General features: G+C 73.4%; 52 protein-coding genes (2 of these 52 cut by a window edge). 41 read left to right on the forward strand and 11 right to left on the reverse strand.

Features of this window, described 5'->3' with window-relative positions; translation table 11 throughout:
• The 6 genes from arc to prcA all read left to right on the forward strand — a co-directional run.
• Positions 1-1,073, forward strand: partial view of a proteasome ATPase gene (gene arc, locus ABZ621_RS13195; RefSeq protein WP_360603764.1) — the 3' portion only. The gene continues 694 nt to the left of window position 1, outside the view; only the last 1,073 of its 1,767 coding nucleotides appear in the window; its start codon lies off the left edge, out of view; the stop codon is at positions 1,071-1,073.
• Between the two features lie 182 nt (positions 1,074-1,255).
• On the forward strand, positions 1,256-2,767 hold the full coding sequence (dop, locus tag ABZ621_RS13200; RefSeq protein WP_360603766.1) for a depupylase/deamidase Dop: 1,512 nt from the start codon (positions 1,256-1,258) through the stop codon (positions 2,765-2,767).
• A 169-nt stretch (positions 2,768-2,936) separates the two neighbouring features.
• Complete coding sequence (locus tag ABZ621_RS13205) at positions 2,937-3,149, forward strand: ubiquitin-like protein Pup (protein WP_360603768.1); 213 nt, start codon at positions 2,937-2,939, stop codon at positions 3,147-3,149.
• A 395-nt stretch (positions 3,150-3,544) separates the two neighbouring features.
• The gene (locus ABZ621_RS13210) at positions 3,545-3,778 is read left to right on the forward strand and encodes an endonuclease VII domain-containing protein (RefSeq protein WP_360604146.1); all 234 of its coding nucleotides are present in this window, start codon (positions 3,545-3,547) and stop codon (positions 3,776-3,778) included.
• Entirely contained in the window at positions 3,730-4,569 is an 840-nt protein-coding gene (gene prcB, locus ABZ621_RS13215; protein ID WP_360603770.1) for a proteasome subunit beta, read from the forward strand. Before ABZ621_RS13210 ends, prcB begins: the two co-directional genes overlap by 49 nt.
• 46 nt (positions 4,570-4,615) lie before the next feature.
• Positions 4,616-5,368, forward strand: coding sequence for a proteasome subunit alpha (prcA, locus tag ABZ621_RS13220; protein WP_360603772.1), 753 nt, complete (start codon positions 4,616-4,618; stop codon positions 5,366-5,368).
• Positions 5,369-5,423: 55 nt separating this feature from the next.
• Here the strand turns inward: prcA and ABZ621_RS13225 are convergent, their stop codons facing one another.
• On the reverse strand, positions 5,424-6,443 hold the full coding sequence (locus ABZ621_RS13225) for a LacI family DNA-binding transcriptional regulator (protein ID WP_360604148.1): 1,020 nt from the start codon (positions 6,441-6,443) through the stop codon (positions 5,424-5,426).
• Positions 6,444-6,587: 144 nt separating this feature from the next.
• On the opposite strand from ABZ621_RS13225, the gene ABZ621_RS13230 reads away from it, so the two are divergent.
• The 12 genes from ABZ621_RS13230 to ABZ621_RS13285 all read left to right on the forward strand — a co-directional run bounded on the left by ABZ621_RS13230 (position 6,588) and on the right by ABZ621_RS13285 (position 19,487).
• Complete coding sequence (locus tag ABZ621_RS13230) at positions 6,588-7,859, forward strand: MFS transporter (protein WP_360603774.1); 1,272 nt, start codon at positions 6,588-6,590, stop codon at positions 7,857-7,859.
• 69 nt (positions 7,860-7,928) lie between these two features.
• The gene (gene pafA, locus ABZ621_RS13235; RefSeq protein ID WP_360603776.1) at positions 7,929-9,290 is read left to right on the forward strand and encodes a Pup--protein ligase; all 1,362 of its coding nucleotides are present in this window, start codon (positions 7,929-7,931) and stop codon (positions 9,288-9,290) included.
• Positions 9,291-9,408: 118 nt separating this feature from the next.
• Entirely contained in the window at positions 9,409-10,344 is a 936-nt protein-coding gene (locus ABZ621_RS13240; protein WP_360603778.1) for an FKBP-type peptidyl-prolyl cis-trans isomerase, read from the forward strand.
• Between the two features lie 96 nt (positions 10,345-10,440).
• Positions 10,441-10,821, forward strand: a complete 381-nt coding sequence (locus ABZ621_RS13245) for an FKBP-type peptidyl-prolyl cis-trans isomerase (protein ID WP_360603780.1) — start codon at positions 10,441-10,443, stop codon at positions 10,819-10,821.
• A 128-nt stretch (positions 10,822-10,949) separates the two neighbouring features.
• A complete protein-coding gene (locus tag ABZ621_RS13250; RefSeq protein WP_360603782.1) occupies positions 10,950-11,906 on the forward strand; it encodes a WYL domain-containing protein in 957 nt (318 codons plus the stop codon).
• 16 nt (positions 11,907-11,922) lie between these two features.
• Entirely contained in the window at positions 11,923-12,888 is a 966-nt protein-coding gene (locus ABZ621_RS13255) for a WYL domain-containing protein (protein ID WP_360603784.1), read from the forward strand.
• 90 nt (positions 12,889-12,978) lie between these two features.
• Positions 12,979-13,233 carry a hypothetical protein gene (locus tag ABZ621_RS13260; protein WP_189949632.1) on the forward strand — a complete coding sequence of 85 codons (255 nt, stop codon included), beginning with the start codon at positions 12,979-12,981 and terminating at the stop codon, positions 13,231-13,233.
• 35 nt (positions 13,234-13,268) lie between these two features.
• Positions 13,269-13,466 (forward strand): hypothetical protein, encoded by a 198-nt coding sequence (locus ABZ621_RS13265; protein ID WP_360603787.1) that lies wholly within the window; start codon positions 13,269-13,271, stop codon positions 13,464-13,466.
• 186 nt (positions 13,467-13,652) lie between these two features.
• Positions 13,653-13,937 (forward strand): Sec-independent protein translocase subunit TatA, encoded by a 285-nt coding sequence (gene tatA, locus ABZ621_RS13270; protein ID WP_360603789.1) that lies wholly within the window; start codon positions 13,653-13,655, stop codon positions 13,935-13,937.
• A gap of 127 nt (positions 13,938-14,064) precedes the next feature.
• Positions 14,065-14,973: a twin-arginine translocase subunit TatC gene (gene tatC, locus ABZ621_RS13275; protein ID WP_360604150.1), complete on the forward strand. Its 909-nt coding sequence runs from the start codon at positions 14,065-14,067 to the stop codon at positions 14,971-14,973.
• Between the two features lie 130 nt (positions 14,974-15,103).
• Positions 15,104-17,932: a DEAD/DEAH box helicase gene (locus ABZ621_RS13280; RefSeq protein ID WP_360603791.1), complete on the forward strand. Its 2,829-nt coding sequence runs from the start codon at positions 15,104-15,106 to the stop codon at positions 17,930-17,932.
• 169 nt (positions 17,933-18,101) lie between these two features.
• On the forward strand, positions 18,102-19,487 hold the full coding sequence (locus ABZ621_RS13285) for a cytochrome P450 (RefSeq protein WP_360603793.1): 1,386 nt from the start codon (positions 18,102-18,104) through the stop codon (positions 19,485-19,487).
• A gap of 40 nt (positions 19,488-19,527) precedes the next feature.
• Here ABZ621_RS13285 and ABZ621_RS13290 read toward each other — a convergent pair whose 3' ends face one another.
• The 3 genes from ABZ621_RS13290 to ABZ621_RS13300 form a co-directional block, all read right to left on the reverse strand.
• Positions 19,528-20,451: an ADP-ribosylglycohydrolase family protein gene (locus ABZ621_RS13290; RefSeq protein WP_360603795.1), complete on the reverse strand. Its 924-nt coding sequence runs from the start codon at positions 20,449-20,451 to the stop codon at positions 19,528-19,530.
• A 52-nt stretch (positions 20,452-20,503) separates the two neighbouring features.
• Entirely contained in the window at positions 20,504-21,352 is an 849-nt protein-coding gene (locus ABZ621_RS13295; RefSeq protein ID WP_360603797.1) for a siderophore-interacting protein, read from the reverse strand.
• 68 nt (positions 21,353-21,420) lie between these two features.
• Complete coding sequence (locus ABZ621_RS13300) at positions 21,421-22,329, reverse strand: 5'-3' exonuclease (RefSeq protein ID WP_360604152.1); 909 nt, start codon at positions 22,327-22,329, stop codon at positions 21,421-21,423.
• Between the two features lie 315 nt (positions 22,330-22,644).
• Between ABZ621_RS13300 and ABZ621_RS13305 the strand changes: the two genes are divergently transcribed.
• The 4 genes from ABZ621_RS13305 (at position 22,645) to ABZ621_RS13320 (ending at position 27,156) form a co-directional block, all read left to right on the forward strand.
• Positions 22,645-23,700 carry a betaine/proline/choline family ABC transporter ATP-binding protein gene (locus tag ABZ621_RS13305; RefSeq protein WP_360603799.1) on the forward strand — a complete coding sequence of 352 codons (1,056 nt, stop codon included), beginning with the start codon at positions 22,645-22,647 and terminating at the stop codon, positions 23,698-23,700.
• Positions 23,693-25,501 (forward strand): ABC transporter permease/substrate binding protein, encoded by a 1,809-nt coding sequence (locus tag ABZ621_RS13310; RefSeq protein ID WP_360603801.1) that lies wholly within the window; start codon positions 23,693-23,695, stop codon positions 25,499-25,501. Before ABZ621_RS13305 ends, ABZ621_RS13310 begins: the two co-directional genes overlap by 8 nt.
• Positions 25,502-25,864: 363 nt before the next feature.
• Positions 25,865-26,416 (forward strand): cupin domain-containing protein, encoded by a 552-nt coding sequence (locus tag ABZ621_RS13315; protein WP_360603803.1) that lies wholly within the window; start codon positions 25,865-25,867, stop codon positions 26,414-26,416.
• Positions 26,413-27,156: a helical backbone metal receptor gene (locus ABZ621_RS13320; protein ID WP_360603805.1), complete on the forward strand. Its 744-nt coding sequence runs from the start codon at positions 26,413-26,415 to the stop codon at positions 27,154-27,156. Before ABZ621_RS13315 ends, ABZ621_RS13320 begins: the two co-directional genes overlap by 4 nt.
• Here the strand turns inward: ABZ621_RS13320 and ABZ621_RS13325 are convergent.
• Positions 27,083-28,243: a TDT family transporter gene (locus ABZ621_RS13325; protein ID WP_360603807.1), complete on the reverse strand. Its 1,161-nt coding sequence runs from the start codon at positions 28,241-28,243 to the stop codon at positions 27,083-27,085. The two genes, ABZ621_RS13320 and ABZ621_RS13325, sit on opposite strands and share 74 nt — an antisense overlap.
• A gap of 70 nt (positions 28,244-28,313) precedes the next feature.
• On the opposite strand from ABZ621_RS13325, the gene ABZ621_RS13330 reads away from it, so the two are divergent.
• Positions 28,314-29,384 carry a LysR family transcriptional regulator gene (locus ABZ621_RS13330; RefSeq protein ID WP_360603809.1) on the forward strand — a complete coding sequence of 357 codons (1,071 nt, stop codon included), beginning with the start codon at positions 28,314-28,316 and terminating at the stop codon, positions 29,382-29,384.
• Between the two features lie 40 nt (positions 29,385-29,424).
• On the opposite strand, the gene ABZ621_RS13335 is transcribed toward ABZ621_RS13330, so the two are convergent.
• Positions 29,425-31,056: an amidohydrolase gene (locus ABZ621_RS13335; RefSeq protein WP_360603811.1), complete on the reverse strand. Its 1,632-nt coding sequence runs from the start codon at positions 31,054-31,056 to the stop codon at positions 29,425-29,427.
• A 287-nt stretch (positions 31,057-31,343) separates the two neighbouring features.
• On the reverse strand, positions 31,344-32,111 hold the full coding sequence (locus ABZ621_RS13340) for a TetR family transcriptional regulator (RefSeq protein WP_360603813.1): 768 nt from the start codon (positions 32,109-32,111) through the stop codon (positions 31,344-31,346).
• Between the two features lie 67 nt (positions 32,112-32,178).
• Between ABZ621_RS13340 and ABZ621_RS13345 the strand changes: the two genes are divergently transcribed.
• Positions 32,179-33,624 carry a cytosine permease gene (locus ABZ621_RS13345; protein WP_360603815.1) on the forward strand — a complete coding sequence of 482 codons (1,446 nt, stop codon included), beginning with the start codon at positions 32,179-32,181 and terminating at the stop codon, positions 33,622-33,624.
• Positions 33,625-33,685: 61 nt separating this feature from the next.
• On the opposite strand, the gene ABZ621_RS13350 is transcribed toward ABZ621_RS13345, so the two are convergent.
• Positions 33,686-34,381, reverse strand: a complete 696-nt coding sequence (locus ABZ621_RS13350; protein ID WP_360603817.1) for a gamma-glutamyl-gamma-aminobutyrate hydrolase family protein — start codon at positions 34,379-34,381, stop codon at positions 33,686-33,688.
• 77 nt (positions 34,382-34,458) lie between these two features.
• A complete protein-coding gene (locus ABZ621_RS13355; protein WP_360604154.1) occupies positions 34,459-35,193 on the reverse strand; it encodes an FCD domain-containing protein in 735 nt (244 codons plus the stop codon).
• Positions 35,194-35,286: 93 nt separating this feature from the next.
• Between ABZ621_RS13355 and ABZ621_RS13360 the strand changes: the two genes are divergently transcribed.
• The 3 genes from ABZ621_RS13360 (at position 35,287) to ABZ621_RS13370 (ending at position 38,897) form a co-directional block, all read left to right on the forward strand.
• Complete coding sequence (locus ABZ621_RS13360) at positions 35,287-36,651, forward strand: glutamine synthetase family protein (protein ID WP_360603819.1); 1,365 nt, start codon at positions 35,287-35,289, stop codon at positions 36,649-36,651.
• 93 nt (positions 36,652-36,744) lie between these two features.
• A complete protein-coding gene (locus ABZ621_RS13365) occupies positions 36,745-38,109 on the forward strand; it encodes an aldehyde dehydrogenase family protein (RefSeq protein ID WP_360603821.1) in 1,365 nt (454 codons plus the stop codon).
• 2 nt (positions 38,110-38,111) lie between these two features.
• Positions 38,112-38,897 (forward strand): 3-oxoacyl-ACP reductase, encoded by a 786-nt coding sequence (locus ABZ621_RS13370; RefSeq protein ID WP_360603823.1) that lies wholly within the window; start codon positions 38,112-38,114, stop codon positions 38,895-38,897.
• A 3-nt stretch (positions 38,898-38,900) separates the two neighbouring features.
• Here ABZ621_RS13370 and ABZ621_RS13375 read toward each other — a convergent pair whose 3' ends face one another.
• Positions 38,901-40,103, reverse strand: a complete 1,203-nt coding sequence (locus tag ABZ621_RS13375) for an amino acid deaminase/aldolase (protein ID WP_360603825.1) — start codon at positions 40,101-40,103, stop codon at positions 38,901-38,903.
• 106 nt (positions 40,104-40,209) lie between these two features.
• Here ABZ621_RS13375 and ABZ621_RS13380 point away from each other — a divergent pair, with 106 nt between their 5' ends.
• The 3 genes from ABZ621_RS13380 (at position 40,210) to ABZ621_RS13390 (ending at position 43,622) form a co-directional block, all read left to right on the forward strand.
• Positions 40,210-41,655, forward strand: a complete 1,446-nt coding sequence (locus ABZ621_RS13380) for a hypothetical protein (RefSeq protein WP_360603827.1) — start codon at positions 40,210-40,212, stop codon at positions 41,653-41,655.
• Positions 41,656-41,744: 89 nt separating this feature from the next.
• Entirely contained in the window at positions 41,745-42,857 is a 1,113-nt protein-coding gene (mycP, locus tag ABZ621_RS13385; protein WP_360604156.1) for a type VII secretion-associated serine protease mycosin, read from the forward strand.
• Positions 42,858-42,881: 24 nt separating this feature from the next.
• Complete coding sequence (locus ABZ621_RS13390) at positions 42,882-43,622, forward strand: SseB family protein (RefSeq protein ID WP_360603829.1); 741 nt, start codon at positions 42,882-42,884, stop codon at positions 43,620-43,622.
• 36 nt (positions 43,623-43,658) lie between these two features.
• On the opposite strand, the gene ABZ621_RS13395 is transcribed toward ABZ621_RS13390, so the two are convergent.
• A complete protein-coding gene (locus tag ABZ621_RS13395) occupies positions 43,659-44,048 on the reverse strand; it encodes a DUF1844 domain-containing protein (protein ID WP_360603831.1) in 390 nt (129 codons plus the stop codon).
• A gap of 327 nt (positions 44,049-44,375) precedes the next feature.
• Here ABZ621_RS13395 and infC point away from each other — a divergent pair, with 327 nt between their 5' ends.
• From infC to ABZ621_RS13450, 11 genes are all read left to right on the forward strand, one after another.
• On the forward strand, positions 44,376-45,059 hold the full coding sequence (gene infC / locus ABZ621_RS13400; RefSeq protein WP_360604158.1) for a translation initiation factor IF-3: 684 nt from the start codon (positions 44,376-44,378) through the stop codon (positions 45,057-45,059).
• 121 nt (positions 45,060-45,180) lie between these two features.
• Positions 45,181-45,375, forward strand: coding sequence for a 50S ribosomal protein L35 (gene rpmI, locus ABZ621_RS13405; protein WP_015032399.1), 195 nt, complete (start codon positions 45,181-45,183; stop codon positions 45,373-45,375).
• A 106-nt stretch (positions 45,376-45,481) separates the two neighbouring features.
• Positions 45,482-45,868, forward strand: coding sequence for a 50S ribosomal protein L20 (gene rplT, locus ABZ621_RS13410; protein WP_017241732.1), 387 nt, complete (start codon positions 45,482-45,484; stop codon positions 45,866-45,868).
• A 113-nt stretch (positions 45,869-45,981) separates the two neighbouring features.
• Positions 45,982-46,821, forward strand: coding sequence for an RNA methyltransferase (locus tag ABZ621_RS13415; RefSeq protein WP_360603833.1), 840 nt, complete (start codon positions 45,982-45,984; stop codon positions 46,819-46,821).
• A 146-nt stretch (positions 46,822-46,967) separates the two neighbouring features.
• Positions 46,968-48,107, forward strand: coding sequence for an ATP-binding protein (locus ABZ621_RS13420; protein ID WP_360603835.1), 1,140 nt, complete (start codon positions 46,968-46,970; stop codon positions 48,105-48,107).
• A gap of 165 nt (positions 48,108-48,272) precedes the next feature.
• Entirely contained in the window at positions 48,273-49,400 is a 1,128-nt protein-coding gene (pheS, locus tag ABZ621_RS13425) for a phenylalanine--tRNA ligase subunit alpha (RefSeq protein WP_360603837.1), read from the forward strand.
• Complete coding sequence (gene pheT, locus ABZ621_RS13430) at positions 49,400-51,928, forward strand: phenylalanine--tRNA ligase subunit beta (protein ID WP_360603839.1); 2,529 nt, start codon at positions 49,400-49,402, stop codon at positions 51,926-51,928. The genes pheS and pheT overlap by 1 nt, the downstream gene beginning before the upstream one ends.
• Before the next feature lie 120 nt (positions 51,929-52,048).
• A complete protein-coding gene (locus ABZ621_RS13435; RefSeq protein ID WP_360603841.1) occupies positions 52,049-53,698 on the forward strand; it encodes a response regulator transcription factor in 1,650 nt (549 codons plus the stop codon).
• A gap of 116 nt (positions 53,699-53,814) precedes the next feature.
• Entirely contained in the window at positions 53,815-54,945 is a 1,131-nt protein-coding gene (locus ABZ621_RS13440) for an NAD(P)-binding domain-containing protein (protein ID WP_360603843.1), read from the forward strand.
• A gap of 227 nt (positions 54,946-55,172) precedes the next feature.
• Positions 55,173-56,258 carry a PP2C family protein-serine/threonine phosphatase gene (locus ABZ621_RS13445; protein WP_360603845.1) on the forward strand — a complete coding sequence of 362 codons (1,086 nt, stop codon included), beginning with the start codon at positions 55,173-55,175 and terminating at the stop codon, positions 56,256-56,258.
• A gap of 283 nt (positions 56,259-56,541) precedes the next feature.
• A protein-coding gene (locus ABZ621_RS13450; protein WP_360603847.1) for a transcriptional regulator crosses the window boundary here: on the forward strand, positions 56,542-57,300 show its 5' portion. The gene runs 582 nt beyond the window's last position; the window shows 759 of its 1,341 coding nt (coding positions 1-759); it begins with the start codon at positions 56,542-56,544; its stop codon lies off the right edge, out of view.

Genomic DNA, 57,300 nt, shown 5'->3' on the forward strand with positions numbered 1-57,300 from the left:
ACAAGATCGGCGGTCTGGGCAACCAGATCGAACTGATCCGCGACGCGGTCGAGCTCCCGTACCTCTACCCCGACCTGTTCAAGGAGCACGAACTGCGGCCACCCAAGGGCATCCTGCTCTACGGGCCGCCCGGCTGCGGCAAGACGCTCATCGCCAAGGCCGTCGCCAACTCCCTGGCCAAGAAGGTCGCCGAGGTCACCGGCCAGCCCGCGGGGAAGTCCTACTTCCTCAACATCAAGGGCCCCGAACTCCTCAACAAGTACGTCGGCGAGACCGAGCGGCACATCCGCCTGGTCTTCCAGCGGGCCCGCGAGAAGGCCAGCGAAGGCACCCCCGTCATCGTCTTCTTCGACGAGATGGAGTCGCTCTTCCGCACCCGCGGATCCGGCGTCAGCTCGGACGTGGAGAACACCATCGTCCCCCAGCTGCTCGCCGAGATCGACGGCGTCGAGGGCCTGGAGAACGTGATCGTCATCGGCGCCTCCAACCGCGAGGACATGATCGACCCCGCGATCCTGAGGCCCGGCCGGCTCGACGTGAAGATCAAGATCGAGCGTCCGGACGCCGAGGCCGCGAAGGACATCTTCGCGAAGTACCTCACCGCCAACCTTCCGCTCCACACGGACGACGTCTCCGAGCACAGCGGCTCCAAGGCCGCCGCCGCCCACGGAATGATCCAGTCCGTCGTCGAGCAGATGTACGCCGAATCCGAGGAGAACCGCTTCCTCGAAGTCACGTACGCCAACGGTGACAAGGAAGTCCTGTACTTCAAGGACTTCAACTCCGGCGCGATGATCCAGAACATCGTCGACCGGGCCAAGAAGATGGCCATCAAGGCATTCCTCGACCACAACCAGAAGGGCATCCGCGTCTCCCACCTCCTCCAGGCCTGCGTGGACGAGTTCAAGGAGAACGAGGACCTGCCCAACACCACCAACCCCGACGACTGGGCCCGCATCTCCGGAAAGAAGGGCGAGCGGATCGTCTTCATCCGCACCCTCGTCACCGGAAAGCAGGGCGCGGACACCGGACGCTCCATCGACACGGTGGCCAACACCGGTCAGTACCTGTAAAAACGCACACCGGCTGCGGATGTCCGGAAACCGGGCATCCGCAGCCGTCGCATTCTCACCGGAAAAACTCCCGGCCACATCCGGGAAATACCGCAAGTGATCTCCCCACCAGCGCGGAGCCGCTCTAGGCTCTTCGGTACCGCCGAGTCGCGCACTGAGCGCCGCCGGGCAAGGAGGGCCGCATGACCGTACGGCGAGTAATGGGCATCGAGACGGAGTACGGGATCTCCGTCCCCGGACACCCGAACGCCAATGCCATGCTCACCTCGTCCCAGATCGTCAACGCCTACGCCGCGGCGATGCACCGGGCGCGCCGCGCCCGCTGGGACTTCGAGGAGGAGAACCCGCTGCGGGACGCCCGCGGCTTCGACCTCGCCCGCGAGGTCGCCGACTCCAGCCAGCTCACCGACGAGGACATCGGGCTCGCCAACGTGATCCTCACCAACGGCGCCCGGCTCTACGTGGACCACGCCCACCCCGAGTACAGCGCCCCCGAGGTCACCAACCCGCGCGACGCCGTCCTCTGGGACAAGGCCGGCGAGCGGATCATGGCCGAGGCGGCCGAGCGCGCCGCCCAGCTCCCCGGCGCCCAGCCCATCCACCTCTACAAGAACAACACCGACAACAAGGGCGCCTCCTACGGCACGCACGAGAACTACCTGATGAAGCGGGAGACCCCCTTCTCGGACATCGTGCGCCACCTGACGCCCTTCTTCGTCTCCCGCCAGGTCGTCACCGGCGCCGGCCGCGTCGGCCTGGGGCAGGACGGCCGCGAGGACGGCTTCCAGATCAGCCAGCGCGCCGACTACTTCGAGGTCGAGGTCGGCCTGGAGACCACCCTCAAGCGCCCCATCATCAACACCCGCGACGAACCGCACGCCGACGCGGAGAAGTACCGCCGGCTGCACGTGATCATCGGGGACGCCAACCTCTCCGAGATCTCCACCTACCTCAAGCTCGGCACCACGGCGCTCGTCCTCTCCATGATCGAGGACGGCTTCATCACCGTCGACCTCGCCGTCGACCAGCCCGTCCGCACCCTCCACCACGTCTCGCACGACCCCTCGCTCCAGTACCTCGTCACGCTGCGCAGCGGCCGGACACTCACCGCGGTGCAGCTCCAGATGGAGTACTTCGAGCTGGCCAGGAAGTACGTGGACGAGCGGTACGGCGCGGACGCCGACGAGCAGACCAAGGACGTCCTGACGCGGTGGGAGGACACCCTCAACCGCCTGGAGAACGACCCGATGAGCCTGGCCGGCGAGCTGGACTGGATCGCCAAGCGGGAGCTCATGGAGGGCTACCGGCGCCGTGACGGCCTGGACTGGGACGCGCCCCGGCTGCACCTGGTGGACCTCCAGTACGCGGACGTGCGGCCCGACAAGGGGCTGTACAACCGTCTGGTGGCCCGCGGGCGCATGAAGCGGCTCCTGGACGAGGCCGAGGTGGAGCGGGCCGAGACGGCGCCGCCGGAGGACACCAGGGCCTACTTCCGGGGCCGCTGCCTGGAGCAGTACGCGGACGACGTGGCCGCCGCCTCCTGGGACTCGGTGATCTTCGACCTGCCGGGCCGCGACTCGCTCCAGCGCGTCCCGACCCTGGAGCCGCTGCGCGGCACCAAGGCCCACGTGGCGGCCCTCCTGGACCGCTGCCGCACGGCGGAGGAACTCGTGAGGGTCCTCTCCGGCAGCTGATTCGAGACCGGAAAAAGGGCCTGAAATACCCGGGCCCTGGGAATCATGGAAGCAGTGCACGGGCGTTGCGGAAATGCGGGGGCCGATGTCGGTCCCGGCTTGTAGGGTCTGATCTTGCAGGACCCCAGCAGCACAAGTCCGAGCGATCCGATTCGAGCGGGGTGAGGATATGGCGGCCAAGGACACCGGCGGCGGACAGCAGAAGGCCACGCGTTCCACGGAGGAGGTCGAGGAGACCACCACGGAGGCGAGCTCCGACCTCCAGGAACGCCAGGAGAAGCTGAGCGAGGACGTGGACTCGGTCCTCGACGAGATCGACGACGTGCTAGAGGAGAACGCGGAGGAGTTCGTGCGCTCCTTCGTTCAGAAGGGTGGCGAGTAGACTCACCTTCGATTCAAAGGTGAGTCTCGCGCCGGGGGGCTTGATCGGTGGAATCCAAGCAGTGTCCGCGGTGTCGGGAAGTGAAGCCGCGTGAGGCATTCGCCTCGAATAAGGCCATGCGGGACGGCCTGCAGTGCTACTGCAGGCCGTGCGCGGCCGAGTATCACCAGCAGCGGCAGCTGGCTCGCGGCAAGAACGTCCGCCCTCGGGTGGACGTGCCGGCGGGGCACAAGTACTGCCGTAAGCGCCGGCAGACCAAGCCCCACTCGGAGTGGGACCGTAATCGGCGGGCATCCGATGGTCTCTCGACGCGCTGCAAGCTGTGCCGAGCGGTAGAGGGGCGCGCGAGTCATCTCAAGCGCAAATACGGCATCACCGAAGCCCAGCGTGACCAGATGATCGTCGACCAGGGTGGTGTCTGCGTGATCTGCCAGGAGGGTCCGGCGGAGCACGTGGATCACGATCATCGGACGGGTAAGGTCCGAGGCGTACTGTGCTTCAGCTGCAACGCGGCTCTGGGGCAACTCAAGGATCGGCCAGACGTCATCAGGCGTGCAGCCGCATACGTGGAAGGAAACCTGTGGAACCCAACACTCGTAGCACAGGGCGTCTACCGGCAGCCTTCCTGACGCCGGGGTCCTCGTCCTTCATCGACTTCCTCGGTGACCACTCGCCGGAGCTGCTGCCGGGCAACCGGAAGCTGCCGGAGGGGATCGTCGAGGCTCCGCACGGCACGACCATCGTGGCCGCGACGTTCCCGGGGGGCGTCGTGCTCGCGGGTGACCGGCGGGCCACCATGGGCAACATGATCGCGCAGCGGGACATCGAGAAGGTGTTCCCGGCGGACGAGTACTCCGCGGTCGGCATCGCCGGCACCGCCGGTCTCGCCGTCGAGATGGTGAAGCTCTTCCAGCTGGAGCTGGAGCACTTCGAGAAGGTGGAGGGCGCCACGCTCTCCCTGGAGGGCAAGGCGAACCGTCTCTCCACCATGATCCGCAGCAACCTCGGCATGGCCATGCAGGGCCTCGCCGTCGTGCCGCTCTTCGCCGGCTGGGACGAGGGCCGGGAGAAGGGCCGGATCTTCTCGTACGACGTGACCGGCGGCCGCTCCGAGGAGCACGGCTTCGCCGCCACAGGCTCGGGCTCGATCTTCGCCCGCGGTTCGATGAAGAAGCTGTACCGCGAGGACCTGACCGAGCAGCAGGCGACCACACTGGTCGTACAGGCGCTGTACGACGCGGCGGACGACGACTCGGCGACCGGTGGCCCGGACCTGGCCCGCCGGATTTTCCCGATCGTCACCGTCATCACCGACGAGGGCTTCCGCAGGCTCACCGAGGCGGAATCCTCCGAGCTGGCCCGTTCGGTCACCGAGCGGCGTCTGGAGCAGCCGGACGGACCGCGCGCCGCCCTGCTCTGATCCGTACGTCGCCCCCTCACAGCCCAGAAGAAAGGGACGAGCGCCGGTGTCGACACCGTTCTACGTCTCCCCCCAGCAGGCCATGGCCGACCGCGCGGAGTACGCCCGCAAGGGCATCGCGCGCGGCCGCAGCCTCGTGGTCCTCCAGTACGCCGACGGCATCGTCTTCGTCGGCGAGAACCCGTCCCGTGCCCTGCACAAGTTCAGCGAGATCTACGACCGGATCGGTTTCGCGGCCGCCGGCAAGTACAACGAGTACGAGAACCTCCGCATCGGCGGCGTCCGCTACGCCGACCTGCGCGGCTACACCTACGACCGGGACGACGTCACCGCGCGCGGCCTGGCCAACGTCTACGCGCAGACGCTGGGCACGATCTTCTCCAGCGCCGGCGAGAAGCCGTACGAGGTGGAGCTGGTCGTCGCCGAGGTCGGCTCGGAGCCGGCCGGGGACCAGATCTACCGGCTGCCGCACGACGGCTCCATCGTGGACGAGCACGGCTCGGTCGCGGTGGGCGGGAACGCGGAGCAGATCAGCTCCTTCCTGGACCAGCGCCACCGTGACGGGATGTCGCTCGCGGAGGCCCTGAAGCTCGCGGTGCAGGCGCTCTCCCGGGACACCAACGGCACCGAGCGGGAGATCCCCGCCGAGCGCCTGGAGGTGGCGGTCCTGGACCGCACGCGTCCGCAGCAGCGGAAGTTCAAGCGGATCGTCGGCCGCCAGCTGTCGCGTCTCCTGGAGGCGGACAACGCGGCGGCGGCGAAGACGGACGAGCCCTCGGACGAGGCGCCCGAGGAGTAGACGCGCCCGTGAGGGGCCCGGTCCACCAGGACCGGGCCCTTCCGCGTTCCGGGGCTCAGACGGCCGGTGCGGGGCCCGTGGAGGCGCGCGGGACCAGGTGGGCGGGCAGGACGTCCGAGCGGGCGGGTTCGCCCGCCAGGACGGCGAGCAGCGCCTCCATGCCGCGGCGGCCGAACTCCTCCGCGGGCAGCCGGACCGTGGTGAGCTCCGGCTCGACCGCCGTCGCGAGCGCCATGTCGTCGAAGCCGGTGACGGAGAGGTCCTCGGGCACCCGCAGGCCGAGCCGCCGGGCGGCCTTGCAGACCCCGGCGGCGAGGATGTCGTCGTCGCAGACCACCGCCGTGGGGCGCGGTCCGGGCGCGGCGAGGGCCGCGCCCGCGGCCTCCCGCGCTGCGGCGACGGTGAGCGGGGACCGTACGGTGCGCACCTCGGCCCCGCGCAGGGCCTCGCCGAGCGCGGCGGCCCGGACGTCGAAGGTCCAGGAGGGCGCGGCGGAGGCCAGGTGCAGGAAGCGGCGGTGGCCGAGGGCGAGCAGGTGGGCGGTGACGAGCCGCATGCCCTCGGCGACGTCGAGGTTGACGTGGGCGGCGGCGCCGGGGTCCGCCGGGTCGCTGTCGAGCATGACGAGCGGCAGTTCGCTGCCGCGGAAGGCCTCCAGGGCGGCGGTGGCCATCGAGGAGGCCAGCACGCCGTCCAGGGAGGCCTGGGCGGAGGCGAAGGGGTCGCGGGCGGGGCCGACGCCGTCGGGGGAGGGGTAGAGCACGACGCCGAAGCCGTGGTCGGCGGCGACGGCCGCCGCTCCGGTGTACACGTGGGCGAAGAACTCGTTGGTGAGGGCGGGGACGACGAGCAGGGCGGTGCGGGTGCGGCCGAGGCGGAGGTTGCGGGCCGCGAGGTTGGGGCGGTAGCCGAGCTCGCGGGCGGCTTCCCGGACGGTGCCGGCGGTGCGCTCGGAGACGCGGCCGCGCCACTTCTCGCCGAGGACGAGGGAGACGGTGGCCTGTGAGACGCCCGCCACCCGGGCCACGTCCTTGCTGGTCGGACGGGTGGCACCCAGGGGTTCGGGGGTCTGCACGGGGCCTCCGGGGCGGACGCTGTCGGTGGGGCGCTGGTCGGTGGGGCGGGGCGCGGGGTGGACCCGCGTCACGCCGCCATGGTACGTATGACGACGGAAGTTATACGTAAAACCTCGGCGGGAGCCGACGGAGGGGAGACCCGCATGGCCACCGAGGCCACGGCACACGGCGGCTACCGCGACATCCTGCGGGCGCCGCACGCGCTCCGCCTGCTCACCGGCACCCTGGTCGGCCGGCTGCCCAACGGCACCGGCCCCATCGCCATGACGCTCTTCGTCCGGGACCAGGGCGGCGGCTACACCCTCGCGGGCGGCCTCGTCGCCGCGTACGGCCTCGCCAACGCCGTCGGCCAGCCGCTCCTCGGTCGCGCCGTCGACCTCAAGGGCCAGCCGCGGGTCCAGCTGCCCGCCGCCGTGCTCTCCGCCGTCGGCATGGCCCTCTTCGCCCTCGTCGGCATCGGCAACCTCCCGCTCGCCTACGCCGCCGTCGTCCTCGCCGGGTTCTTCACGCCGCCCCTGGAGGGCGGTCTGCGCGCCCTCTGGCCGAGCGTCCTGGGCCGTGAGGACCGGGTGCACCGGGCGTACGCCCTCGACGCGGTCGCCCAGGAGGTCATGTTCACCGTCGGCCCGCTCCTGGTGACCCTCCTGGTCGCCGTGTGGTCGCCCGCCGCGGCCCTCCTGGTCATCAATCTCATCGGCGTGCTCGGGGCCCTCTCCGTCGTCCTCTCCGAGCCGTCCCGGGCCTGGCGCTCGGCGCCCCGCGAGGCCCACTGGCTCGGCGCCCTGCGCTCCCCGGGGCTGCTCGCCCTGCTCGGCTCCTTCTTCTTCGTCGGGCTCGCCCTCGGCTCCATCACGGTCGCCGCCGTCGCCTACGCCGACGACCGGGGCACCCCGTCCGTCTACGGCTGGCTGATGGCCGCCCTCGGCCTCGGCGCCCTCCTCGGCGGCGTCCTGTACGGCGCCCGGCGGTGGGCGGGGGCGCCCGAGCGCCGGCTGCGCGTCCTGGTCGCGCTCCTCGCGCTCTGTTACCTGCCGCTGACGCTCACCCCCGGTCCGGTCGCCATGAGCGGCCTCGCGGCCCTCTCGGGCTTCTTCCTCGCCCCCGTGCTGGCCTGCGCGTTCATCGTGGTGGACCGGCACGCCCCGGCGGGCACCGTCACCGAGGCCTTCTCCTGGCTGGTCACCACCTTCGGCGTCGGCGCCGCCCTGGGCTCGGCCGCCGCCGGACCCGCCGTCGAAATCGCCGACACCGTGGCCGGTTTCGCCGTGGCGGGCGCCGGAGGCCTGGCCGCGCTGCTCGTCCTGCTCGCCACCGGGCGGGTCCTGAACGACCCCGACGCGCCCGGACGCGGCTCCCGACACGCCGTGAGCGGGGGCGCCGCCACCGTGGTGCACACCGAAAAGAACGCCCTCTGACCGGAAAACAATCGAGACGGAAACGTCCAACCCGGTTTCAGCACAGGCCGTCAGGCGTAATGTTCAGACATGGACCGCCGCATTTTCGGGCTGGAGAACGAGTACGGCGTCACGTGCACGTTCAGGGGACAGCGCCGACTGTCTCCTGACGAAGTGGCGCGGTACCTCTTCCGCCGAGTCGTGTCATGGGGCCGCAGCAGCAATGTCTTCCTGCGGAACGGCGCCCGCCTGTACCTGGACGTGGGTTCGCATCCGGAATACGCCACACCGGAATGCGACGACGTGACCGAACTCGTCACCCACGACAAGGCCGGCGAGCGCATTCTCGAAGGTCTTCTCGTGGACGCCGAACGCCGCCTGCACGAGGAGGGAATCGCGGGCGACGTCTACCTCTTCAAGAACAACACCGACTCCGCCGGAAACTCCTACGGCTGCCACGAGAACTATCTCGTCGCCCGCCACGGGGAGTTCTCCCGTCTCGCCGACATCCTCATCCCGTTCCTGGTGACGCGTCAGCTGATCTGCGGGGCGGGCAAGGTGCTCCAGACCCCGCGTGGCGCCGTCTACTGCGTCTCCCAGCGCGCCGAGCACATCTGGGAGGGCGTCAGCTCCGCCACGACCCGCTCCCGGCCCATCATCAACACCCGGGACGAGCCGCACGCCGACGCCGAGCGCTACCGCCGGCTCCACGTCATCGTCGGCGACTCCAACATGTCCGAGACGACCATGCTCCTCAAGGTCGGCGCCACCGACCTCGTGCTGCGCATGATCGAGGCGGGCACCGTGATGCGCGACCTGACCCTGGAGAACCCGATCCGGGCCATCCGCGAGGTCAGCCACGACATCACCGGCCAGCGCAAGGTGCGCCTGGCCAGCGGCCGCGAGGCCTCCGCCCTGGAGGTGCAGCGCGAGTACTACGAGAAGGCCTCCGACTTCGTCGACCGGCGCGGCATCCGGTCCGGCACGGTCGCCCAGGTCCTCGAACTGTGGGGCCGCACGCTCGACGCGATCGAGCAGGAGGAGCTGGACCGCATCCAGACCGAGATCGACTGGGTGATGAAGTACAAGCTCATCGAGCGGTACCGCGCCAAGCACAACATGACCATGTCGAACCCGCGGGTCGCCCAGATAGACCTCGCGTACCACGACATCCACCGCCGCCGCGGGCTGTACTACCTGCTCCAGAAGAACGGGCAGGCGGCGCGGATCTGCAACGACGTGAAGATCTTCGAGGGCAAGTCCGTGCCCCCGCAGACCACCCGGGCCCGGCTCCGCGGCGACTTCATCCGCCGCGCCCAGGAGCAGCGCCGGGACTTCACCGTCGACTGGGTCCACCTCAAGCTCAACGACCAGGCGCAGCGGACGGTCCTCTGCAAGGACCCGTTCCGCTCGGTCGACGACCGGGTGGAGAAGCTGATCGCCGGTATGTAGGACGATCACAGGATCGGACCAGGGCCCCGCGCGGAGGACGCGCGGGGCCCTGGACGTCTCGGACGGGTCCCCTAGAGTGTCCGGACAACTACTGTGCCGTCTGAGATCTGAGGAACACGTGCGCCGAATTGCCGGCCTTCTCGTCGTCCCGCTGCTGCTGCTCACAGCGGCCTGCGGCAACGACACCAAGGGCTCCGATAACGCCTCGATGACCAACGGGCTCCCCGCCATCACCGCGGGCGAGAAGTTCGGCGAGAAGCCGACCCTCGCCAAGGGCGAGGGCGACCCGCCGAAGGAGCTCAAGGTCAACGTCATCAGCGAGGGCGACGGCCCGGTGACGAAGGACGGCGACGCCCTCCAGGTCAACTACCTCGGTCAGACCTGGGACTCGACGACCCCCTTCGACAACAGCTTCGACCGGGGCGAGCCCTTCACCCTCACCCTCGGCGCCGGCCAGGTCATCAGGGGCTGGGACCAGGGTCTGAAGGGCCAGAAGGTCGGCAGCCGCGTCGAGATCGGCATCCCGCCGGAGCTCGGCTACGGCGAGCAGGGCTCCCCGCCCAGCATCAAGGGCGGCGCCACGCTGGTCTTCGTCGTCGACATCCTGAAGGCGACCACGATCCCGAAGTCCGCCGAGGGCACCGTCGTCGCCCAGGAGAACAAGGACCTGCCCAAGGTCGGCACCAACACCGACGGCAAGGCCCCCTCGCTGACCGTCCCGAAGACGGACGCGCCCACGAAGCTCGTCTCCAACTACGTGATCGAGGGCAAGGGCGAGCCGGTCAAGGCCACCGACACCCTGACCGTCCAGTACCAGGGCGTGCTCTGGAAGGACGGCAAGAAGTTCGACAGCTCCTACGACCGGGGCGCCCCGGCGACCTTCCCGCTCGCCAACGTCATCAAGGGCTGGAGCAAGGGCCTGGAGGGCAAGAAGGTCGGCAGCCGTGTGATGCTCGTCGTCCCGCCGGCCGACGGCTACGGCGACCAGGCCCAGGGCCCGATCCCGGCCAACTCCACGCTCGTCTTCACGGTGGACATCCTCACCAAGCAGTGACGGGTTCCCGCGCGTCCCGGCCCGCCAAGCGGTAGGTTGTCGGGGTCGCGCGGGCCATCGTCCGCGCGGTTTCACCCGTATGAGGAGCACACTGCAGTGAGCATCGAGAAGCCCGAGGTCGACTTCCCGGGCGGCGAGCCGCCGGCCGACCTGGAGATCAAGGACATCTGGGAGGGCGACGGCGCGGAGGCCGCGGCCGGGGACACGGTCAAGGTCCACTACGTCGGTGTCTCCTTCAGCACCGGTGAGGAGTTCGACGCCTCCTGGAACCGCGGCGAGGCGCTGGAGTTCCCGCTCGGTGCCGGCATGGTCATCAAGGGCTGGGACCGGGGCGTCCAGGGCATGAAGGTCGGCGGCCGCCGCCAGCTGGTCATCCCCGCCCACCTCGCCTACGGCGACCGCGGCGCCGGCGCCAAGATCGCGCCCGGCGAGACGCTGATCTTCGTCTGCGACCTGGTGGGCGTGAAGAAGGCCTGACCGGCCCCACGCCCCGTACCGAGGGCCCCCGCCTCCGCGGCGGGGGCCCTCGGCTTTTGCCCGGACACCCCGGGGCGGTACGGTCGGACGTCCGAGAACGGAACCGGGGAAGAGGGTGCAAGGCGTCCATGGCGATTGCCAAGGCCGAGCGGCTGATGAATCTCGCGCTGTGCCTGCTCGGGACGCGACGCGCCCTCAGCAAGCGGGAGCTGCGCGGCTCCATCGAGGCCTATCTGGAGGCCAGCGGCGACGAGGCCTTCAACCGCATGTTCGAGCGCGACAAGGACGACCTGCGCGAGCTCGGACTGGTGATCGAGACCGTCGAGAACCTCGACGGTGAGATCGGCTACCTCGCCCGCCGCGACTCCAACCGCCTCCCGCCCATCACCCTGGACGTCGAGGAGGCCGCCGCGCTCGGTCTCGCCGCCCGGGTCTGGCAGCAGGCCCGCCTCGCCGGAGCCGCCAGCGGCGCCCTCCAGAAGCTGCGCGCCGCCGGCATGCCCGAGGCCGAGGACGCCTACGAGATCCAGCCGAGCGCCCTCGAACCCCGCATCCCGGTCCACGAGACGGCCTTCGAGCCGCTGATGCTCGCCTGCCGCGACCGGCGCCCGGTCTCCTTCGAGTACCGCAAGGCCAACGCCGCCCGCCCCGAGCCCCGCCAGGTCGAGCCCTGGACGCTGGAGTGCTGGCGCGGCCACTGGTACCTCGCGGGCTGGGACCGCGACCGCGGCGCCGAGCGCGTCTTCCGTCTCTCCCGGATCACCGGCAAGGTCCGCTCGCGGGCCGGCGCCTTCACCGCGCCCGTGCCCGACGCCGTCACCGTCCGCGAGACCGTGGAGAGCTGGGCGGGGGAGACCGCCACCCGCTCCGCACGGATCCGGCTGCGCAGCGGCTGCGGCTATCCGCTGCGGGCCCGCGCCACCGAGACGAGCGAGGGCACCGACGGCTGGGACGAGCTGGAGATCCCGTACGGGCACGGCCTCGACGCCTGGCTCGTCGAGTTCGGCCCCGACGTCGTCGTACTGGAACCGGCCGACCTGAAGGCCGATGTGGTGGAGCGGCTGCGCGCCGTCGCCAAGGGCTGAGGGGGAGACGGACCGCATGGCTGCCAACGCGATCGACCAGACGAGGCGGATGCTCTCCCTCGTCACCTACCTCCGCGAGCGCCCGGGCGCCCACGTCGCCGACGTGGCCCGCGCCTTCGGCATCACCGAGGACGAGCTGATCTCCGACCTGGACGTGCTGCCCATGTGCGGCACCAGCTTCCGGGGCGGCGACCTCCTCGACATCGACACCGACGGCGACCGGATCTGGTGGCGCAACCCCGGCGCGCTGAGCGCGGAGGCCTCCGAGCCGCTGCGGCTCGCCGCCGACGAGGCCACCGCGCTGCTCGTCGCCGCCCGCGCCGTCGCCACCCTGCCGGGGCTGCGCGAGGGCGACCGGGACGCGCTGGTGCGCGCCACCGCCAAGCTGGAGGCCGCCGCCGGCGAGGCCGCCGGCGCCAGCGCCCGGCTCTCGGTGACCTTCGAGTCCGAGGGCGGCGTCTTCGCCGAGGTCGACCGGGCCATCTCCGAGCGCAAGCGGCTCTGGCTCCGCTACTACTCGCCGGCCCGCGACGAGCTCACCGAGCGCGAGGTCGACCCCATCCGCCTCTTCGCGGTCGGCCACACCTACATGGAGGCGTGGTGCCGCCTCTCGGAGGACCGCCGCACCTTCCGCCTCGACCGGGTCGCCGAGATCCGGATCCTGGAGGAGGCCGCCGCGCCCCCGGAGCTGGAGCTGCGGGACCTCTCCGAGGGGCTGGTCCAGCCCTCCGCCGACGACCCGGAGGTCGTGGTCGAGGTCGGCCCCGGCGGGCGCTGGGTCGCCGAGTACTACCCGCACGACCGGGCCGACGAGCTGCCGGACGGCGGCCTGCGGATCACCCTGCGGACCCCCGACCCGGCCTCGCTGAAGCGGCTCGCGCTGCGGCTCGGCAGCGACGGGCGGATCGTCGCGCCGGCCGGGCTCGCGGAGAGCGCCCGGGAGGCGGCGACGGCGGCGCTCGCCGCGTACGAGGGCGTGTGACCTGTCTCTCGTACCGTCGTTCCGAGGGGGAGCGACTTACCCGAGTGGCAGCGAGTCCCAGCGAGTCTTCCAGGTAGAGAGTTGAGGGAAATGTCCGTGATGTCCGGCCTGTCGGCGTCGATCGCCCCGGTCCTCTTCAAGGCCGCCTGCCCCGACTGCCGCTGCCGCTTCGAACTGGCCGCGGGCGCCCTGCGGCTGGCCATCGGAGCCAGCCGCCGCACCACCTTCTACTCCTTCACCTGCCCCGAATGCGGAAGCTCCGTCCGCAAGCCCGCCGGCGAGCGCATCGTCGAACTCCTCACCGGCGGCGGCGTCCGCACCCTCCGCCTCCACACCACCGCCTGACCGGCGCCCCACCCCGTAAACGCTAGGCTCCGCCCATGTTCTGGCCCATGCTCGCGATCGCCCTCGGCTTCCTCGGCCTCGCCGTCCTCGGCGTCCTCGCCGTCAGGGTCTTCCTGGAGGTGCGGCGTCTCGGCCGCCAAGTGGAAGACACCACACGACGCATCCAGCGCGCCGCGGACGAGCTGGAGACCGCCGCCACCGGGCTGGCGCGAACAAGCCGTTCCCTGCCCTGACTCAGAGGATCCGCACCGCGCCGATAGGGCCTGATCAGGGCCCCTCGGACGCAATCGCGAGTACGCACGGGCATTGCCCGACGTTTACTCCTGCGGGTTACGATCGCAGACAGCGCGGAGGCCGGACGCATGTCCGACCGGCCGGGCACGCACCCATCCGCCTCGGTGAGAAGAGAGACCACAGTCATGTTCCGTCAGATCGGTCCCCTGGAGATCAGCCTCATCCTGCTGGTCGTCGTGCTCCTCTTCGGTGCCAAGAAGCTCCCGGAGATGGCCCGCTCCCTCGGCAAGTCCGCCCGCATCCTCAAGAGCGAGGCCAAGGCCATGAAGTCGGAGGGCCAGGAGGCCGCTCCCGCCGAGGCCCCGGCCGAGCAGGCCGCCCCCGCGGCCCAGCGCACCATCAAGGCCGCCCCCGGCGACGTCACCGGCGCCCGTCCCGTGACCGAGGCGTCGGACACCACCCAGCGCTGAACAGGCCACGCCGGCCGCTGAACCGTTCGCCCGCAAGTTCGCCGCCCAGCGGCCTGCCCGCACGAGATGAGGACGTGGGTTGCCCAAGTCTGCCCGCATGAAGAAGGAGAAGGACCCCGAGGGGCGGATGCCGCTCGCGGACCACCTTCGTGAGCTGCGCAACCGCCTTGCCAAGGCGATGCTGGCGATCGTGCTCGCCTCCGTGGTGGCCGCGTTCTTCAGCCAGCAGCTGATGGACCTTCTGTCGTCCCCCGTACCGAAGTGCGCCCCGGACGCCTCCCTGTCCGAGAACACCGGCGGACGGTGCGTCGTCCTCGCCTACCAGACCATGCTCTCCCCCTTCACCTCCACGGTGAAGGTGATCATGCTGGCGGGCCTCGTCGCCTCCAGCCCGGTCTGGCTCTACCAGCTGTGGGCCTTCATCGCGCCCGGCCTCCACAAGACCGAGAAGAAGTACACGTACTGGTTCGCCGCCATCGCCGTCCCGCTCTTCGGGGCCGGCGCCTACACGGCGTTCCTGATCATGCCCGTCAGCGTGCGCGTCCTCATCAGCATCACGCCCGAGGTCGCCTCGAACTTCCTCTCCCTCGACGACCTCCTGGACTTCACCACCAGGATGGTGCTCGTCTTCGGCGTCGCCTTCGAGCTGCCGCTGCTGCTGATCATGCTGAACCTCACGGGCGTGGTCACCGGCAAGCGCATGGCCGGCTGGTGGCGCGCCATGGTGATGGGCACCTTCGTCTTCGGGGCCGTCGCCACCCCGTCCACCGACCCGCTCGGCATGATCGCCCTCGCCGGTCCGATCATCGTCCTGTACTTCATCGCCGTCGGCTTCTCGCTCCTCAACGACAAGCGCCGGGCCCGCAACAACCCCGACGCACAGCTCTCCGACGACGAGGCGTCCGTCCTCGACCACACCCCCGAGCCCGTCGGCGCCCTGGACCCCGTCCCCGCCGCCCGCGCCCTGCCCGAGCAGGCGAGCGGCGACAGCGACGGCGCCCGCGCCCACAGCGCCGGCTACGACGACATCACCTGATCCCGGTCCCGGTCGCAGCAGGGTCCCCCCGGTCGAGAACCGGGGGGACCCCGTCGTTTCCGGGAAGCCGTGAAGCCCCTCGATAAAGATCGCGTCACTGTCGGAGGGGGCGGGTAGGCTCGAAGACAAGATGACAGAGGACCTCACCCCAGCCGAGGCGTACGCGGCCGCACGGGCGCGCAACGCAGAGCAGGCCACCGCGCTGGCCCCCTTCCGAGAGATGTACGAATTCGGACTGGACCCGTTCCAGATCGAGGCGTGCAAGGCTCTCGAAGCGGGCAAGGGCGTGCTCGTCGCCGCCCCCACGGGCTCCGGCAAGACCATCGTCGGCGAGTTCGCCGTCCACCTCGCCCTCACGCAGGGCCGCAAGTGCTTCTACACGACCCCCATCAAGGCGCTGTCGAACCAGAAGTACGCCGACCTCGTCAAGCGGTACGGCCCCGACAAGGTCGGCCTGCTCACCGGCGACAACAGCGTGAACGGCGACGCGCCGATCGTCGTCATGACCACCGAGGTCCTCCGCAACATGCTCTACGCGGGGTCCCAGGCGCTCTCAGGCCTCGGCTACGTCGTCATGGACGAGGTCCACTACCTCTCCGACCGCTTCCGCGGCGCCGTCTGGGAGGAAGTGATCATCCACCTCCCCGAGTCGGTCACCCTCGTCTCCCTCTCCGCCACCGTCTCCAACGCCGAGGAGTTCGGCGACTGGCTCGACACCGTCCGCGGCGACACCGACGTCATCGTCTCCGAAGAGCGCCCCGTCCCCCTCTGGCAGCACGTCCTCGCCGGCCGCCGGATGTACGACCTCTTCGAGGAGGAGACCGACCACGGCGGCCGCGGCGCCGCCCGCCGCGAGGTCAACCCCGACCTCCTCCGCCTCGCCCGCACCGAGAACTCGCGCACGTACAACCCCCGCGACCGCCGCCGCGGCAAGATGGTCCGCGAGGCCGACCGCGAGCGCGAGCGCCGCCAGCGCTCCCGCATCTGGACCCCCGGCCGCCCCGAGGTCATCGAGCGGCTCGACAACGAGGGCCTGCTTCCGGCCATCACCTTCATCTTCAGCCGCGCCGGCTGCGAGGCCGCCGTCCAGCAGTGCCTCTACGCCGGCCTCAGGCTCAACGACGACGAGGGCCGCCGCCGCGTCCGCGAGATCGTCGAGGCCCGCACCGCCGCCATCCCCGACGAGGACCTCCACGTCCTCGGCTACTTCGAGTGGCTGGAGGCGCTGGAGCGCGGCATCGCCGCCCACCACGCCGGCATGCTCCCGACCTTCAAGGAGGTCGTCGAGGAGCTGTTCGTCCGCGGCCTCGTCAAGGCCGTCTTCGCCACCGAGACGCTCGCCCTCGGCATCAACATGCCCGCCCGGTCGGTCGTCCTGGAGAAGCTGGTCAAGTGGAACGGCGAGCAGCACGCCGACATCACCCCCGGCGAGTACACCCAGCTCACCGGCCGGGCCGGCCGCCGCGGCATCGACGTCGAGGGCCACGCCGTCGTCCTCTGGCAGCGCGGACTCGACCCCGACCACCTCGCCGGGCTCGCGGGCACCCGCACCTACCCGCTGCGCTCCAGCTTCCGCCCCTCGTACAACATGGCGGTCAACCTGGTCGAGCAGTTCGGCCGGCACCGCTCCAGGGAGCTCCTGGAGACCTCCTTCGCCCAGTTCCAGGCGGACCGCTCCGTCGTCGGCATCTCCCGCCAGGTCCAGCGGAACGAGGAGGGACTCGACGGCTACCGCGAGGGCATGACCTGCCACCTCGGCGACTTCGAGGAGTACGCGCGGCTCCGCCGCGACCTCAAGGACCGCGAGACGGACCTGGCCAAGCAGGGCGCCGCCCAGCGGCGCGCCCAGGCCGCCGCCTCCCTGGAGAAGCTGAAGCCCGGCGACGTCATCCACGTGCCCACCGGCAAGTTCGCCGGCCTCGCGCTCGTCCTCGACCCCGGCATCCCGGCCGGCCGCACCAACGGCCACCGGGGCTTCGAGCAGCACGACGGGCCCCGGCCCCTCGTCCTCACCGCCGAGCGGCAGGTCAAGCGCCTCGCCTCCATCGACTTCCCCGTCCCGGTGGAGGCCCTGGAGCGCATGCGCATCCCCAAGACGTTCAACCCGCGCTCGCCGCAGTCCCGCCGCGACCTCGCCTCCGCGCTCCGCTCCAAGGCCGGGCACATCAACCCCGAGCGGCACCGCAAGCAGCGCTCCGGCGCCGCCGACGACCGCGAGATCGCCCGGCTGCGCACGGCGATCCGCGCCCACCCCTGCCACGGCTGCGACGAGCGCGAGGACCACGCCCGCTGGGCCGAGCGCTACCACCGCCTGCAGCGCGACACCAAGCAGCTGGAGCGGCGCATCGAGGGCCGGACGAACACCATCGCCCGCACCTTCGACCGGATCGTCGCGCTCCTCACCGAGCTCGACTACCTGCGCGCCGACGAGGTCACCGACAACGGCAGGCGGCTCGCCCGGCTCTACGGCGAACTCGACCTGCTCGCCAGCGAATGCCTCCGCGAAGGCGTCTGGGAGGGGCTCGCCCCCGCCGAACTCGCCGCCTGCGTCTCCGCGCTCGTCTACGAGGCGCGGCAGGCCGACGACGCCGTGGCGCCGAAGGTGCCGGGCGGCCAGGCCAAGGCGGCGCTCGCCGAGATGGTCCACATCTGGGGCCGGCTCGACGCGCTGGAGGAGGAGTTCAAGATCAATCAGGCGGAGGGCGTCGGCCAGCGCGAGCCCGACCTCGGCTTCGCCTGGGCCGCCTACCAGTGGGCCTCCGACAAGAGCCTCGACGAGGTGCTGCGCGAGGCGGAGATGCCGGCCGGCGACTTCGTCCGCTGGTGCAAGCAGGTGATCGACGTCCTCGGACAGATCGCCGCGGCGGCCCCCAGGGAGAACAGCACGGTCGCGAAGAACGCGCGCAAGGCCGTGGACGCGCTGCTGCGCGGTGTGGTGGCGTACAGCTCGGTGGGCTGACGATCCCTCATATCCCTTCGGGAGGGCCCGTGATGGACGACATCACGGGCCCTTCGGCTGTGTGGGCACGGTTGTCCACAGGTCGTCGTCCACAGGGGTGGCGCGGTGGCGGAGCCTTCCGCTTGCATGGACTCGCACACGGGCACAGCGAGTTGGGGAGGGGACGTACGTGACCACGCACGCCGGCGCGGAGGCAGGGAGCGCCATCACCATCGCCGAGGGGCCGCGCGGGGTGCCGCTGCTCGGCAATCTGCCGGCCTTCGGCAAGGACCCGCTCGCCTTCTTCGAACGGCTGCGGGAGCGGGGCGACGTCGTCCGCTGGCGGTTCGGCCCCAGCCCCGCGCTCTTCATCGCCCATCCCGACAACATCGGCGAACTCCTCACCGGGATCGAGTCCACCTTCGACCAGCCGGACCTGGGCATCGCCATCCGCACCCTGCTCGGGAACGGCGTGGTGGTCGCCAAGGGCCGCGACTGGCGGCGCAAGCGTTCGCTGGTCCAGCCGTCGGTCCGCCCCAAGCAGGTCCGCTCCTACGCGGCGACGATGACGGAGTGCGCCGTCGCCCTCGCCGACCGCTGGTCGGACGGGCAGCGGATCGACATCAAGAAGGAGATGGCGGCGCTCACCCAACTCATCGCCGTCCGCACCATCTTCGGGGCGGACACCGCCTCCGACGCGGAGGCGATCGGGCGGGCGATGGACGTCGCCCAGCAGGAGATCGGCGCGGAGCTCAGCGGGATCGGCGCCCTCCTGCCCGACTGGATCCCGACCCCCGGCCGGGCCCGCATCAAGCGCGCCACGGCCGTCATCGACGCCGAGGTCGCCCGCCTGGTCGCCCGCCACCGGGACGGCGGCGAGGACCGCCCCGACCTCCTCAGCCGGCTCCTGACCGCCCGGGACGAGACCGGGGCCCAGCTCTCCGACCGCGAGATCCGCGACGAGACGGTCACCCTCTACATCGGCGGCCACGAGACCACCAGCTCCACCCTCGTCTGGGCCTGGTACCTCCTCTCCCGCGACGAGAAGGTCCGGCGGACGCTCACCGAGGAGCTCGACCGGGTCCTCGCCGACCACGAGCCCGGCTACGACGACTACGCCTCGCTCACCTACACCCAGGCCGTGATCAAGGAGACCCTCCGCCTCTACCCGACGATCTGGCTCCTCACCGGCATCGCCAAGGAGGGCGCCACCCTCGGCGGCACCCCCGTCCCGCCCGGCACCCGCGTCTGGTCCAGCCAGTGGGCCACCCACCGCGACCCCCGCTGGTACGGCGACGCCGGCACCTTCCGCCCCGAGCGCTGGCTCGCCGACGACGCGGCGGCACCGGACGAGAAGATCCCCGAGTACGCCTGGTACCCCTTCGGCGGCGGCCCCCGCGTCTGCCTCGGCACCCGCATCGCCCTCGTGGAAGCGGTCCTCGTCCTCGCCGTCCTCGCCCGCCGCTACGACCTGGACGTGGACCCCGAAGAGATACGCCCGGTCCCGAGCCTCACCCTCCAGCCGAACCGCGAGGTCCTGGCCGGAGTCCGGGCACGGGGGAACGCGACGGGGTGACGGGCGGACGGAGGACGGATCGGACGGCACGGGGCCGGGATCAGGAGACGAGGGCGAGGGCGAGGGAGCGTAGGTCGCCCGCGCGCAGGACACGGTCGCCGAAACCAGGAAGGGGGACGTGCAGTGCGGCCGTCCAGCGGTCCGGGATCGCCCCGGCGCCGTGCACGGCGCCGGCCAGCATGCCGGTGACGGCGGCCACCGTGTCGGTGTCACCGCCGAGGTCGACGGCGGCCGCCAGGGCCTCCTCGAAGGTGGCGGTGGTGCGCAGCGCCCATACGGCGGACCCGAGGCAGGGCCAGACGGCTCCGTTGAACTCGGTCGCGTCCTCCGGCCGCCAGCCGGGGGCCAGGACGGTGGCCCAGCGCTCCCGGTGAGGAGGATCCAGCTCGGCGAGGGTGTCCGGGATTGCGGCCAAGGGGTCGCCGCCGAGCAGGGCGACGCGGACCAGCTCGTGCAGGAGCGCGGTGCCTTCCCAGGCGGCCCGGTCCCCATGGGTGAGGGCGGCGAGGCGGCGCCCGGCGTCCATGGTGGCGGCCCGGCCCCGGGCGGCGAAGTGGACGGCGGCCGTGGAGGCCCGCATCAGGCAGCCGTTGCCCGCGCCGCGTCCCTCCACCTGGAAGTCCAGGGCGGCCGCCAGGTTCCACGGCTCGCCGCCCATCAGCACCCGCTCCGTCAGGAGGCCGATGTCCTTGGGTTCGGCGGCGGCCCAGCGCCGGAACCGGTCGAACACGTCGGGCAGGTCGAGTCCGCCCCGGTGGAGCAGCGACTCCCCGACGAGCACCGCCATCTGGGTGTCGTCGGTGGCCTCGCCCGGATCCCAGCCCCCGCCCCCGCACAACTCCCCGGCGCCGTCCGGGAATCGGGCGCGGAACACGCCGGGCAGGCCGAACTCGAAGGGCGCGCCCAGCGCGTCGCCGACGGCGGAGCCGAGCACCGCGCCCACGGCGCGTTCGGAGGAGGTCATGGCGTCAGGGTAGGCGCCAGGGAAGGGGGTGGGGTCTGCGGCGGAGTGGGGGTCAGGGGGTTTCGGTGGGTTCCTGTTCGCGTTCCACCTGGGCGTTCCAGTCGCGCTTGATGGCGCGCCAGGCTTCGTCCGTCTTGCCCTGGCGCCAGTAGCCGGAGATGGAGAGGCGTTCGCGGGGGATCAGGCGGTCCATGCGGAGGTGGCGGCGGAGTTCCTTGACGCAGCCGGCTTCGCCGTGGACGAAGGCGTGGACGTCGCCCTCGGGGAAGGGGAGGGCGCGGACGGCCTCGATGAGGGCGTCGCCGGCCGGGCGGCCGGCGCGGTGGAGCCAGGTCACCTCGATGCCCGCCTCGGTCGCGAACTTCTGTTCGTCGGCGACGTCCTCGATCTCGATGAAGGCGTGCACCGTCGCGCCCGCGGGGAGCCGTTCGAGGGCCACCGCGATGGCCGGGAGCGCGCTCTCGTCGCCGGCGAGGAGGTGCCAGTCCGCGGCCGGGTCCGGGGCGTAGCCGCCGCCGGGGCCGAGGAAGCGCACCGTCTCGCCGACCTGGGCGCGGGCAGCCCAGGGGCCCGCCAGGCCCTCGTCGCCGTGGACCACGAAGTCCAGGGTCAGCTCGTGGTGCGCCGGGTCCCAGGCGCGGACCGTGTACGTGCGGGTGGTGGGCCACTGCTCGCGCGGGAACTCGGCCCGGATCCGCTCCATGTCGAAGGGCTCCGGGTAGGTGACCTCGCCGGGGGCGAACAGCAGCTTCACGTAGTGGTCGGTGAAGTCGCCGGCCTCGAAGCCGTCCAGGCCCGGGCCGCCGAGCACGACCCGCACCATGTGCGGGGTGATGCGCTCGGTGTGCACCACGCGCGCTTCGGTGGCCCTGGGGGCCTTGCGGGCCGGCTGCTCTGCCACGGTGGGCACTCCTGACTGCCTGAGGGAGACTTAGGTATACCTAAGTTAACATCCCCCCGTCGGTCGCGTCAGCGACCGGCGAGGACCGGCAGCAGCCGGCTCACGGCGCCCCCGAGGTTCCAGCGGGCCGTCAGCGCGTCCAGGGCCGCCGGGTCGCGGGGGGCGGCCGGCAGCGTCGGGTCGAAGTCGGGCAGCGGCACGTCCCGGGCGACCCGGACCACCGTCGGCGCCACGTCCAGATAGGCCGCCGCCTCGACGATCCCGCGCCGCTTGGCCGGGGTGAGCTTCGAGGTGCGGTCCTCGGCGGCCGCCCGCACGCCGGCCAGGTCGCCGTACTCGGTGATCAGCTGCGCCGCCGTCTTCTCACCGATGCCCTTCACGCCGGGCAGGCCGTCGCTGGCGTCGCCGCGGAGGGCCGCGAAGTCGGCGTACTGGTCGGGCCGCACCCCGTACTTCCCGCGGATCAGCTCGTCGTCCACCAGGTCGCAGTCGCCGACGCCCTTGCGCGGGTACAGCACCCGGACCGCCCGCTCGTCGTCGACGAGCTGGAAGAGGTCCCGGTCGCCGGTCACGATGTCCACCGGGCCCTTCGCGCCCGCCGTCAGCGTGCCGATCACGTCGTCCGCCTCGTAGCCCGCCGCGCCGATCCGGGCGATGCCGAGCGCCGCGAGGACCTCCTCGATCACCGGCACCTGCGGGGAGAGCGTGTCCGGGATCTCCTCCTCGTCCGGCCCGGTCTCCGTCTCCACGGCCACCCGGTGCGCCTTGTAGGAGGGGATCAGGTCCACCCGCCACTGAGGGCGCCAGTCCTCGTCCCAGCAGGCGACCAGGTCGTCGGGCCGGTGGTCGTGGACCAGCCGGCCGATGAAGTCGAGCAGCCCCCGCACGGCGTTCACCGGCGTCCCGTCCGGGGCCCGGACCGAGTCCGGCACGCCGAAGTAGGCGCGGAAGTAGAGGCTGGCGGTGTCCAGGAGCATCAGGCGTCGCGTCACACCCCGATCATGCCGCACCCGGCCGACACCGGCCCGGACCGGAGGCCGCGCCCGGCCGACACCGGAATGGATCGGCCGCCGCGCCCCGGAGCCTTGGCTTCCGTGCTTCGTCGTGACCCCCGTCACCTTCGCGTTTGCCCTCCGGGGCCCGGGGCAGGCGCGTGCCCGGAGCGGACCCGGTAAGGGGCCCCGAGCAGTGGGCCCCGTACGCGACGGGTGTCGCGGGCAGATCCCGCCCCGCTCCAACGGCCCGGTCGCGGGGGTGGCGGGCCGTTTCTCCCTGCTATCCGTGAGGTGAATGTGTCCAGGCTCCAGGCCGACCACCTGTTCAAGGTGTTCGCCAGACGCCCCGCCGACGAGACCGCGGCCGTCCGCGCGCTCGTGAACGGCGCCGACCGCGACGAACTGCGCGAGGACGGCGTCACCGCCGCCGTCGTCGACGCCTCGTTCGTGGTCGAACCGGGTCAGATCTTCGTGGTCATGGGCCTCTCGGGTTCCGGCAAGTCCACCCTGCTGCGCATGCTCAACGGCCTGCTCGAACCGACCGCGGGCCGCGTCCTCTACGACGGCGACGACCTCACCGCGCTCTCCCCCCGCGCGCTGCGCGAGGTCCGTTCCCGCCGGGTCAGCATGGTCTTCCAGCACTTCGCGCTCTTCCCGCACCGCACCGTCCTGGAGAACGCCGGCTACGGCCTGGAGGTCCAGGGCGTCCCGCGCGCCGAGCGCGAGAAGCGCGCCGCCGAGGCGCTGGAGCTGTGCGGCCTCGCCGGCTGGGAGAAGTCCTGGCCCGACGAGCTCTCCGGCGGCATGCAGCAGCGCGTGGGCCTGGCCCGGGCGCTCGCCACCGACGCCGACCTGCTGCTCATGGACGAGTCCTTCAGCGCCCTCGACCCGCTGATCCGCCGCGACATGCAGGACCAGCTCCTGGTGCTCCAGAAGCAGCTGAAGAAGACCATCGTCTTCATCACCCACGACCTCAACGAGGCCATGCGCCTCGGCGACCGCATCGCCGTGATGCGCGGCGGCCGGATCGTGCAGCTCGGCTCGGCCGAGGACATCCTGGTCCGGCCCGCCGACGACTACGTCGCCTCCTTCATCCAGGACGTCGACCGCTCCCGGGTGCTCACCGCCTCCGCCGTGATGACCTCCCCCGAGGCCGGGGCCGAGCTCGACCCGGACGCCCCGGTCGCCGGCCCCGACACGCTCCTCGCCGACCTGTGCGCCCTCGCCGCCGCGGGCCCGCACCCGGTGACCGTCCGGGACGCCGGCGGGTCCACGCTCGGAGTCGTACGGAAGGAGACACTGCTCGCCGTGATGGGCGGGCTCGCGACCGAGGAGGTGACCGCGCATGCCTGAGATTCCCCTCGGTTCCTGGGTCGACGGCTCCGTCGACTGGCTCCAGGCACGGTTCTCCTGGCTCTTCGACGCCGTCAGCTCCGGCATCACCGGCCTGTACGACGGCATCGACGCCGTCCTGTCGGCGCCGCAGCCGCTGCTCTTCGCCGGCATCCTCGCCGTCGTCGCCTGGTGGCTGCGCGGCCTCGCCGCCGGTCTGCTCTCCTTCGCCGGGCTCGCGCTCGTCGACTCCGTCCAGCTGTGGGACGAGGCGATGGCGACGCTCTCGCTGGTCCTCGTCGCCACCCTCGTCACCCTGGTGATCGCCGTCCCCCTCGGCATCTGGGCGGCCCGGTCCAAGACGGTCAGCACCGTGCTGCGGCCCGTCCTCGACTTCATGCAGACCATGCCGGCGATGGTCTACCTCATCCCCGGCATCATCTTCTTCGGCGTCGGCGTCGTCCCCGGCATCATCGCCACCATCGTCTTCGCGCTGCCGCCCGGCGTCCGCATGACCGAGCTCGGCATCCGGCAGGTCGACGCCGAACTCGTCGAGGCCGCCGAGGCGTTCGGCACCACCCCGCGCGACACCCTGCTCCGCGTCCAGCTGCCGCTCGCCGTGCCGACGATCATGGCCGGCGTCAACCAGGTCATCATGCTCGGCCTCTCCATGGTCGTCATCGCCGGCATGGTCGGCGGCGGCGGGCTCGGCGGCGCCGTCTACAAGGCCATCGGCAACGTCGACATCGGCCTCGGCTTCGAGGCCGGCGTCTCCATCGTCGTCCTCGCCATGTACCTCGACCGGATGACCGGCGCACTCGGCCGCCAGGTCTCCCCGCTCGGCCGCCGCGCCCTCGTCAAGGCCCGCGCCGCCGTCGCCCGCCGCCGCACCGCGCGGCTGTGGGCGCACCGCCCGCAGCCCGTCACCGCGCTCGTCGGCATCGTCGTCCTCGCGCTCGTCGCGGGCGGCGCCGGCTTCCTCGGCGGCTCCGGCGCCACGTCGACCGCCGCGTCCGGCGCGGGCGCCGGCCACGGCAAGAAGATCAGCATCGGCTACATCCCGTGGGACGAGGGCATCGCCTCCACCTACCTGTGGAAGGAGCTCCTGGAGCGCCGCGGGTACGAGGTCGAGACCCAGCAGCTGGAGGCCGGCGCGCTCTACACCGGCCTCGCCGGCGGGCAGCTCGACTTCCAGACCGACGCGTGGCTGCCCGTCACCCACGCCTCGTACCTGGAGAAGTACGGGAACAAGCTGGAGGACCTCGGTTCCTGGTACGGCCCGACCTCTCTGGAACTGTCCGTCCCCTCCTACGTCAAGGACGTGAAGTCCCTCGCCGACCTCAAGGGCAAGGGCGACCGCTTCAAGGGCCGCATCATCGGCATCGAGCCCAGCGCCGGAATGATGGGCATCCTCAAGGACAAGGTCCTGAAGGAGTACGGACTGGAGGGCGAGTACGAGGTCGTCGACGGCTCCACGCCCGGCATGCTCGCCGAGCTGAAGCGCGCGTACGACCGCAAGGAACCGGTCGTCGTGACCCTGTGGTCCCCGCACTGGGCCTACTCCGCGCACGACCTGACGAAGCTCGCCGACCCCAAGGGCGTGTGGGGCAAGGGCGACGGTGTGCACACCCTGGCCCGTAAGGGCTTCACCGAGGAGAACCCCGAGGTGGGGGCCTGGCTGAAGAACTTCGAGCTCACCGAGAAGCAGCTCACCGGCCTGGAGGCGGAGATCCAGGAGAGCGGCAAGGGCAAGGAGCAGGAGGCCGTCCGCGGCTGGCTGGACGCGCAGCCGGGCCTCGCGGAGCGGCTCGCCCCGCAGTGACGGGGGATCGTCACCCGTAGAGGAGGGGTGGTCGCCGTTCGTGAACGGCGGCCACCCCTCCTCCGTGCGCGGCCCGGAGCGTGCCGGGGTCCGGAGTGTGCCGGGGGCCGTTCCCGGGCTCGACCCGTGCTCGTCGCGCGCTCGGCGCCGTCTCGGCCCCGAGTCGACCCCGTCTCGGCCCCGACTCGATCCCGGCTCGTTCCCCGCTCGTTCCCCGCTCGTTCCCCGGCCCCTCTCGGGCCCCTTCGCCGGTTCCCCGCGGGCTCCTTTCCGCCACGACGCGAAACCCCGGCCCAAAGCTGCGTAAGGTGCAGGTAACCAGCAGGTACGCGACGAGGCAGCCAGCAGAGGGAGGGAGCCGCCATGGACGAGAAGGAAGCACCCCGCGTGGGCGCGGCCGTCAAGAGGCGCCGCAGGGCCCTCCAGCTCACCCTGGCCGTCGTCGCCTCCCGCAGCGGCCTCTCCGTGCCCTTCCTCAGCCAGATCGAGAACGAGCGCGCCCGCCCCAGCCGCCGCTCCCTGGAACTGGTCGCCGAGGCCCTCCAGACCACCGCCGCCGAACTCCTCGCCGCCGCCGAGGCGGCCCGCACCATCGACGTCGTGCGCGCCGAGGAGGGCACCGCCGGCCTTCCGGACGGGGTCCGGCGCCTGGTCCGCGCCCGGCACCAGCTGCACGCCCTGGAGTTCACCGGCGAGCAGGACGCGGGCCGGGAGTTCCAGCACCGCAACGACGAGCTGCTGTACGTCGCCGACGGCGCCGCCGAGGTCGAGGCCGAGGGCCGCGCCCACCGCCTCGGCCGGGGCGACACCCTGTACCTCTCCGGTGGCGTCCGGCACCGCTGGCGCGCCACCGAGCCCGGCACCCGCCTGCTGGTCGTCGCGGTCGCCGACCACGTCGAGGTGGAGGAGGAGTGACGCAGCTCAGGGGCCGGGCCCCGCGCGTGGTCTCCCTGGTGCCCTCGCTCACCGAGGCCGTCGCCGTCACCGCCCCCGGGCTGCTCGTCGGCGCCACCGACTGGTGCGCCCACCCCGCGGGGCTCGACGTCGCCCGGATCGGCGGCACCAAGAACCCCGACGTGCCCGCGGTCCTCGCCCTCCGCCCCGACCTCGTCCTCGCCAACGAGGAGGAGAACCGCGCCCCCGACCTCGACGCCCTGCGCGCGGGCGGCGCCGAGGTCCTCGTGACGGAGGTCCGCACCCTCGACCAGGGCCTCGACGCCCTCGGGGAGGTGCTCGCCGCCTGCGGCGCGCCCCGCCGCCCGCGCTGGCTGGCGGAGGCGGAGGAGGCGTGGGCGGCGGCCGAACCCGTCGGGGACGGCGTCACCGCCGTCGTACCGATCTGGCGGCGGCCCTGGATGGTGCTCGGCCGGGACACCTTCGCCGGCGACCTCCTCGCCCGGCTCGGCGTCCGCAACCTGTACGCCGACCACCCGGAGCGCTATCCGAAGGTCCCGCTCGCCGAGCTGACCGCGGCCGGTCCGCGGCTCGTGGTCCTGCCGGACGAGCCGTACCGCTTCACGGCGGACGACGGCCCCGAGGCGTTCCCCGGGGCCGCGCCCGCGCTCGTCGACGGGCGGATGCTCACCTGGTACGGGCCGTCGCTGGCCCGGGCACCGCGGCTGCTCCACCGGGCCCTGCGAGCAGCGCTCCGCTGACGAGCCCGCGCACGGTGTGCGTACCGGCCACCAGCCAGGCCGCGGCCAGGAGGACGTACAGGGCGACGGCCAGCCAGCGGAAGGCGTCGAGCCCGGTGTGGCGGGCGAGCCCCTCGGCGCCGGTGACGCAGGTGCCGACCGGGAAGGTGAAGGCCCACCAGGTCATCGCGAAGCCCATGCCGGCGCGCCGGGCCCGCACCACCATCGCGCCGGCGAGCGCCAGCCACAGCAGGGCGAAGCCCATGACGGGCACGCCGTAGAGGACGGCGAAGGCGGCGAAGCCGTGCGCGTACGGCTCGGGGAGCACGCCGGCGGCGGTGTCGGCGAAGGCGTTGGCGGCGGTGGTCGACTGGCCGAGCGGGCCGAGGACGAGGAAGAGCGTGGGGGTGAGCGCGAGCGGCAGCGGGCCGGTGAGGACCAGCCGGCCGAAGACCAGCGGCAGCATCACCAGGGTGGCGAGCAGACTGATCCCGAACATCGCGTAGCAGGCGAGGAGGAGGGTCTGCCGGGCCTGGCCCTCGGGCAGGTGGGGGAGGAGCAGCGGGCCGAGCGCGGCGGAGACCATGGGCGCGACGACGGGCAGCAGCCAGACCGGCGAGGCGTGCTCGATCCGGTGCCGGACCACCATCAGGTACGGCACGGCGACCGCCGCGGCCAGGCCCACGGCGGTGCCGGCGGTGAAGAGGACGGCGTCGACGGCGACTGCGGCGGGCAGCCCGATCCAGTCCCGGCCGAGCGTCAGCGTGCCGCCGCCGACGGCGAGCAGCGCCATCGACAGACAGCCGTAGAAGGGGGCGACCGCCGGGTCCAGGAGATGGGCGCGGGCCTGGTCGGGGTGGCGGCGCCAGTGCGCGGCCCGGGCGGTGAGCAGGGTCAGCAGCATCGCGAGCGAGAGTGCCCAGACGGCGGTGCAGACGGTGCGGAGACCGGGCACGGAGACCGGGAGCGCGGCTCCCGCCGTGCCGACGACGGAGGTGCCCATCACGGAGGCGTACCAGTTGGGTCCGAGGTGACGGACGGTACGGGACGCGCGGAGGCCGGGGGTGGTGGCTCCGAGGAGGGGGCCGGAGGGTGCGAGGCTTGCCATGGCTCCACCGTCGCCCGCGCGCACGTCCCCCACCAGGGATCATGCGGCTATGACGTCATAAGCTGGCCTTATGAGCAGGGAGCGGGACGGGAGCGGCGCGAGTTTCGGCTCGGGCGTGGGCGTGGGCGAGGGCGTGGGCGAGGGCGTGGGCGGGGGCGTGGGCTCGGGTATGGGTACGGGGGCGGGCACGGGGGCGGGTACGAGTGCGGGGTCCGGTGGTACGGGCTCCGGCTCCGGGACCGCGCATCTGTCGCACCGCGTTCCCGACCTCGGCGCGCTCGAACTGCTGCTCGCGGTCGCCCGGCACGGCAGCCTCGGGGCCGCCGCGCGCGAGGTGGGGATCACCCAGCCGGCGGCGAGCAGCCGGATCCGTTCGATGGAGCGGCAGCTCGGCGTGGCGCTCGTGGACCGCTCGCCGCGCGGCTCCCGGCTGACCGACGCGGGCGCGCTGGTGACGGACTGGGCGCGGCGGATCGTGGAGTCGGCGGAGGCGTTCGACGCGGGCGTGCAGGCGCTGCGCGGCCGCCGGGACTCGCGGCTGCGGGTGGTGGCGTCCATGACGATCGCCGAGTACCTGCTGCCCGGGTGGCTGATCGCGCTGCGCGCGGAGCGGCCGGACACGGCGGTGTCGCTGCAGGCGGGCAACTCGGCGGTGGTCGCGGAGCGGCTGCTCGCGGGGGAGGCGGACCTCGGGTTCGTCGAGGGCCTGGCCGTCCCGGACGGGCTCGACGGCACGATCGTCGCCCACGACCGGCTGGCCGTGGTCGTGGCCCCCTCGCACCCGTGGGCCCGCCGCCGGAAGCCGATCGACCCGGCCGAGCTGGCCGTGACCCCGCTGGTGCTGCGGGAGCACGGCTCGGGCACCCGGCAGGTCCTCGACGCGGCGCTCGCCGGGCACGGCGGGCTCGCCCGGCCGCTGCTCGAACTGGCCTCCACCACCGCGGTGAAGGCGGCGGCGGTCAGCGGCGCGGGCCCCGCGGTCCTCAGCGAACTGGCGATCGCCGAGGAGCTGTCCTCGCGCCGCCTGGTCGCCGTCCCGGTCGAGGGCGTGCGCCTCGCCCGGGACCTGCGCGCCGTCTGGCCGACGGGCCACCGCCCGACGGGCCCGGCCCGCGACCTGCTCTCGCTGACGAGGTCCTAGAGGCGCCCGGCCCGTTCTCCTCGCCGGCCGGGCGGGGTGGTCACAGCCGCGGTGCCCGGTGGGTGACGTGCCCGTCGACGGCGGTGAGGAGGACCGGGACGTCGGGGAGGTCCGCGGCCGGGGTGGTGAGCGGGTCGGCGGCGAGGGCCGTCAGATCGGCGCGGTGGCCGACGGCGAGGCGGCCGGAGAGCCGCTCCTCGCCCGCCGCGTAGGCCGCGCCGGTGGTCAGGCCGCGCAGCGCCTCCAGCGGGGTCAGTGCCTGCTCGGGGCCGTGCGGCGGCTGCGCGAGGTCGCGCGACGGGCGGCGGTGCACGGCGCCGGCGAGCACGCCAAGGGGCGGGAAGGGGGCGATGGGCCAGTCGGAGCCGAGGACCACGGTCGCCCCCGAGTCCACCAGGTCCCGGCAGCGCCAGGCGCGTCCGGCGCGCTCCTCGCCGAGCCGGCGCGACCAGTTGTCGGTGTGGTCGGCGCGGGTGAAGTCGCAGCAGTGGGTGGGCTGCATGGAGGCGACCACGCCCAGCTCGGCGAAGCGGCGCAGGGTGTCGTCCGGGACGGTCTCGATGTGCTCGACCCGGTGGCGTACGGTCGGGTCGCCGCCGGTCGCGCGGGCCCGCTCGACCGAGTCGAGGACGTGCCGGACGGCGGCGTCGCCGATGGCGTGCGTCGCGGTCGGCACCCCGGCCCGGTGCAGGGCGCCGATGATCTCCGTGTACGCCTCCGGGTCCGGCCAGAAGGCGTGGGTGGACTCGCCGTGGCAGTCCGGCCGCTCCAGCCAGGCCGTGCCGTTGTCGATCGTGCCGTCCATGAAGAGCTTCACGCCCGCGACCCGCCACAGGGCGCCGCCCCGGCCCTGGAGCGCGATCAGCTCCCGCACCCCGGAGGCGCCGGTGCCGGGCTGGCACCAGGGGGCCACGCGCAGCCGCAGCGGCAGCCGGCCGGCGGCGTCGAGCTCGGCGAAGAGGTCGAGGCTGTCGCCGTTGGCGTCCATGACGTGCCCGCCGGTGAGGCCGGCCGCCGCCATCGCGTCGAGCGCGGAGGCGAGCCGCTCCAGGCGTTCGGCGCGGGTCGGCCGCGGGGCGACCCGCTCGACCAGCTCGCAGGCGGCGTCCTCCTGGAGCAGCCCGGTGGGGCGCCCGTCGGCGTCGCAGACGATCTCGGCGGAGGCCTGGTCGAAGGTGCGGGGGCCGTCGATCCCGGCGAGTTCGAGGGCGCGGCGGGAGGCGAGCGCGGAGTGCGCGTCGAAGAGCAGCAGGAAGGCGGGGACCCCGTCGAGGACTGGGTCGAAGGGCGCGATGCCGACCGGCTCGTCGCCGAAGACGTTCGGGTCGAGGCCCCAGGCGAAGAGCCAGTCGCCGCGCCGCAGCGCCCGCACCTCCCGCGCCAGCGCCTCCCGTACGTCCCCGAGCCCGGCGCAGCCGGACAGGTCGAGGCCGCCGGTCAGCTCGGCACCGGTGACGGGGTGCACGTGCCCGTCGACGAGACCGGGCGTGACGACGGCCCCCTTGAGGTCGACGACGGTCGTCCCGGCCCCGGCGAGCGCCCGCACCTCACGGTCGTCGCCGATCGCGGCGATCCGCCCGTCCCCGTCCACGGCGAGCGCGCTCGCCGCGAGGAACCCCCCGGTGGCGGGGTCGAGCAGTCGTGCGGAGTGGATGACGAGTCGGCTGGACACGGTGGCGCTCCTGGGGGTGGTGGTACGGGAAGAGGGTGCTGGGGTGCTGGGGGGTGTGACGGGGAGACGGCCTGCCCGGGGCAAGGCCCCATGGCGGGCCCGCACTCACGGAGGTCCGGGCCCGAGGGCAGGCCGAGGGCAGGCCGAGGGCAGGGGTGGGCCAGGGCACCGTCCGGCGGCCCGCCGGTCGGCCGGCGACCGACGAGGGCGGGTTCTGCCCGCCGTTCGCCGCCGGCCGCCGGCAGTCCGTGACCCGCAGTCCGCGACCCGTCGTCCGTGACCCGCCGTCAGGCGTCGGCGCCCGCCGGCGCGTCGGCGGGGTCCGCCACGGTCGCCGCCGGTGCCGCCGGCTCCGAAGCCGCTCGCGGGACCGCCGCCTCGGCCGCTGCCGTGGGGGAGTAGTCGAGGGGGAGGGTGCCGGTGGCACCGGGGGCGTCGAGGCTGCCCGGGGGGAGGCCCAGGGCGCGTTCGGCGGTGCTGAGGGCGAGGCGGGTGACGGCCGGGGACCGGTCGGTGCGGTCGGAGTTGGCGTGGGCGCCCAGGCCGTCGAGGACGACGAGGATCTGGATGGCCGCCGACCGCGCGTCGTCCGTGCGGAACTCGCCGCGCGCGACGCCGTCGAGGATCAGGGTCTCCAGGCGGTCGTCGGAGGCGAGCTCCATGCGGGTGACCCGCTCCCGCAGGACCGGGCGGTAGCGGCTCAGGTGGCGGGCGTTGATCCAGAGGCGGCTGATGTCGTCGTAGGCCTCGCCGGACGAGAGGGCGAAGTAGCGGGCCAGGTACTGCGCGGGGGTGCCGTCCGGGCGCTCGGCCGGCAGCAGCGTGTCGAGCTCGCCGAGGGCGGCCGCCGAGAACGCCTCGGCCACCAGGTCCTCGGCCGAGGGGAAGTAGTGGCTGATCAGGCCGGGCCTGACCGACAGCTCCTCGGCGACCCGCCGCAGGGTGACGCACTCCAGGCCCTCGGTGAGGGCGATCCGCGCGGCGGTCGTGACGATCTCCGCCCGCCGGGCCTCGGGTGATTTCCGGATTCGCTTGCGCTGGACGCTTGACGACATACCGGTGATGCTATTGAGTGTGCGACCAATAAGCAACCAGGTGGGCAATCACGCACCGGAGGGCCGCATGGCTTCCACGATCCCCGACCCGCGCCCCGGGACAGAGCGCGAGCGGGCACCCCTGCCGGCCGCCGACCGGCCCGGCCGCGTCGAGGCCCACGGCATCGACCACATCCCGGACGCCGAGCGCCACGGCCACCCCCGTGAGCTCTTCTCCGTCTGGGCTGCGGCGAACGTCAACTACCTCAGCCTCGTCATCGGCGGCGCCCTCGTCCTCATGGGCCTCGACCTCTGGCAGGCGCTCGGCGTGATCGTGGCCGGCAACCTCTTCTGGGTGCTCACCGGCGTGCTCGCCACCTCCGGCCCGGCCGCCGGCGCGCCCAGCGAGGTCATCACCCGCGCCCTGTACGGCGTCCTCGGCAACCGCGTGAACAACGCGGTCGGCGGCTGGCTGGTCTCCGTCTGCTACTTCGCCCTCAACCTCGCCGCCGCCGCGGCCGCCGCCTTCGCGCTCGTCGAGGAGGCCGGCATCCCGGCGAACGTCCCGGTGAAGATCGCCGTCGTGGTCGTCATCGCCGCCCTCACGCTGACCATCAGCGTCTACGGCCACGCGCTGATCATCCGGCTCTACCTGCCGATCACGCTCACCCTGACCGCGGCCTTCGCCGTCGTCGCCCTCGCCGTGTTCCGGCACGCCGACTTCGCGTACGCCCCCGCCGAGCCGCTCTCCGGCCTCTCCCTGTGGGCGGTGCTCCTGGCCGGCACCACGATGATCGCCTCGGGCCCGCTCTCGTACACGACGAGCGCCGACTTCTCCCGCTACCTGCCCCGCGACAGCTCCCCGCGCGCCGTCGCCCTGTGGACCGCGCTCGGCGCGTTCGTCCCCAGCGTCGTGGTCTGTTCGCTCGGCGCGTTCGCCGCGACCGCCGTCGACATGTCGGACCCCCAGACCGCGCTCCAGGAGATCCTGCCCGGCTGGTTCGTGCCGGTCTTCCTGCTCTCCCTGGTCCTCGGCACCGTCGCCATCAACGCCCTCACCGCCTACAGCGCCGGGCTCGCCCTCCAGGCCGTCGGCCTGCGGATCCGGCGGACCGTCAGCGTCCTGTTCGACGGGGCCGTCGCCGTCGCCCTCACCCTCTACGCGCTGCTGGTCTCCGACTTCCTGGACACCGTCAGCAACGCCCTCCAGGCGATCACCGTCCTCACCGGCCCGATGATGTGCGTCTACGCCACCGACATCGTGCTGCGCCGCCGCCGCTACGACTCCGCCGCCCTCGCCGACGAGACCCCCGGCAGCCCCTTCTGGTACTCCGGCGGCTTCAACCCGGCCGGCACGGCGGCCCTCCTCGGCGGTCTCGCCGCCGGAGCCCTCTGCGTCGACAGCGTCTACACCGGGCCCGTCGCCGCCGCCGTCGGCATGGACCTCTCGCTCCCCGTCGGCATGGTGGTGGCCACCGTCCTCTACGTGGTCCTCGGCCGCCGCGCGGTCGCCGCCACCACCCCCGCCGCCTGACCGCGGCCCCCGAACCGCGGGGCGGCCGGACCGCCCACCCCGGCCGCCCCGCGCACCCCGCTCACCGGCGTACGGCCGCCTCCGCCGCCGCGCGGACCAGCCCCCGTACGACCCGGAAGTCCTCGCCCATCTCGGGGTGCCACTGCACCCCGAGGGCCCAGGCGGGGCCCTCCAGCTCCACCGCCTCCACCGTCCCGTCCTCCGCGTACGCCGAGGCCGCGAGCCCCGCGCCCAGCCGGTCCACCGCCTGGTGGTGGTACGTCGGCACCTCGGCGAGTTCCGGGACGAGGGAGGCGTACAGCGTCCCCGGCACCGGCTTCACCGGGTGGCGCCCCATCACCCCCACCGCCTCCACGTGCCCGTCCACGTGCTGCGTCAGCGTCCCGCCCAGGGCCACGTTGAGCAGCTGCATCCCCCGGCAGACGCCGAGCAGCGGGGTGCCGGAGGCGAGCGCCGCGTCGATCAGCGCCAGCTCCCAGGCGTCCCGCTCCCGCGCCGGCGGGCCGGTCCGCGGATCGGGCTCGGCCCCGTACCGTACGGGCTCCACATCCGCCCCGCCCGCCACCACCAGACCGTCGAGCCGGGCCAGTACGGCCGCCGCCGCGCCCGGCTCGTCCGGCGGCAGCATCGCCACCAGGCCGCCGCCCTCCCGCACGTACCGCGGGTACGGCGCGGGCAGCAGCGCCGCCGGCATGTCCCACACCCCCCAGCGGGCCCGGTCGAGATAGGTCGTCACACCGATGAGCGGCTTGGCCACGGCACTGCCTCCTGGACTCGCGGAACGTGCGCCGACTCTAGGGCCTCACCCGGGCCAATGGACCGCGGACATACCTTTCAGGCCAGGAAGCCGCGCAGCAGCGCCGCCGTCCCCGCGCAGTGCTCCCGCATCACCTCGCGCGCCGCGTCCGCCTCCCCGTCCAGGACCGCCTCGACCAGCGCCGTGTGCTGGTGCTGGGAGTGCTCCAGGTTGCGGACCAGGAGCGGGATGCGGTCGAGCAGGTCGTTGACGGTCGCGCGGACCGCCGCGTACTGGGCCGTCAGGCTGGGGGAGCCGGAGAGCTCGGCCAGCGTCAGGTGGAGCAGCGTGTCCTGGCGGCGGTAGTCGGCCGGCGGCGCGTCACGGGTGGCCGCGAGCGCCGCCCGCAGCCGCTCCGCGCCCGCCGCGTCCAGGCCCTGCCCGGCGCACAGCCCGGCCGCGCCCACCTCCAGGACCTCCCGGAAGCGCAGCGCGTCCTCCATGTCGACGGCCGCGATCCGGCGGCGCAGCCCGGCCTCGGCGGGGCCCTGCGGGCGGGGCAGCACGAACGTTCCGCCGTAGCGGCCGCGCCGGCTCTCCACCAGGCCCTGCTCCTGGAGGACCTTCAGGGCCTCGCGCAGCGTCACCCGGCTGATCCCCATCCGCTCGGCCAGCTCCCGTTCGGCGGGCAGCCGTTCGCCGTCCGGGACCAGGCCGAGCCGGACCACCTGGAGGAGCTGCTCCAGGGCCTCCTCGAAGCCGTTGCCGGCCCGCACCGGGCGCAGGACCGGCGTCAACCGGTCGGCCGGGCCCGCCGGTTCACTCGTACGGATCACTTCTCGTCACCCCTGCCCCTGACGCTTCCCAAGCAATGGTCTCGCCCCATACCTTATGACTCCCGGCAGCCGAACGAGGAGAGTCGTCCCGTGGCAGACCGCACACCCCCGCTGACCGTCGAGGAGCTGCGCTCCCTCGTGGCGGCCGGCGAGATCGACACCGTCGTCCTCGCCTTCCCCGACATGCAGGGCCGGCTCCAGGGAAAGCGGTTCGCCGCCCCCTTCTTCCTCGACGAGGTCCTCGCCCACGGCACCGAGGGGTGCAACTACCTCCTCGCCGTCGACACCGAGATGAACACCGTCGACGGCTACGCCATGTCCTCCTGGGAGAACGGCTACGGCGACTTCGCCCTGCGCCCCGACCTCGCCACCCTGCGCCGGACCCCCTGGAACGAGGCCACCGCCCTCGTCACCGCCGACCTGGCCTGGGCCGACGGCTCGCCCGTCGTCGCCGCGCCGCGCCAGATCCTCCGCCGCCAGCTGGAGCGCCTCGCCGCCCACGGCCTCACCGCCCACGTCGGCACCGAGCTGGAGTTCATCGTCTTCCGGGACACCTACGAGCAGGCCTGGGACTCCGGTTACCGGGACCTCACCCCGGCCAACCAGTACAACATCGACTACTCGATCCTCGGCGGCGGCCGCGTCGAGCCCCTGCTGCGCCGCATCCGCAACGAGATGGCCGCCGCCGGGCTGACCGTCGAGTCCGCCAAGGGCGAGTGCAACCCCGGCCAGCACGAGATCGCCTTCCGCTACGACGAGGCCCTCGTCACCTGCGACCAGCACGCCGTCTACAAGACCGGCGCCAAGGAGATCGCCGCCCAGGAGGGGTACTCCCTCACCTTCATGGCCAAGTACAACGAGCGCGAGGGCAACTCCTGCCACGTCCACCTCTCCCTGCAGGACGCCCGGGGCCGCAACGTGATGGCGGGCGACGACCCGCACGGCATGTCCCCCGTGATGCGGCACTTCCTCGCCGGGCAGCTCGCCGGCCTCCGCGACCTCTCCCTCCTCCTCGCTCCCAACGTCAACTCCTACAAGCGGTTCCAGCCCGGCTCCTTCGCCCCCACCGCCGTCGCCTGGGGCCACGACAACCGCACCTGCGCCTTCCGGGTCGTCGGCCACGGCCCCTCCACCCGCTTCGAGAACCGGGTCCCCGGCGGCGACGTCAACCCCTACCTCGCCGTCGCGGCGATGGTCGCCGCCGGCCTCCACGGCATCGAGCGGGGCCTCGAACTCCCGCCGCCCTGCCCCGGGAACGCCTACGCCGCCTACCTCGCCCACGTCCCCACCACCCTGCGCGAGGCCGCCGAGCTCTGGGAGACGAGCGAGATCGCCAAGGAGGCCTTCGGCGCCGAGGTCGTCGCCCACTACCGCAACATGGCCCGCGTCGAACTCGCCGCCTTCGACGCGGCGGTCACCGACTGGGAGCTGCGCCGCTCCTTCGAACGGCTCTGAAGAACGTCCCTGAAGACCGCCTCTGAAGACCATCTCTGAAGACCGCCTCCGACGCACGCCTCCGACGCACGCCTCCGAGAGGAACGACAGCCGTTGCTCACCGAACTCCCGGTACTGAACCCCGCGACCGAGGAACTCGTCGCCACCGTCCCCGCCACCACCCCCGCCGAAGTCGACGCCGCCGTCACCCGGGCCGCCGCCGCCCAGACCGCCTGGGCCGCCGCCGCGCCCGCCGACCGCGCCCGGCTGCTGCGCCGCTTCGCCGCCGTCGTCGACGCCCACGCCGAGGAACTCGCCCTCCTGGAGGTCCGCGAGGCCGGCCACACGATCGGCAACGCCCGCTGGGAGGCGGGCAACGTCCGCGACCTCCTCGACTACGCGGCCGGCGGCGTCGAACGGCTGAACGGCCGTCAGATCCCGGTCCCCGGCGGCCTCGACGTCACCCTCCTCGAACCGCTCGGCGTCGTCGGCGTCATCGCGCCCTGGAACTTCCCGATGCCGATCGCCGCCTGGGCCACCGCGCCCGCCCTCGCCGCCGGCAACGCCGTCCTCCTCAAGCCCGCCGAGACCACCCCGCTCACCGCCCTGCGCCTCGCCGCCCTCGCCCTGGAGGCGGGCCTCCCCGAGCACCTCTTCCAGGTCCTGCCCGGCGAGGGGCCCGTGGCGGGCGAGGCCCTCGTCACCCACCCCGGCATCGCCAAGATCGTCTTCACCGGCTCCACCCGCACCGGCAAGCGGATCATGGCCAGGGCCGCCGACCAGGTGAAGCGCCTCACCCTCGAACTCGGCGGCAAGAGCCCCAACATCGTCTTCGCCGACGCCGACATCGAGGCGGCCGCCGCCGCGGCCCCCATGGCCTTCCTCGACAACAGCGGCCAGGACTGCTGCGCCCGCACCCGGATCCTCGTGCAGCGGAGCGCGTACGACCGCTTCCTGGCGCTCCTCACCCCGGCGATCGAGGAGACCGTCGTCGGCGACCCGCTCGACGAGCGCACGCAGATGGGGCCGCTGATCTCCCGCGCCCAGCTCGACCGGGTCCGCTCCTACGTCCCCGAGGGCGCGGAGGCCATCGTCGGCAAGGCGCCCGAGGGACCCGGCTTCTGGTTCCCGCCGACCGTCCTCACCGGCGTGCCGGAGGACGCCCCCTGCGCGGTCGAGGAGATCTTCGGGCCCGTCGCCGTCGTCCTCCCCTTCGAGGACGAGGCCGACGCGATCCGGCTGGCCAACGCCACCCCGTACGGCCTGTCCGGCTCGATCTGGACCCGTGACGTCGGCCGCGCCCTGCGCGCCTCCCGCGCCGTCCGGGCCGGGAACCTCTCCGTCAACTCCCACTCCAGCGTGCGCTACTGGACCCCCTTCGGCGGCTTCCGGCAGTCCGGCCTCGGCCGGGAGCTCGGCCCCGACGCCCTGACCGCCTTCACCGAGACCAAGAACGTCTTCATCAGCACGGAAGGCTGACCATGACCACCGAAGAGATCATCTGCCGCCGGCTCGTCGGCCGCACCGCCGTCATCACCGGAGCCGGCAGCGGCATCGGCCTCGCCACCGCCCGCCGGCTCGCCTCCGAGGGCGCGAACGTCGTCTGCGGCGACATCGACGAGCGGGCCGGGAAGGCGGCCGCCGAGGCCGTCGGCGGCACCTTCGTCAAGGTCGACGTCACCGACCCGGAGGAGGTCGAGGCGCTCTTCCGCATCGCCTTCGAGACCTACGGCTCCGTCGACATCGCCTTCAACAACGCCGGCATCTCGCCGCCCGACGACGACTCCATCCTGGACACCGGACTGGAGGCCTGGAAGCGCGTCCAGGACGTCAACCTCACCTCCGTCTACCTCTGCTGCAAGGCCGCCCTGCCGTACATGCGACGCCAGGGGAAGGGCTCCATCATCAACACCGCGTCCTTCGTGGCGATCATGGGCGCGGCGACCAGCCAGATCTCGTACACCGCCTCCAAGGGCGGCGTCCTCGCCATGTCCCGCGAGCTCGGCGTCCAGTTCGCCCGCGAGGGCATCCGGGTCAACGCGCTCTGCCCCGGACCGGTCAACACCCCGCTGCTCCGGGAACTGTTCGCCAAGGACCCGGAGCGGGCCGCCCGCCGGCTCGTGCACATCCCGGTGGGCCGGTTCGCCGAGGCCGACGAGATCGCGGCGGCCGTCGCCTTCCTCGCCAGCGACGACTCCTCGTTCGTCAACGCCTCCGACTTCCTCGTCGACGGCGGCATCTCGGGCGCGTACGTGACCCCGCTGTAGCCGTCAGAGGAAGGTCCGGCCCTCGCCCCGGTAGGTGGGGACCGTGTCCACCACACGGTCCCCCTCCACCAGGCGCAGCACGTCGAACCGCTCGCACAGCTCGCCGGCCTTCGCGTGCCGGAACCACACCTTGTCGCCGATCCGCAGATCGTCCGCCGGCGAGCCGAGCAGCGGCGTCTGCACCTCGCCGGGACCCTCCTGCGGGTCGTAGCGCAGCCCCTCCGGGAGGTACGGGACCGGCAGCCGGTCCCGGCCGGCCGCACCGGACGCCGGATAGCCGCCGCCCAGCACGGTGACGCAGCCGACACCGGGCCGCCGCACCACGGGCAGCGCGAAGAGCGCCGCCGGGCGGCCGGTGAAGGACGAGTAGCCGTCGAAGAGCCGCGGCACGTAGAGCCCCGAACCGGCGGCGATCTCGGTGACGGCGGCCTCGGCGGCGGTGTGCTGGACGCTGCCGGTGCCGCCGCCGTTCACGAACTCCAGGTCCGGCGCCACCGCCCGTACGGCTCCGACCACCGCCGCCCGGCGCTCGGCCAGCTCCCGGCGAGCCACCGCCTGCATCGCCCGGACCGCCCGCGACCGCAGCGGCCGGCCGGCGACCGCGTCGCCGACACCCGCGACGTGTCCCTCGTACGCCATCAGACCCACCAGCCGGAACCCCGGCCGCCGCACCACCGAGCGGGCCAGCTCCGCCAGCTGCGCCGGGCTCCGCAGCGGCGACCGCCGGGCCCCGACCCGCACCCGGCCGCCGAACAGCCGCAGCGCCGTGTCCATCTCCAGGCAGACCCGCACCTCCTCGGTGCCGCCGGCCCGCGCCGCGTCGACGAGATCGAGCTGCGCCACGTCGTCCACCAGCACCGTCACGGCGGCGGCGAGCTTCGGATCCCGCGCCAGCTCCGCGAAACCGGCCCGGTCGGCCGACGGATACGCCAGCAGGACGTCCGTGAAACCGGCCCGCGCCAGCCACAGCGACTCGGCGAGCGTGAACGACATGACCCCGGCGAAGCCGTCGCGCGCGAGGACCCGTTCGAGCAGCGCCCGGCAGCGCACGGACTTGCTCGCCACCCGGATCGGTTTCCCGCCCGCGCGCCGCACCAGATCGTCCGCGTTCGCGTCGAACGCCTCCAGATCGACCAGCGCCAGCGGCGCGTCCAGGGCGGCGGTGGCCCGGTCGTACCGGGCCCGGTCGGCGGCACGGGGAGTCATGGCCCGAGCTTGCCAGACCGTCAGGGGGGCCGGTACCCCTCGGTTCCCGTGCGGCGGGGAACAGCCCGTAGAGTGACGGGCATTGTCGGCAGGAGCAGGGGGCGGGATGACCAGCGAACAGAACCCCCGCACGCCCCGCGACACGGAGACCCTCCCTCCCCCCGGCGCCGCCCCCGCGTCCCCGCCCACGAGCGCCCTCTCGGCCCTCACCACCGACCTCACCCCACCCCCGGCCCCCCGTCCCCCCGCCGGCCCGCCCGCACCCCAGCCGACGGGTACGACTCCGCCCACGGGTACGCCCCCGGCTCCGCGCCCGTCCACGGGTACGCCCCCGGCCCCGAGGCAGGCGCCGAACAGCACCCCGCGCCCGTCCGCCGGTACGGCCCCGGCCCCGCGCCCCGCGACGCCCGCCGCCCCGCTCCCGGAGGCCCGTACCGCCCCGCGTCCCGCGTCCGCCTCGGATCCGCTGCCCCCGGCCGCCGCCCCGCGCCGCCCGGCCACCGCGCCGCCCGCCCCGCGGGGTGCCACCGGTCAGGCCGGTCCGCCGCCGCCCCGCCCCGCGCGGCCGCCGGAGGCCACCCCGCCCGCCCGGCCCGTGGCCGCCCCGCGCCGCCCGGCCGGCGCCGCCCCGCTGCCCCCGGCCGGTACCGGCTCCGCGCCGCTGCCGCCGCCGCGCGCGGCCGACGTCGTGCCGGCGGTCGAGACGACCACGCGGCTGCGGCCCGTACGGGTGCCGGCGTACGGCGTGGAGGAGACCGCCGTCGAGACGACCACCCGGCTGCGGCCGATACGGGAGCGGCGGCGAGGGCGCGCCCTGGCCGCCGCGGCGTGCGTCGTGCTCGGCGTCGGGCTGATCGGCGGGGCGCTCGCCGGCGTGTGGCTCGCCGCGGACGGCGGCGGGAAGCCCGCCGAACCCGCCGAGTACACCGTCGCCAAGGAGCTCTGGCACAACGCGCCGGTCGACACCCTCTTCCCGCGCACCCTCACCGCCCCCCAGGCCGGACCCGGGCCCTCCGCCCGCACCTGGACGCGGGTCGTCGTCGCGCCCGACGCGCCCTGCGCCGCCGCCTCCCTCGCCCCCAGGCTGCTCACCGCGCTGCGCCCGCTCGGCTGCGAGCGCGTGCTGCGCGCCACGTACACCGACGCCACCGCCAGCAGCGTCCTCACGGTCGGCCTGGTCTTCACCCGTGCCGAGGCCGAGGCCCAGCGCGCCCTCGGCGGCCGCGGGCTCGCCGCCCGCCTCGGCCAGGACGTGCCGCCCGCGCTGCCCGGGCCCGGCACCGTCGCCGCCGGGTTCGGCCAGGCCCAGCGGGCCGGCTGGTGGGTGTCCGCCCCCGCCGACCTGCCCGTCGTCGTGACGGCCGTCTCCGGCTTCGCCGACGGCCGCGCCGTCGACCGCGCCGTCCCCGCCGACCAGGCGATGAAGAAGGACCGGGCCGACGCCGTCGCCCAGTCCGGCCTCGGCCACGAGGCCCTCGGCATCGCCGAGGGCCTGGAGAAGCAGCTCCGCACCACCGCCCTGAACGCGGCGAAGGAAGAGGAACAGCGGTGACCCCGCCCCGCCCCCGAACCCGGCCCCGCAACGGCGTCCGCACCGCGCTCACCGCCCCCGCCGCCGCGCTCCTCGCCGCCGCGTTCTCCGTGCTCCCCGCCGCCACGCCCGCGCACGCCGACGCCATCCGCGACCGCCAGTGGGGCCTCGACACCCTCCGTACGGAGGAGGCCTGGCGCACCACCAAGGGCGAGGGCGTCACCGTCGCCGTCCTCGACACCGGTGTCGACGCCGACCATCCGGACCTCGCCGGCTCCGTCCTGCCGGGCAAGGACTTCATCGGCTTCGGCGCCGCCGAGGGCGACCAGAACTGGGCCCGGCACGGCACCGCGATGGCCGGCATCATCGCCGGCCACGGCCACGGCTGGGCCGAGGACAGCGGCGTCCTCGGCATCGCCCCCGGCGCCCGCGTGCTGCCCGTCAGGGTCATCCTGGAAGGCAAGGACAAGGCCCGCGAGAAGGCCCGCAAGACCCGCGGCACCGCCCTCGCCGAGGGCATCCGCTGGGCCGCCGACCACGGCGCCGACGTCATCAACCTCTCCCTCGGCGACGACTCGGAGTCCGCCCACCCCGACCCCGGCGAGGACGCCGCCGTCCAGTACGCCCTCGCCAAGGGCGTCTCCGTGGTCGCCTCCGCCGGCAACGGCGGCGAGAAGGGCGACCACGTCTCCTACCCGGCCGCCTACCCCGGCGTCATCGCCGTCACCGCCGTCGACCGCTTCGGCAGCCGCGCCGCCTTCTCCACCCGCCGCTGGTACGCCACGGTCAGCGCGCCCGGCGTCGACATCGTCATCGCCGACCCGGACCGCAAGTACTACGAGGGCTGGGGCACCAGCGCCGCCGCCGCGTTCGTCTCCGGCGCCGTCGCCCTCGTCCGCTCCGCCCACCCCGACCTGACCCCCGCCCAGGTCAAGAAGCTCCTCGTGGACACCGCCCGCGACCGGCCCGAGGGCGGCCGCAGCGACGCCAAGGGCTACGGCACGGTGGACCCGGCCGCCGCCATCGAGGCCGGCGCCGCCGTGAAGGCCGGCGACCCGAAGAACGCCACCACCGGATACCGGGGCCAGTACTTCGGCCGGGGCCCCGTCGCGGCCGAGGAGGAGAGCGGCGCCCCTGGCCTGCTCGCCCCGCTCGCCGGCGGCCTCGGCGCGCTCCTGCTGCTGGCCGCCGTCGTCCTCCACCGGACCGGCCGCGTCCGCTGACCGCCGGGCCGTTAGGCTCGGGGCGTGGAGCTCAAGAACATCCCCGACCCCGGTTTCTCCGACGACGACGGCACCGCCGACCCGGCGCTCGCCGCGGCCCTCGCGGCCTGGGCGGCGGACAGAACCGCCCACGGCCCCGTCCTGGAGGCGCTGCGCGGCGCCCGGCTCCTCGTCCCCGTCGTCGCCATGCTCGGCGAGGTGGAGACGGACCCGGAGACCGGGCTGAAGCGGGAGAAGACCAGCGACATGGCGGTCCCGACGCTGACCGCCGGCGACCGGCGCGGGCTGCCCGCCTTCACCTCGATCGCCTCGCTCGCCCTGTGGGACCCGGCCGCCCGGCCCGTCGCCGTCCCGCTCCGGCAGGCGCTCGCCGCCCTCGTCCACGAGAAGGCCGACACCCTGGTCCTCGACATGGCGGGCCCGGTGCCGTACCAGGTGAGCGGCGCCGCGCTGCTGGCCCTCGCCGAGGGCCGCACCAGCACCGACCCGCTGGACGACCCGGCGGTACGGGACGCGGTGCGCGCCGCCCTCGCCGCCGAGCCGGCCGTCCTCCGCGCCCACCTCGGCCCCGGCTCCGCCGACGGCACCCTCGCCCTGGTCCTCGCCGGGGACGCGGCCCCGGCCGAGACCGCCCAGCGGGTGGCCCGGGCCCTGGCGGCCGACGAAACACTGAGGGCCCGCCTGGTGCGGGGCCTCGACCTGGCACTGCTGCCGGCCGCGGCCACCCCTCCGGGCGAGCCCTTCTACGTGAGGGACCAGTCGTAGGACCGGTCGTGAAGGACCGGTCGTGAGGGACCGGTCCTAGCCGTACACCGCGCCCGTGTACTTCTCGCCCGGGCCCTTGCCCGGCTCGTCCGGGACGATCGACGCCTCGCGGAAGGCGAGCTGGAGGGACTTCAGGCCGTCGCGCAGCGGGGCGGCGTGGAAGGACGAGATCTCCGTGGTGCTCGCGTCCAGGAGGCCCGCGAGCGCGTGGATCAGCTTGCGCGCCTCGTCGAGGTCCTTGTGCTCGTCGCCCTCCTCGGTGAGGCCGAGCTTGACCGCGGCGGCGCTCATCAGGTTGACGGCGACGGTCACGATCACCTCGACCGCCGGGACCTCGGCGATGTCACGGGCCATGGCCTCGAAGTCGGGGTTGTCGTCGGTCTGGCCGGGGGCGGTCGTGGACTCGTTCTGGGGGGTCTCGCTCATGCCCCACACGATAAGCGGGCGGACGGTTCGCGCCGACCGCCGGGTCCTGCTAACCTTGTGTAACGACCGGCCGGACACCTGTGTGCCCGGCCCACAAGTGGAGGCTCCGATCTCCCACCTGACCGCCCTCACGGGCGGCGGGTCACCGGTCAGGTGGCGCCCATCGTTCCGTACGGACGATGGAGCCGCCCGATGTGCCCCGCGGTTGACCGTGGTGGTGTTCCGGTTTTCCATGGAGCCCCGCCTGTGTCCCGTCCGGGGCATTTTTCATGTGCCGGCTCGGTTGGTCTCAGAAACAGATGTTGCGCGTCCGTCCGCCAGGCGGTCGTGTGGTGCTACCGAGGAGGATCCATCAGCGCCGAGCCCCGCATCAACGACAGGATTCGCGTTCCCGAGGTGCGACTTGTCGGACCCAGCGGCGAGCAGGTCGGGATTGTTCCGCTTGCCAAGGCCCTGGAGCTCGCACAGGAGTACGACCTCGACCTCGTCGAGGTGGCGGCGACCGCCCGCCCGCCCGTGTGCAAGCTCATGGACTACGGGAAGTTCAAGTACGAGTCGGCCATGAAGGCCCGTGAGGCGCGCAAGAACCAGGCGCACACGGTCATCAAGGAGATGAAGCTCCGGCCGAAGATCGACCCGCACGACTATGACACCAAGAAGGGTCACGTCGTCCGGTTCCTCAAGCAGGGCGACAAGGTCAAGATCACGATCATGTTCCGTGGTCGTGAGCAGTCCCGTCCCGAGCTTGGTTTCAGGCTGCTCCAGCGGCTGGCGGCGGACGTCGAGGAGCTCGGCTTCATCGAGTCCAACCCGAAGCAGGACGGCCGGAACATGATCATGGTTCTCGGTCCTCACAAGAAGAAGACCGAGGCCATGGCCGAGGCGCGCGAGGCCCAGGCGGCGCGCAAGGCCGAGCGTCAGGGCATCACCTCCGGCGAGGCACCCGCGGCTCCGGCCGAGGAAGCCCCCGCCGCCGAGGCCGAGGCTCCGACCGACACCACCGAGGCGTGATCCGGCGGGCTGCCATCCAGGCAGCCCCAGGCCCCGCCCGGTACCACCAACGAAGAACTGACGCTCCCTGACGTCCGGTGTCCGCACCGGGGGAGCGCCACTGACGAGGAGATACGGCGCGATGCCGAAGAACAAGACGCACTCCGGTGCCAAGAAGCGCTTCAAGGTCACCGGCTCCGGCAAGATCCTGCGCGAGCGCGCCGGCAAGCGCCACCTGCTCGAGCACAAGTCGTCCAAGCTGACGCGTCGCCTCACCGGCAACGCCGAGATGGCCCCGGGTGACGCCGCCAAGATCAAGAAGATGCTGGGCATCTGAGCTTGATCTCCCGCCCTCGGCGACGAGGGCATCCGGCCAAGACCGGGTTCCATCCGTATTTCGGGTCGTGTGAGGACCACCACGACCCCGCTGCAAGGAGTTAAAAGTGGCACGCGTCAAGCGGGCAGTCAACGCCCACAAGAAGCGCCGGGCGATCCTCGAGGCGGCCTCCGGCTACCGCGGTCAGCGTTCGCGCCTGTACCGCAAGGCCAAGGAGCAGGTCACCCACTCGCTGGTCTACAACTACAACGACCGCAAGAAGCGCAAGGGCGACTTCCGTCAGCTGTGGATCCAGCGCATCAACGCCGCTGCCCGCCAGAACGGCATGACGTACAACCGCCTCATCCAGGGTCTGAAGGCCGCCAACATCGAGGTGGACCGCAAGATCCTCGCCGAGCTGGCCGTCAACGACATCAACGCGTTCGCCGCGCTGGTCGAGGTCGCGCAGAAGGCCCTCCCGGCCGACGTCAACGCCCCGAAGGCCGCCGCCTGATCTTCCAGGCCGCAGTACTTCCGACCGGACCCGCAGGCCTCGCGCCTGCGGGTCCGGTGCGTTGACCGTCGTTCCCGCATCCCCGACGAGACCAGACAGAGAGCCGCAGGCACATGTCCACCCCCGAGCTGATCTCCCCGCGTTCCCCGCGCGTCGTCGCCGCCCGGCGGCTCGCCAAGCGCAACTTCCGGGGCAAGGACCGCCTCTTCCTCGCCGAGGGCCCGCAGGCCGTCCGCGAGGCCGTCGCGCACCGGGGCCCGGACGGCGCCCCCACCCTCGTCGAGCTCTTCACCACCGTCGAGGCCGCCGAGCGGTACGCCGCCATCGTCGAGGCCGCCCGCGCCGCCGGCGCCCGCGTCCACCACGCCTCCGACGCCGTCCTCGCCGAGGTCTCCCAGACCGTCACCCCGCAGGGCCTCGTCGGCGTCTGCCGCTTCCTCGACTCGCCCTTCGAGACGATCCTCGCCGCGAAGCCCAAGCTGGTCGCCGTCCTCGCGCACGTCCGCGACCCCGGGAACGCCGGCACCGTGCTCCGCTGCGCCGACGCCGCCGGCGCCGACGCGGTGATCCTCACGGACGCCTCGGTCGACCTGTACAACCCCAAGTCGGTCCGCGCCTCCGTCGGCTCCCTCTACCACCTTCCCGTCGCCGTCGGCGTCCCCGTCGAGCAGGCCGTCGCGGGCCTCAAGGCCGCGGGCGTCCGCATCCTCGCCGCCGACGGCGCCGGCCAGGACGACCTCGACGACGAGCTCGACGCCGGCACCATGGGCGGCCCCACCGCCTGGATCTTCGGCAACGAGGCCTGGGGGCTGCCCGAGGAGACCCGCGCCCTCGCCGACGCCGTCGTCCGCGTCCCCATCCACGGCAAGGCCGAGAGCCTCAATCTCGCCACGGCCGCGGCGGTCTGCCTGTACGCCTCCGCCCGCGCCCAGCGCCCCCGCCGCACCGCCTGAACCACCCCGCCGGCCCACCCCGCGCCGTATCCCACGGTTGTGATTCGGCCACCCCGTGTGCCCTTCCGGCTCCCGCCGGTCACCCTCGCCCAGTAGAGTGACGCACTCGGGGCCCACTGCGGTACACGGAGGGGTGGGAGACGGGGATGACGGCCGGCACGGACAGTCCCGCGCGAACCGCACGGCGAGGCGGAGACGGGACGCGCGCGCCCGCGACCGAGCCCTGGCCCGGGATCGATCCCGACGACCTGCCCGACGGGCTCGTCGTCGCCGACGAACACGGCCGGGTGGTGTGCTTCAACGCCGCCGCCAGCCGCATCACCGCCGTCCCGGTCGCCGAGGCGCTCGGCCGCCCCCTCGACCAGGCGCTGCCCCTGGAGGACCTCAAGGGACACCGCTGGTGGCCCCTCACCGACCCGTACGGCGGCCTCGCCACCCGGCGCGGCCAGCCCGAGCGGAACCTCCTCCTGCCCGGCGGCCGCGAGGTCCTCGTCTCCGCCCGGTACGTCCGCGAGCACCCCACCGGACCCGTCCGGCGGGTCGTCGTCTCGCTGCGCGGCACCGAGGCCCGCCGCCGCTCCGAGCGGAGCCACGCCGAACTCATCGCCACCGTCGCCCACGAACTGCGCTCCCCGCTCACCTCCGTCAAGGGCTTCACCGCCACCCTCCTCAGCAAGTGGGAGCGGTTCACCGACGAGCAGAAGCGGCTGATGCTGGAGACCGTCGACGCCGACGCCGGCCGCATCAAACGGCTCATCGCCGAACTCCTCGACATCTCCCGGATCGACGCCGGCCGCCTGGAGGTCCGCCGCCAGCCCGTCGACATCACCGCCGCCGTCGGCCGCCACATCCAGGTGCACACCACCGGCGGCCAGGCCCCCGACCGCTTCTTCGTCCGGACCCGCCCCGGACTGCCCCCGCTCTGGGCCGACCCCGACAAGATCGACCAGATCCTCGGCAACCTCCTGGAAAACGCGGTGCGCCACGGCGCCGGAACCGTCACCATCGAGGTGGCGCCCCGCACCGCGGGCGACGACGGCACCGGCGAGGAGGGGACGGAGGTCACCGTGAGCGACGAAGGACCGGGCATCCCCGAGGAGTCCATGAACCGCGTCTTCACCCGCTTCTGGCGCGGCAGCAAGCGCGGCGGCACCGGACTCGGCCTCTACATCGTCAAGGGCCTCGTCGAGGCCCACGGCGGCACCATCACCGTCGGACGCGGCCCGCGCGGCGGGGCCGAGTTCCGATTTATCCTGCCCGTCGGCGCCCCGGCCCATCTCGTCTGACGTCTCACCCACCGAGACCCGACGGGATCCAGAGCCACCGGGGCCCCCACGGGCTCATCAGCGTGTCCCCACCCCGTTAGACTCGACCTTTGGCACGTTTGCGCCCTTGTCGTCTGTCGTCGAACCGGGGTCGCCCCAGCCAGCCCAACGGAAGCACGGGAAGAGATGTCGGCACCCAATAAGTCGTACGACCCGGTCGAGGTCGAAGCCTTGAAACCGGAAGAGATCGAGCGCATGCGGGACGAGGCGGTCGCCGCCTTCGCCGCCGCGGGCGACCTCGACGAGCTCGCGCACGCCAAGACCGCCCACACCGGCGGGACCTCGCCGCTCGCCCTCGCCAACCGCGAGATCGGCGCGCTGCCCCCGCAGGCCAAGGCCGCGGCCGGCAAGCTCGTCGGCCAGGCCCGTGGTGTCGTCTCCAAGGCGCTCGCCGCCCGCCAGACCGAGCTGGAGGCCGAGCGCGACGCCCGCGTCCTCGTCGAGGAGGCCGTCGACGTCACCCTGCCGTACGACCGGATCCCGGCCGGCGCCCGCCACCCGCTGACCACGCTGATGGAGCGCGTCGCCGACGTCTTCGTCTCCATGGGCTACGAGGTCGCCGAGGGCCCCGAGGTCGAGGCCGAGTGGTTCAACTTCGACGCCCTGAACTTCGTGCCGGACCACCCGGCGCGGCAGATGCAGGACACCTTCTTCGTCCAGGGTCCGGAGGGCACCACCGGCGACGAGTCCGGTGTCGTGCTCCGCACCCACACCTCGCCGGTCCAGGCCCGCACCCTCATCGACCGGGAGCCCCCGGTCTACGTGGTGTGCCCCGGCCGCGTCTACCGCACCGACGAGCTCGACGCCACGCACACCCCGGTCTTCCACCAGATCGAGCTGCTCGCCGTCGACGAGGGCCTGACCATGGCCGACCTCAAGGGCACCCTCGACCACATGGTCCAGGCGCTCTTCGGCGCGGACATGAAGACCCGGCTCCGCCCGAACTTCTTCCCGTTCACCGAGCCGTCCGCCGAGATGGACATGCTCTGCTACGTCTGCCGCGGCGAGTCCGTCGGCAACCCCGACCGTCCCTGCCGCACCTGTGGCAGCGAGGGCTGGATCGAGCTGGGCGGCTGCGGCATGGTCAACCCGAAGGTGCTGATCGCCTGCGGCGTGGACCCGGAGAAGTACAGCGGCTTCGCCTTCGGCTTCGGCATCGAGCGGATGCTGATGTTCCGGCACAACGTGGAAGACATGCGAGACATGGTCGAGGGTGACGTCCGGTTCACCCGGCCGTTCGGGATGGAGATCTGATGCGGGTCCCGCTTTCTTGGCTGCGGGAGTACGTCGACCTGCCGGCGACGGAGACCGGCCGCGACGTCCAGGCCAAGCTCATCACCGCCGGCCTCGAGGTCGAGACCGTCGAGCAGCTCGGCGCCGGCCTCACCGGCCCGCTGGTGGTCGGCAAGGTCCTCACCATCGAGGAGCTGACGGAGTTCAAGAAGCCCATCCGCTTCTGCACCGTCGACGTCGGCCAGGCCAACGGCACCGGCGAGCCCCAGGAGATCATCTGCGGCGCCCGGAACTTCGCCGTCGGCGACAAGGTCGTCGTGGCCCTGCCCGGCGCCGTCCTCCCCGGCGACTTCCGGATCGCCGAGCGCAAGACGTACGGCAAGGTCTCGCGCGGCATGATCTGCTCCAGCGAGGAGCTGGACATGGGCGAGGACCCGAACCACGGGATCATCATCCTGCCGCCCGAGCACGAGGTCGGCCTCGACGCCACCGTCCTCCTGGAGCTGTACGACGAGGTCCTCGACATCGCCGTCACCCCGGACCGCGGCTACTGCCTCTCGATGCGCGGTGTGGCCCGCGAGGCCGCCATCGCGTACGGGCTGCCGCTGCGCGACCCGGCGCTCCTCGACGTGCCCGCGCCGAACTCGTACGGCTACCCGGTCCAGGTCGCCGACCCGGTCGGCTGCGACCGCTTCACCGCCCGCACGGTCGTCGGCCTCGCCCCCGAGGCCCGGTCGCCGATCTGGCTGCAGCGCCGCCTCCAGAAGGCGGGCATGCGCCCGATCTCGCTCGCCGTGGACATCACCAACTACGTGATGCTGGAGCTCGGCCAGCCGCTGCACGCCTACGACCGCACCCGGATCGACGGTCCCATCGGGGTACGCCGCGCCGAGGCCGGCGAGAAGATCACCACCCTCGACGGCACGGTCCGCGTCCTCGACGCCGCCGACCTGGTCATCACCGACAACCGCGGCCCCATCGGCATCGCGGGCGTCATGGGCGGCGCCGACACCGAGATCGCCGACCCGGTCATCGACGCCGAGACCGGCGCCGTCACCGGCTCCAGCGAGGTCGTCATCGAGGCCGCGCACTTCGACGCGATCTCGATCGCCCGCACGGCCCGCCGCCACAAGCTGTCCTCCGAGGCGTCCAAGCGCTTCGAGCGCGGCGTCGACCCGCAGGCCGCGGCCGCCGCGGCGCAGCGCTGCGTCGACCTGCTGGTCCTGCTCGCGGGCGGCACCGCCGAGGCCGGCGTCACCGAGATCGCCGCCCCGTCCGCGCCGCGCACCATCACCCTGCCGGCGAACCACCCCGACAAGGTCGCGGGTGTGGACTACGGCCGCGAGACCGTCGTCCGCCGCCTCCAGGAGGTCGGCTGCGACGTCTACGGCCAGGACGAGCTCGTCGTCACCGTGCCCTCGTGGCGCCCCGACCTGAACGAGCCGAACGACCTCGCCGAGGAGGTCATCCGCCTGGAGGGGTACGAGAACCTGCCCTCCACGCTGCCGAAGCCCCCGGCCGGCCGCGGCCTCACCGAGCGCCAGCGCGTCCACCGCCGGGTCGGCCGGGCGCTGGCCGGCGCCGGCTACGTCGAGGCCCTGAACTACCCCTTCATGGGGCAGCAGGTCCTCGACCAGCTCGGCTTCGACGCGGACGACGCCCGCCGCAAGGTCGTCACCCTCGTCAACCCGCTCTCCGACGAGGAGCCCGCGCTCCGCACCACGCTGCTCCCCGGCCTGCTCGGGGCGCTGCGCCGGAACGACAGCCGCGGCAGCCACGACCTGGCGCTCTTCGAGACGGGTCTGGTCTTCCGTCCCGAGGGCGAGCCGAAGGTCGCCGTCCGCCTCCCGGTGGACCGCCGTCCCACCGACGAGGAGATCGCCGGGGTCAACGCCGCGCTGCCCGCGCAGCCGCGCCGCGCCGCCGTCGTCCTCGCCGGCGCCCGCGAGCAGTCCGGCTGGTGGGGCAAGGGCCGCCCGGCCGACTGGGCCGACGCGATCGAGGCCGCCCGCACCATCGCCGTCGAGGCCGGTGCGGAGCTGCTGATCGAGGCCGACCAGCACGCCCCGTTCCACCCGGGCCGCTGCGCCGCCTTCCACGTCATGGTCGACGGGGTCAAGACCCTCGCCGGCCACGGCGGCGAGCTCCACCCGCGCGTCGTCAAGGCGCTGGGCCTGCCGGCCCGCTCCTGCGCGATGGAGCTGGACCTGGACGTCCTGGAGAAGGCGAGCGAGGGACCGGTCAAGGCCCCGCGCATCTCCGCCTTCCCGGTCGCCACCCAGGACGTCGCCCTGGTCGTCGACCAGACCGTGCCGTCCGCCGAGGTCGAGTCCTACCTGGCCGAGGGGGCGGGTGAACTCCTGGAGTCCATCCGGCTGTTCGACGTCTACACCGGCGACCAGGTCGGCGAGGGCAAGAAGTCCCTGGCGTACGCGCTGAAGTTCCGCGCCGCGGACCGCACGCTCACCGTCGAGGAGGCCACCGCCGCCCGCGACGCCGCGGTCGCGCTGGCCGCCGAGCACACCGGTGCCGTGCTGCGCGGCGCCTGACGCCGAGGGCCGCACGCCGCGGAGGGCCGTCCCGGGATCCGTTCCCGGGGCGGCCCTCCGCCGTTCCCGCCCGGCCTGACAAGCCGGTGGGGGTGCGGTCCAATGGTGGTGGGAGCCGTCATGGACGTGGCCGTGGAAGTGGAGCGGGCCCGGGACGCCTTCGACCGCCAGGCGTGGTCGGACGCCTACCGTGCGCTCGCGGACGCCGACCGGGCGGAGCCGCTCGGCCCCGACGACCTCGTCCGCCTCGCGACCGCCGCCTACCTGGTGGGCCGCGACGCCGAGAGCGGCGCCGCCACCGAGCGGGCCCATCACGCCTACCTGGGCCTCGGCGCGACCGCGCCCGCCGTGCGCTGCGCCTTCTGGGCGGCGCTCCCGCTGCTGCTGCGCGGCGAGACGGCCCGGGGCGGCGGCTGGCTCGCCCGCGCCGCCCGCCTCCTGGAGGACGACGGGCTCGACTGCGTGGAGCGGGGCTATCTGCTCTTCCCCCAGGGCCTGCGGCTCGTCCACAAGGACCCCCGGGCCGCGCACGCCCGCTTCGGCGAGGCCGCCGCGATCGGCGAGCGCTTCGGCGACCAGGACCTGGTGACGCTGGCCCGGCACGGCCAGGGCCGGGCGCTGGTCTACGCGGGCGAGACCGCCGCCGGGACGGCCCTGCTCGACGAGGCCATGGTGGCGGTCAGCTCCGGCCGGCTCTCGCCGCTCGTCACCGGCCTCGTCTACTGCAGCGTCATCGAGGCCTGCGAGGAGCTCTTCGACCTGCGCCGCGCCCAGGAGTGGACGGCGGCGCTCTCCCACTGGTGCTCCGCCCAGCCGGACCTCGTGCCCTACCGGGGCCAGTGCCTGGTCCACCGCTCCCACGTCCTGCAGACGCACGGCGCCTGGCCGGACGCCCTGGACGAGGCGCGCAGGGCCCGCGAACGGCTCGCCGGGACGCCCGGCCGGGCGGTCCTCGGCACGGCGCTGTACCAGGAGGCCGAGCTGCACCGGGTGCGCGGCGCCTTCGCCCGCTCCGAGGAGGCGTACCGGCAGGCCGGCGCGTGCGGGCACCGGGCCCAGCCGGGCCTCGCCCTGATGTGGCTGGCCCAGGGCCGGGCCGCCGCGGCGGCCGCGGCCATCCGCGCCGCCCTGGCCGAGACGCCGGACCGGCTGCGCCGGGCGCGGCTGCTCGCCCCGTGCGCGGAGATCATGCTGGCGGCCGGGGACGTGGCGGCTGCCCGGGAGGCCGCCGACGAGCTGACGCGTACCGCCGGAGAGCTCGCCGCCCCGCTCCTCGCGGCGGTGGCCGCCCATGCCCGCGGGGCCGTGCTCCTGGCGGAGGGCGAGCCCGCCGGGGCCCTGGACGCCCTCCTGGAGGCGGGCGGGGTCTGGGACGAGATCGACGCCCCGTACGACCGGGCCCGCACCCGGGTCCTCCTGGGGCTCGCCCGCCGGCGGCTCGGTGACGAGGGCACCGCGCGGCTCGAACTGGACGCGGCCCGTCAGGCCTTCCGTGAGCTCGGCGCGGCCCCCGACCTGGCCCGGCTCGACGCGCTGACCGGGAGGGAGCCGGAGACCGCCTCCGGGCTCAGCCCCCGGGAGGTGGAGGTCCTGCGGCTCGTCGCCACCGGCCGCACCAACCACGCCATCGCCGCCGATCTGGTGCTCAGCGAGAAGACCGTGGCCCGGCACCTGAGCAACATCTTCGGCAAGCTCGGCCTCTCCTCCCGCGCGGCGGCCACCGCGTACGCCTACGAGCACGACCTGGTCGGCCGGCGGTGGGCAGAATGACCCATCGCCGCCGCCCCGGGCGATTGGGGCGTTCTCCCGAAGCGCCGCCGTCCCCGGATCCCTAGGGTCGGACACAGAGAAGCAGTCGGGCTCGGACACGCACGAGGAGGCCCGCGATGAACCCCACCGGCAGGATGGAACGCATCGAGACGGTCGTCGTCGGCGCAGGTCAGGCCGGTCTCTCCACCGGCTACCACCTCGCCCGGCACGGCCGGCCGTTCGTCGTCCTCGACGGCGGCGCCCGCGTGGGCGACAACTGGCGCTGCCACTGGGACTCGCTGCGGCTGTACAGCCCGGCGAAGATCGCCTCCCTGCCCGGGATGCGCTTCCCGGCGCAGCCGATGTCCTTTCCCACCAAGGACGAGATGGCCGACTTCCTGGAGACGTACGCCGAGACCTTCGACCTGCCGGTCCGCACCGGCGAGCGCGTCACCCGCCTCGCCGGGACGGACGGCGGGTACGTCGTCGAGACCGGCACCACGACCTACGTCTGCGACCACGTCGTCGTCGCCTCCGGCACCTTCGGCCGCACCCCGTACGTCCCCGGCTTCGCCGCCGGGCTCGACCCGCGCATCACCCAGCTGCACTCCAGCGCCTACAAGAACCCCGGGCAGCTGAGCCCCGGCGGCGTGCTCGTGGTCGGCGCCTCGCACTCCGGCGGCGACCTCGCGTACGAGGCCGGGAAGGCCGGCCACCCGACGGTGCTGAGCGGCCCGATCCACGGCGAGGTCCCCTTCGACATCCACGGCCGGGCGGCGCACGCGGTCTACCCGGTCCTGTGGTTCCTCGCCCGGCACGTGCTGAACCTGCGGACGCCGATCGGCCGGAAGCTGCGCCCCGAGGTCAGGAAGCACGGCGGCCCGCTGATCCGGGTCAAGAAGGCCGACCTCACCGCCGCCGGGGTCGAGCTCGTCCCGGAGCGGACCGTCGGCGTGCGCGACGGGCTGCCCGTCCTCGACGGCGGCCGGGTCCTCGACGTCACCAACGTCGTCTGGTGCACCGGCTTCCGCCAGGACTTCTCCTGGATCGACCTGCCCGTCACGGGCGACGACGGCTGGCCCCTGGAGCACCGCGGAGTCGTCGACACGGCGCCCGGCCTGTACTTCGTCGGCCTCGCCTTCCAGTACGCCTTCTCCTCCATGCTCATCGGCGGCGCGGACCGGGACGCCGAGTACGTCGTGCGCCACCTGGTGAGTCACCCGCGCTCCGGGACCGTCGCGGAGCGGCGCGAGGCGGCGCACGCCTGACGACCGCGCGCCCCCTGCCCTGTTCACCCGTGCGGACCTCCCGTGTCTGTGCGGGTGGCGCGGGTCTGGCGAGAGGCGGCGCGCCGGGGGCGCTCACTCCTTCGGGTGAGATCGCCGGGGGCTGTTCCCCCGCGGTCCGTACGGTCGGCAGAATCGACGCGGCCACAGGGGCGGACCTGTGTGCCGCAGGGCCTGCGGGCGCTGTCGGGGCTCGGGAAGGGCCGTACATGATCCGTACCAGCCGTAGCGGCCGCGGCCGTACCGGGACCGCCCTCGGCGCCCGGCTCCGCGGGACCGCCCCGCTCGCGCTCCCCGTCGGCTGGGGGGCGGTGGCGGTGGCCTGGAAGTTCGGCTGCCCGCTGGCCCGGCAGCCGGGACTGCCGATGCGGATCGCGACCAGCATCGTCTTCCTCACCGTCGGCACGGGCCTGATCCTCGGGGTGCGGTGGCAGCTGCGGCGCGAGCTGGCGCGGGTGCGGGCCGTGGCCGAGGCGACCCAGCAGGTGCTGCTGCGCCCGCCGCCCGCCCGGCTCGACGGACTCGCCCTGGCCGCCGGGCAGTTGTCGGCGACCCGCGGCGCCTCGGTCGGCGGCGACCTGTACGAGGCGGTGGCGACCCCGTACGGCGTGCGGATCGTGATCGGAGACGTGCGGGGGCACGGGCTCGCCGCCCTGGGCGCGGTCGTCGCGGTCCTGGGGAGCTTCCGGGAGGCCGCCCACGACGAGGCCGAACTCGGCGGGGTGCTGCGGAGACTGGAGCGGGCGCTGCAGCGGCACCTGCGGGAGCGGGCGCGCGACGAGCACCCGGCCGGCGGCGGGGGCGCGCCCGAGCACCCGGTGGCCGAGGAGTTCGTGACGCTGCTGCTCCTGGAGGTCCGCGCCGACGGCCGGCTCGCCGTCCTCGACTGCGGCCACCCCGCTCCGTACCGGCTCGGCGACCGGGTGGAGCGACTGCCGATGGGGGAGCCGCTGCCGCCGCTCGGCGTGCTGCCGCTGCCGGCCGCGCTCGTCCCGTACACCGGCGCCCGGCTGCTGCCCGGCGAGACGCTGGTGCTGCACACCGACGGGGCGGAGGAGGCCCGCGACGACCGGGGCCGCTTCTTCGGTCTTGAGGCGGTGCTCGCCCGGACCGCCGGCCGGCCGCCCGAGGGGGTCGTCCGCCAGGTGCACCAGGCGCTGCTCCGGCACACCGGCGGCCGGCTCGACGACGACGTGGCCCTGCTCGTCGTCCGCAACGACCGCGTCCGCGTGCCGGCGCAGCCCGCCGAACCCGGGCTGCGCCGACCCCGGCCCGCTCCCTCCACCCACTGCTGAGCGGAGGGTCCGGGGGTACGGGCGCCGCCCGCCCCGCCACGGAGTGTCGGGCAGATCGGCGGGGCGGGCGACGCGGACCGGGCGGCCGCACTGTACGAGGGGGAGCCGGCGGCCCGGTCGTTCCTCGCCTTCCCGGCGAGGAAGCCCAGTCAAGCGGTACGGCCCCGGCGGCGGCAGCGCGCACGGACCGGAAGAACGGGTACTTCATTCACACCCCGTGCGAAATCGCACCGGGCGAATTCGGCCACCGCTAGGCTGAGTTCACCGAGCGACCGGAGGGGCCATGCAGCCCAACACCCTGCTCGACGCCCTCCTGGACGAGGCGGGCGTCTCCCACGCCGGGCTCGCCGACCGTGTGAACCGGGCCGGGCGGGCCAGGGGACTTGCCCTGCGTTACGAACACACCGCCGTGGCGCGGTGGTTGAAGGGACAGCGGCCGCGCGGCCAGGTGCCCGACCTGATCTGCGAGGTGCTCGCGGCCCGGCTGCGCCGGCCCGTCACCCTCGACGACATCGGGCTCGGCGTGCCCGCCGGCGGGCCGCCCGCGCCCGGCACCCCGCTGAACGGCTTCGTCGACCGGGCGACCGCGCTGTGGCGCTCGGACGAGCAGCAGCGCCCGTACCTCGCGTGCGCGCCCGCGGTGACCGGCACGCCCGCGGTGATGCCGGTGTGGGAGTGGGAGAACCCGCCGGAGGACACCGACGTCTCCCGGACCGGCCTGACCCGGGTCGAGCCCGCCGACATCGCCCTGCTCAGCGCGGCCCGCGCCCACTACGAGCAGATGTACCGCAAGGCCGGCGGCATCGCGACCCGCGCCCGGATCGTCGGCTTCCTCACCACCGAGGCCGCGCCCCGGCTGCGCGGCTCCTACAGCGACGCCCTGGGCCGCTCCCTGCACCGCGCCACCGGCGGCCTGGTGGCGGTGGCCGGAATCTGCGCCTACGACGCCGACGCCCACGGGCTCGCCCAGCGCTACTTCCACCAGGCGCTGCGGCTCGCCAAGGCGAGCGGGGACCGGGCCTTCGGCGCCTACGTGGTGGCC

The organism is Streptomyces sp. NPDC007863, from assembly GCF_040633895.1.
In the GTDB taxonomy this organism is placed as follows: Bacteria; Actinomycetota; Actinomycetes; order Streptomycetales; family Streptomycetaceae; genus Streptomyces.

Excerpts from the sequence above, each read along its gene's own strand:
- dop (WP_360603766.1), top strand. The coding sequence starts at position 1,256 with ATGACCGTACGGCGAGTAATGGGCATCGAGACGGAGTACGGGATCTCC.
- ABZ621_RS13205 (WP_360603768.1), top strand. The coding sequence starts at position 2,937 with ATGGCGGCCAAGGACACCGGCGGCGGACAGCAGAAGGCCACGCGTTCC.
- ABZ621_RS13210 (WP_360604146.1), top strand. The coding sequence starts at position 3,545 with ATGATCGTCGACCAGGGTGGTGTCTGCGTGATCTGCCAGGAGGGTCCG.
- ABZ621_RS13230 (WP_360603774.1), top strand. The coding sequence starts at position 6,588 with ATGGCCACCGAGGCCACGGCACACGGCGGCTACCGCGACATCCTGCGG.
- pafA (WP_360603776.1), top strand. The coding sequence starts at position 7,929 with ATGGACCGCCGCATTTTCGGGCTGGAGAACGAGTACGGCGTCACGTGC.
- ABZ621_RS13250 (WP_360603782.1), top strand. The coding sequence starts at position 10,950 with ATGGCGATTGCCAAGGCCGAGCGGCTGATGAATCTCGCGCTGTGCCTG.
- ABZ621_RS13255 (WP_360603784.1), top strand. The coding sequence starts at position 11,923 with ATGGCTGCCAACGCGATCGACCAGACGAGGCGGATGCTCTCCCTCGTC.
- ABZ621_RS13260 (WP_189949632.1), top strand. The coding sequence starts at position 12,979 with ATGTCCGTGATGTCCGGCCTGTCGGCGTCGATCGCCCCGGTCCTCTTC.
- ABZ621_RS13265 (WP_360603787.1), top strand. The coding sequence starts at position 13,269 with ATGTTCTGGCCCATGCTCGCGATCGCCCTCGGCTTCCTCGGCCTCGCC.
- tatA (WP_360603789.1), top strand. The coding sequence starts at position 13,653 with ATGTTCCGTCAGATCGGTCCCCTGGAGATCAGCCTCATCCTGCTGGTC.
- tatC (WP_360604150.1), top strand. The coding sequence starts at position 14,065 with ATGCCGCTCGCGGACCACCTTCGTGAGCTGCGCAACCGCCTTGCCAAG.
- ABZ621_RS13280 (WP_360603791.1), top strand. The coding sequence starts at position 15,104 with ATGACAGAGGACCTCACCCCAGCCGAGGCGTACGCGGCCGCACGGGCG.
- ABZ621_RS13290 (WP_360603795.1), bottom strand. The coding sequence starts at position 20,451 with ATGACCTCCTCCGAACGCGCCGTGGGCGCGGTGCTCGGCTCCGCCGTC.
- ABZ621_RS13300 (WP_360604152.1), bottom strand. The coding sequence starts at position 22,329 with ATGCTCCTGGACACCGCCAGCCTCTACTTCCGCGCCTACTTCGGCGTG.
- ABZ621_RS13310 (WP_360603801.1), top strand. The coding sequence starts at position 23,693 with ATGCCTGAGATTCCCCTCGGTTCCTGGGTCGACGGCTCCGTCGACTGG.
- ABZ621_RS13315 (WP_360603803.1), top strand. The coding sequence starts at position 25,865 with ATGGACGAGAAGGAAGCACCCCGCGTGGGCGCGGCCGTCAAGAGGCGC.
- ABZ621_RS13325 (WP_360603807.1), bottom strand. The coding sequence starts at position 28,243 with ATGGCAAGCCTCGCACCCTCCGGCCCCCTCCTCGGAGCCACCACCCCC.
- ABZ621_RS13330 (WP_360603809.1), top strand. The coding sequence starts at position 28,314 with ATGAGCAGGGAGCGGGACGGGAGCGGCGCGAGTTTCGGCTCGGGCGTG.
- ABZ621_RS13340 (WP_360603813.1), bottom strand. The coding sequence starts at position 32,111 with ATGTCGTCAAGCGTCCAGCGCAAGCGAATCCGGAAATCACCCGAGGCC.
- ABZ621_RS13345 (WP_360603815.1), top strand. The coding sequence starts at position 32,179 with ATGGCTTCCACGATCCCCGACCCGCGCCCCGGGACAGAGCGCGAGCGG.
- ABZ621_RS13370 (WP_360603823.1), top strand. The coding sequence starts at position 38,112 with ATGACCACCGAAGAGATCATCTGCCGCCGGCTCGTCGGCCGCACCGCC.
- ABZ621_RS13375 (WP_360603825.1), bottom strand. The coding sequence starts at position 40,103 with ATGACTCCCCGTGCCGCCGACCGGGCCCGGTACGACCGGGCCACCGCC.
- ABZ621_RS13380 (WP_360603827.1), top strand. The coding sequence starts at position 40,210 with ATGACCAGCGAACAGAACCCCCGCACGCCCCGCGACACGGAGACCCTC.
- ABZ621_RS13395 (WP_360603831.1), bottom strand. The coding sequence starts at position 44,048 with ATGAGCGAGACCCCCCAGAACGAGTCCACGACCGCCCCCGGCCAGACC.
- rpmI (WP_015032399.1), top strand. The coding sequence starts at position 45,181 with ATGCCGAAGAACAAGACGCACTCCGGTGCCAAGAAGCGCTTCAAGGTC.
- ABZ621_RS13415 (WP_360603833.1), top strand. The coding sequence starts at position 45,982 with ATGTCCACCCCCGAGCTGATCTCCCCGCGTTCCCCGCGCGTCGTCGCC.
- ABZ621_RS13420 (WP_360603835.1), top strand. The coding sequence starts at position 46,968 with ATGACGGCCGGCACGGACAGTCCCGCGCGAACCGCACGGCGAGGCGGA.
- pheS (WP_360603837.1), top strand. The coding sequence starts at position 48,273 with ATGTCGGCACCCAATAAGTCGTACGACCCGGTCGAGGTCGAAGCCTTG.
- pheT (WP_360603839.1), top strand. The coding sequence starts at position 49,400 with ATGCGGGTCCCGCTTTCTTGGCTGCGGGAGTACGTCGACCTGCCGGCG.
- ABZ621_RS13435 (WP_360603841.1), top strand. The coding sequence starts at position 52,049 with ATGGACGTGGCCGTGGAAGTGGAGCGGGCCCGGGACGCCTTCGACCGC.
- ABZ621_RS13440 (WP_360603843.1), top strand. The coding sequence starts at position 53,815 with ATGAACCCCACCGGCAGGATGGAACGCATCGAGACGGTCGTCGTCGGC.
- ABZ621_RS13445 (WP_360603845.1), top strand. The coding sequence starts at position 55,173 with ATGATCCGTACCAGCCGTAGCGGCCGCGGCCGTACCGGGACCGCCCTC.